Here is a 57,671-nt window from a genome sequence, read left to right as displayed (position 1 = left end):
AAAAGTAACAGTTTCATTAAGGTAACAAAGTAACATTCTATGGAAAGCAGTAAGGAAGATATTAAAACCTGTAGGCATAAAATAATGGCTATAGCAGACACGATGTATGTTTTAGGGGGGAAGTGGAAGATGCATATTATAGCGGCTCTCTATTTTGGAGAAAAACGGTATTCTGATTTACTGGAAGATATTGAGGGTATTTCAGGGAAGATGTTGAGCAGGGAACTGAAAGAAATGGAAATGAACCTGCTTGTGAGCAGAACAATAAAAGACACCCGGCCCATTACGGTAAAATATGAATTGACCGAATATAGTCAAAAATTACTTCCAATTATTGATAATCTGGCAGATTGGGGATTAAAGCATCGAAAGGAAATTGCATATAAAGAGGAAAAGTGATTTCAAATAGTTGTGCCGCATGATACAGATATAACATTCTGCCAAATATTTTCGATGTATTAATGTGCTCCGAAAAACGTGTTTTAATTAAATGACTTTCGAAACTCCAGGGGCGAAACATTCGTTTTTGTCTTGAATAGTTTACTGAATGACTGCGGATGCTCAAAGCCCAGTTCGTAGGCAATTTCACTGACGGACAAATTAGTGGTGGATAGCTTTTCCTTGGCTTTTTCAATCAGTTTCTCGTGAATATGTTGCTGTGTGCTTTGCCCGGTCAACGTTTTAAGTAATCCGCTTAAATAATTGGGCGATATGTTTAATGCTTCTGCAATTTGATGGACAGTTGGTAATCCTTTCACAACCAAATCATCGCTATTGAAATATTCGGTGAGAATTTCTTCCAGCTCACTTAACGTTTTATGATTGGTGATTTTGCGCGTAATAAACTGCCGATGATAAAATCGTTCTGAATAATTGAGCAGTGTTTCAATTTGAGCAATGATTATATCCTGACTGAATTTATCGATATTGGAATGATATTCCTGCTGGATATTTTTCATAATTCCGGTGACTATCGATTCTTCTTTATCGGAAAGAAACAACGCTTCGTTTACCGAATAACCAAAGAATTCGTACAGCCTGATGGTTTGGGCTAATGGTGTATTCCACAGAAAATCAGGGTGAACAAGCAATATCCACCCGGTATGTTTTTGGATGGTGTTTTTTTCCACTTCAACACTAAACACCTGGCCGGGAGCCATAAAGAACATTATGCCTTCATCAAAATCATATTCCTGCTGACCGTATCTCATTTTGGCATTTGAAGTTCTTTTTAGCGAAATTGAATAAAAGTCGAGGACCCAGCTTACACGGTTTTCTTCGGAAGAGTGTTTTATATCCCTGTAATCGACCACGCTAACCAAAGGATGTTCCGGTTTTGGTAAATTCCTGAACTGATGAAATTCTGTTATTGTTCTGATTCGTTTTGGATATTCATTTGTCATGTTTCAATCCATTTGTTTTTATAGCATCTTTTTAGCGTTACTTATTACACAATAATGACTATGAATTGTTTAAGATTAACAGGTTAAACCTAATTTATCGTTCAAAATGAACGCTGTATCCTGCCATACTTTTTTTATTGTTTCGTTATTCTGAGCCAATCCCGGAGGATTCATAAAAGTAATTTTACCTCCACGGAGAGCAACATATCTATCTTGAGGAGGTTCGATGAAGCCCAATGCTATGTCAGCCAATGTATTTCCTGCATCTTCAATGCTGTTTGCTAAAGGGAATTTTTCTTTTCTCGTTTTTGGGTCGGTGAATTGTTGAGAAAGCATTTTCATTGCTTCATCTGAATAGCGGACTAATCCTGTCCCCGGCGTTACACCGGGGTCGTAAGCTATTCCTTCCCAATTGTTTTGTTTGGATTCCGGTAATTCTTTGATTTGTATTGCAGTTAAAAGATTACAGAGTTTGGATGAAGCGTAAGCACGTTGTCCGTTTATTTTGTCATCCTCTTCAAGCGTTTCATCCATTTCCGGATAAGCCATCCAGAGCGCATTCGCATGTTTTGGAGGAGACCCGAAGATATTTGTAGCCGGATCGATTGTTCCGCTGGTTGTGATTATTATTTTGGCGTTACCCGATAAATGAGGCATAAGCAAACGAAGCAGGTAAAAATGTGCCAGGTGATTCACGCCGAAATTGATTTCTATTCCATCCTCAGTTAAGGTATTAATACTGGGATAATTTATTCCGGCATTGAATATAAGTGCATCAATTTTATCTTTCCCCAACCTCTTTACAACTTCTTCTGCAAAAGAGTTTACACTGCGCAAACTGGTAAGTTCGAGCGGTAAGTTCACGGCATCTTTAACACCTTTACTTCTGTATCCCATAATTAAATTCACGTTGTTTGCCTGAATCAATTTTTTTGCCGTTACCAGACCAAATCCTGAAGTTCCTCCGGTCATTACAATATTTTCTATATTCATTTTATGCACCTTTCTTTTGTATTATTCCTGGTTAAATACACTTGCAAATTCTTTTGCAAAATCAGTTAATTTTACTTTCCCCAATACAGGTCTGTTTTTATAATAATCTTCGTATAAAACTCGTCCACGCCTGGCAGCATTCATCTCCACAAAGCCGTTGGCGGTTTGCGGGTTCATTCCCGAGGCAATCATACTGTTTAGCATTTGTTCATCAGATATTACAAACCACTTTAAATCAGGTTTCCCAATTGCTTCACCCAAGGTTCCTGCTATCTCATTTGGCGAAACTTCATCGCTGGCGATGTAACGAATTTTTCTGCCTTCAAAAGGAAGTTCAATTTCCTCAGCAATAACGGCAGCAATATCCAAAGGCGAAACCCAAGGCTCTTTTTCATCCCCGCCATAGTTTTGTATAATTGCCCCTTGCATTTTTATACTTTGTATATATTGATACATGTTGTAGTAAAAACCTACTGGCCGCATAAATTTAATAGCGACATTGTCTGGTAGTTCTTTCAAGATATTTTCTACGTTATAATGAAACTTGAGAATGCCAGTGCCTTTATTAGTGTGAGCACCAATACTGCTAAGATGAACCACTTGTTTAACACCTGATTGATCAATTGCCTGTTTGTAATTGAGCCCCATTTGAGTGTTTGCTTCAATGACGTCTAGATTTTTATCAAAAAAACTGCCATAGGCAAGTGCTTCCATCACATAAACTACATCGGCACCGTTGAAAGCTGTTGTCAGAAACCCAACGTCTTCCATGGTGCCAATAGCCGCTTGTGCGCCTAATGTTTCGATGGCTTTTGTTCTTTCGGCTTTACGACTTATAACTGTAACCGAGTGTCCTTTTTGTACCAATTCCTGTGTGAGTGGTTTGCTAATGTGGCCCAATGAACCTGTTACTACTATTTTCATGTTTTAATCTTTTGTTTCAACAAAGTTCTGCAGAAACAAAAAAAACAATGTAGCCAAATCTATGATCGTTTTAGCCAAAACAATGTTTATCTACACAAGACTCGTTTTGCCTTTGGCTAACTCCGAGTTATTTAATGTCCAGACAAACGAGCATCTTCCATCAACTAAATACTCAGTGTTGTCAGCAACCACATCGATAAATAAAATAGTTCTATTATGCGGGCTTTTGAAAAACAGAAAAACCAGCAAATCCGTTAAAAAAATATATTTCAATGGGAACTTCATCTCGACTCAAAAAAAGTACCATAAAAAGACAAAGAAAAAAGCTGAAATCTTAAAAATCAGAGCCTTACTCTTTTATTTCCGGTATGATAATAACTAGGGAATATTATTTTCCTCATAAGTAACAACCAGACCTAGTTTTCGGTCGTAAGCTAAACCTGCAACCACATTTTCATTTATTTGAAAATATGACACATTCTCCGAATTTGAATAAGGAACATACCTTTCCGTGAGAAATGTAGTAGCTTCCAACATTACATCACTTTTTAACAAAACCGTGACACTTTCCAGACTTTCAGAATCAAACCGATACATTACGTAAACCACATTTGTATTACTGTCATCATAAATCAATGCATCCTTTTCTTCGATTAATACTTCACGGATTTCGTTACTTTTTATGTAAGACATACTTTGACCAAGTTCGTAGACAGGTTCGTAATATAAATTACTTATTGGCTCAATTACTATTTTACAGGAATCAACAAACTTATTGTCATTTGTTGAAACCACGACGCTTGTTTCTCCAACCCTCACGCCACTCACATTTCCTTCTCCATCTACGGTTGCAACATTTTCGTTTTCAGAGTTCCACAAAAAAACCGGCAGAACATCAACATCAGATGGAGAATAGGAAACACTCAATTCTTCGCTTTCGTTGTAATGCATTACAATCTCATTTTTATCCAGCTGAATTGAACTTAATTCTTTTTCGCAGGAATACAATCCTACAATAAATACGAGAAGAATAACTGAACCCCTTTTCATTAAAAAAAAATTTAATCGTTTATGAAATACTTTCTTAACCCCCTGAATCGCGCTAGTTACCACATGATTATCCCGCATTTAAATATCTGACATAGAACCATGTGATATAGCTTTTGACAAAAACAACAACAAGCGGTGTCCGTATAAGTTCTTTATTTGAATTTATTTTTTTTATTATTTGTACACACGTAACTGTTAGTAATCAATAAATTAATGGAAACAAGAATCAGACAACCCTGAGAAATAATACGGCCTTTAAACAATTTAAGTTATATTCAACTCTGCTTTTTTAACCTAAATCGACTTAGCGATTTGTCGCTATTTTAATAAATTTGAGTAATGCTAGTATACAAAACCAATACAATCAAATAAAAGCAACAAAACCTGGCGATGCCGACTTAAAACTTGCTATTTCTGCAACACAAATAAACGCAATAGCGCTAAACCAGGGCAAACCAATACACATGAAAGAAAATCAAGAAGTACTAAAAAAAACTTTCCCCGGAATTTTGGAATGAATTGAAAAAAAACGGAATACCTGATCCGGAATACATACACCTTTAAATTTTTTCATATGATTATTGATACACATCACCACTTTTGGAACTACAACCCTGTTGATTTTTACTGGATAGATGAGGAAATGGCAGCCATTAAACAAAACTTCTTACCCGGCGATTTCGAAAAAACGATTTCAAAGACAGATGTATCGGGAGTCGTTTCGGTTCAGGCAAGACAATGTTTGGAAGAAACCGACTGGCTGCTGCAAATGGCTTCTGAAAACAATTTTATAAAAGGTATAGTTGGCTGGGTTCCCCTTGCATCAGAAAATATTCACCCCGTTCTTGAAAAGTATTCTTCCAACACTCTGCTAAAAGGAGTACGTCATGTTGTTCAGGGAGAACCGAATCCTGAATTTATCTTAGGAGAAAAATTTAATACCGGAGTCAGTTTGCTCAAAAACTTTGACTTAATATATGACATTTTGATTTTTGAACACCAAATTCCCAATACAATTCGTTTTGCAGATCGACACCCCGATCAGATTTTTGTGCTTGACCACATTGCTAAACCCAAAATAAAAAATAACGAAATTGAACACTGGAAAAAATACATAAAAGAATTGAGCAAACGCGAAAATGTTTTTTGCAAAATAAGTGGAATGGTAACAGAGGCCAATTTTACAGAGTGGACAGTTGGACAACTCCAGCCCTATTTTGACGTTGTTTTGAATACTTTTGGTCCGGAGCGATTAATGTTTGGTTCCGACTGGCCGGTTTGTCTTGTAGCAACCGACTACAAAACATGGGTTGAGATTGTAAAATCCCAGCTTGCACCGTTAAGTAAATACGAGCAAAATTTAATTCTTTATGAAAATGCCACTCGTGTTTATAACTTGTAAAAAAACTCAATCATTTTTTCCAATACAAAAGAGATGTTCATATCCCCGGATATAAATCTTTCCATTGCTTATTGCCGGAGATGCATTCATTTTCTCCCCAATTTCATTTTTGGCTAAAACAGTAAACTCCGGGCCTGGTTTGATAACGGTAACCACGCCTTCGTCGTTGGGCATATAAACCAATCCATTGGCCAAAACAGCGGAAGAATATTGTTTTCCCATATCTTCAATCCAAACAATGTCACCATTCGTCACATTCAAACAATGTACCCGGCCATTCGTCATTGTTGTATACAAATAATCATCGGTACAAACCGGAGATGGAACATAATAAGCTCCTTTTGTTGTTCGCCAAACCACATGAGTTTCCGACACATCTCCTTTCCCGTCGGGTTTAATCGCCAGTAAATGCCGCTGAGGCCAGGCGCTGCTTACCAAAAGCAAATCATGCTTTTTATTGTAAACAGGACTCGAACAGAAATCCTCGGATGGGCCATCCACAAACCAAATCTTAATCCCGGTATTTGGATCATAAGAAGCTATTTCCTGGTTGCCACAAAAAATCATTTGAGTTACCCCGTCTATTTCTCTAATGATTGGAGTACTAAAACTGTGCGCCGGTTTTTCGTGCGGTACTTTCCATATTATTTTGCCGCTTGTTTTATTCATGGCGGCCATAAACGAGTCGCCTAAACTATTTCCGTTGATAATTACTTTATCTTCAAACAAAACAGGCGAACAGCTATACCCGTGCGGACTTGAAAAAGTGCCCGGGGTTTGTCTCCAGATTTCTGTTCCTGAAAAATCATAAGCTGCTACGATAACATTTTCGCCGTCAAAAAACGATACATAAACCATCTTTCCATCGGTTGCCGGTGTTCCCGATGCATAGCTATTGTCACTGTGTTTATCCTCCAGTTTTGCCTTTAGCAACGATGTTTGCCAAATCAAATCTCCGCTGTTGCTGTTATAACAAAGCAAAATTCTTTCCTGTGTTTCTGTATCGGCGGTAAATAAAAAAAGCTTGTCTTCCCAAACGATAGGAGACGAATGTCCAAAACCGGGTACTTTCGTTTTCCAAATTATGTTTGTGTTAGCATCCCACTGAACAGGTAAATTCGTTTCCAAACTTGTTCCGTCACCATTTCCCCCACGCCAATTGGGCCAGTTTTGTGCAGTTGCAAAACAGCTCGTCCAGAGGTAAAGAATACTACCAAAAAGAAATCCTTTTTTCATAGTTTATTGGTTTTACTGATTATAGTTGGCTAAAAATGAGAAAAAAAAGTGAATTATAAATCTATTTGTCGAAACAACTATTTAATAATATACTTACTTCTAATTGTCATTTTCTGAATTTAAACATTTTTCAGTCAAACAATTCCTAAACAACGTGAAACCCCTGCAAATTATTCCTCATTCTCATTCAAGCGTTATAAATTTGAACTGAAATAAACCCATTTTTCCGAAAAACCTGTCAATAAAGACATTGTTGAATGACTTTTTATCTTCTCAATAAAAGCAAACTCTCGTTATTCATAATCAGTTTAAGTTTTTGTTCCTTAATTTAGCTAAAAATTAAAATCAAAAGTAAACCAGCAAAACTTAATCTTATGAATAAAATTATAATTCTGATAGTCATAGCCATAACAATAACCAAGAGTGGATATCCCCAGGGATTTGGTTACAAGGAACAAATAAACAACGATTGGTTTTTTAATCTGGGTGATGTACAATATGGCGGAAGAGAATTCCTGGATTGCCGCCAATGGACTGCAGTCAATCTTCCTCATGACTGGAGCGTAAAACAAAATGCCAGTCCGGAATTGGCAAGTTGCACCGGTTTTCTGCCCGGCGGAATCGGTTGGTACAGAAAAGAGGTTGACATTCCTTTAGAAAAAAGAGGGAACAAAGTTTATATTTATTTTGAAGGAGTTTATAATAACAGTGAAGTATTTGTAAACGGAAAGTGGCTGGGTAAGCGCCCCAATGGTTACGTTTCGTTTATGTATGAACTCACACCTTATATAAAATGGGGAGAGAAGAATTCAATTGCGGTAAAAGTAAATCACAGCGAGGATGCTGATTCACGATGGTACACAGGTTCAGGAATATATCGGGATGTGTATTTGATTCATGCCAATCCAATTCACATCAACCTTTGGGGAGTGACCTATCAAACGACAATAGAAAACAACAGAACAATCATAAATATCAATACAACGATTGACAATAGCATTGAAACTGCCTCTATAAAAATCATTCACGAGTTGGTCGATGCAAAAGGAAACCAAGTAGCGTCATCCTCAAAAAACGGGAAGGCAACCGGCAATTCACAAACTGATTTTTCCCAATCCATAAAACTGGACTCTCCTAAGCTTTGGAATATCGATTCACCTTACTTATACACATTGAATACAAAAGTTTACAAAGGATATGAGCTGATTGATGAAAGCAGTTGTAAAGTGGGGATCCGCAAAATAGAATTCGATCCGAATACCGGTTTTTCACTCAACGGGAAAAATACAAAATTGAAAGGAGTATGTATTCATCATGATGCCGGCGTATTAGGTTCGGCCGTTCCCAAATCAGTGTGGCGGCATCGTTTGGAGCAGTTAAAAAGCCTCGGATGCAATGCTATTCGTACCAGTCACAATCCTCAGGCCACCGATCTATATGATTTGTGCGATGAACTGGGATTTATAGTCATGGATGAAGCATTTGATGAATGGGAATACCCTAAAAACAAATGGATTGACGGCTGGAACAAAGGTACTCCCGGGCACCAGGGATCGTTTGAATATTTTAGGGAATGGAACAAAAAAGATTTAAAGGATCAGATTTTGCGCGATAGAAACCATCCGTCAATTATCATGTGGAGTATAGGAAACGAAGTGGATTATCCCAATGATCCTTACACCCACCCTATACTCGACGATGAAGGAATTGGTCAGCAGCATGTTCGTGGTATGTTAAAAAATCACCCAAGGGCAGAGCGTCTTGGTGAAATAGCAAAAGAACTGGTAGCCACAGTAAAAGAAGCTGACACATCAAGACCGGTAACGGCGGCACTTGCAGGAGCTGTGATGTCCAACTATACCGAATACCCTTTTGTTCTTGATGTTGTGGGTTATAATTACACGGAAAATCGCTACGATACAGATCATCAAAAATATCCTGAAAGGATACTTTACGGAAGTGAAAACGGGCACAGCATTCAGGCATGGTATGCAGTAAAAGAGAAGCCATTTATCTTCGGACAGTTTTTATGGACAGGCATCGATTACCTGGGTGAAGCCGGCCCCTGGCCATCGCGGGGCTCTTCTGCCGGCTTATTAAACCTCGCCGGAGACATAAAACCTAGAGGTTATTTCCGCAAATCATTATGGAGTGAAAAACCTATGGTATATGTTGGCTCCTACCAGCAATTTGACAACAGGAGAGCACGACGTGGAAACTGGTTATCTGCTGATGCGCCGCATGTATGGAACTACGATAAAGATGCGCCGGTAAAAGTTGTCTGCTATACTAACTGTGAAGAGGCTGAATTGCTGTTAAACGGAAAAATAATTGGCAAACGTCAACCCTATGACAAAGAAACCGGAATCATTGCATGGGATGTAAATTATACACCGGGTGAATTGAAAGTAGTTGCCTTCAATGACGGAAAGGAAGTAGTAAGCGACAATATTTTTACAAATACCATGCCTGCCCATTTGAAAGCCGAAGTGCTGGAAACAAAAGACAATGAGTTGGTACGACAGGTAATTGTAACGGTTTTGGATGAAAATGGGAATCATGTAGTTTTGGCCGACAATGAAGTAACGTGCCGTATAACCGGAGGAAGTTTAATGGGAATGGAAAGTGCTTCCCGCAATGCTTCGGAAAATTATCATGACAACAAACAGCGCTGTGTCAATGGCCGAATGGTGATTTATCTAAAAAAAGACTCGACTCAGACTCCGATGTCGGTAAAACTTTCATCACCATTAATTGAATCAATTAGTTTAGAAATAAACTAAGTATCTGTAAACCAATACGAATTAAAAAAGGAGAGTCATACTGGCTCTCCTTTTTGTGCCCAGAACAAGACTCGAACTTGCACGGGAAAATTCTCCCACAAGGCCCTCAACCTTGCGTGTCTACCAATTCCACCACCTGGGCGTATCTTGTTTCATTTTAAACTCTTAATGCTGTTTGCCAACACTTTGGCACATTAATTTTTTGTTTTCAAAAAACGTGAGTGCAAAACTATAAAATTTCTTTAAACTGGAAATAGTTTTAGAATAATTTGTTAGGGTTATCTTTCGTATTCTTCTTCATATCGGATTTCCACAATTATTCCGTCTCTTACCGTAAAATAGTAGCGCTCGGTTTTATTTACTTTCGGTGTGACAATTTCATCGAGAGTAAGTTTTCCCTGACTGATTTCTGTACTCTCCAGCTCTTTTAACTTTTCAAAAACATAAACAGTTGCATTTTCCTGTTCCAACACTGTTTTGGGCTCGCCAAAGGTCTCTTTAAGTAAAGCTACAGGCTTACCTTTGTACTCCCTCTGCAATTGTTTTTTTGTACCACATGAAAAAAAGGCAAAAAACAGCAAACCAAATAGTATAACACGAAACTTCATCCAAATAAATTTTGCCGAAAAATAATCAGAATATTTAATAAAGCTCACGATTTAAAAGTATTTAACGATTTGCTTGTTGAAAACTAATCGTTTTAAGAAGAAAAATTATAATTATGCCCCTCCAATTATTTTCTATCTTTGCAGCGTGTTATAAAACATGTTCCATATCAAAATTAGTGCTGCAAAATGATTCAATTTTTCAAAACCCAAAGTAACAGTATCATCGCTGTCAGCTCCAAACAGACTTTAAGTCAGGAAAATATAGAAAAACTAATTTGGCTTTTTTCAGAAGCTGAGTATCAACTCGAAACAGAACTCTTTGGATGGTTTGTTGGGCCACGCAAAGAAATGCTTACTCCGTGGAGTACCAATGCAGTAGAAATTACTCAGAATATGGGCATTGATGACATTATCCGCATGGAAGAATTTTTTGAAGTTGAAAATCAGAATGCGGAATACGATCCGATGTTACAACGAATGTATCAAAACCTGACTCAGAAAATTTTTACAATAAACAAACAACCTGAGCCAATTGTCAACATTGAAGACATTGCAGCTTATAACGAACAGGAAGGATTAGCCTTGAGTGAAGACGAAATTGGCTATCTAAAATCTGTTTCGGAGCAAATGGAACGCCCGCTTACTGACAGCGAAGTTTATGGTTTTGCACAGGTAAACTCGGAACATTGCAGACACAAAATTTTTAACGGAACTTTTATCATCGATGGAAAAGAAATGGAATCTTCACTTTTTCAGATGATTAAAAAAACTTCGCAAAAAAATCCGAATAAAATTATTTCAGCTTATAAAGATAATTGTTCGTTTGTTCAAGGTCCGGTAGTAGAGCAATTTGCCCCGGCAACGCAGGATAAACCCGATTTCTTTGAAGTAAAAGATATTGAAACCGTTCTTTCATTAAAAGCTGAAACACATAATTTCCCCACAACCGTTGAACCTTTTAACGGAGCAGCAACCGGAACAGGTGGTGAGATTCGAGACAGAATTGGTGGTGGAAAAGGAAGCTTACCCATTGCCGGAACTGCGGTTTATATGACTTCTTATCCGAGAACAGAAGCACAACGCAGTTGGGAGCAGGCAACCGAAGAAAGAGACTGGTTGTACCAAACTCCCGAAGAAATTTTGATAAAGGCGTCAAACGGAGCCAGCGACTTTGGAAACAAATTTGGGCAGCCACTGATTAACGGTTCCTTGCTCACTTTTGAACATTTTGAAAACTTCAAAAAATACGGTTACGATAAAGTAATTATGCTGGCCGGAGGTATCGGTTTCGGAAATAAAAAAGACAGCCTGAAAGACGATCCGGGTGTTGGCGACAAAGTAGTTTTACTAGGTGGTGACAATTACCGAATCGGAATGGGCGGAGGCGCAGTTTCTTCTGTAGCAACCGGAGAATTTGCCAACGCTATTGAATTAAATGCTGTTCAGCGTGCCAATCCTGAAATGCAAAAGCGTGTGTACAACGCTATCCGTGCCTTGAGTGAGGCAGACGAAAATCCCGTCATCTCCATCCACGACCACGGTGCAGGCGGACATTTAAACTGTCTTTCTGAATTGGTGGAAACTACCGGTGGAAAAATTGACACGGCCAAACTTCCGGTTGGCGACCCTACCCTTTCTCAAAAAGAAATCATCGGGAATGAATCGCAGGAACGCATGGGGCTTGTGATGAAACCGAAAAGTGTGGAGTTACTCAAAAAAATTGCTGAACGCGAACGGGCTCCGATTTATGAAATTGGCGAAACTACCGGCGATATGCAGTTTACTTTTGAAAACTCAAAAACAGGCGAAAAACCTATTGACTGGCAATTAGGTTACATGTTTGGAAATCCGCCCAAAACGGTTTTGGAAGATACAACTGTAATTCCCGATTTTGAAGAATTAGAATACGATAACGAAGAAATAAATACGCTGGTTGAAAGCGTAATTCAACTGGAATCAGTAGCTTGTAAAGACTGGTTAACCAACAAAGTTGACCGCTCGGTAACCGGACGAATTGCCAAACAGCAATGTGCCGGAGAATTACAACTTCCTTTGAACAACCTGGGGGTAATCACGCTGGATTACCAGGGAAAAGCCGGAAGTGCAACTTCATTGGGGCATGCGCCGGTTGCAGGTTTGGTTGATGCAGTGAAAGGCTCGGTTCTTTCCATTGCTGAAGCGCTGACCAACATTATCTGGGCGCCAATGCCGGATAAAATCCGCAGCATTTCATTAAGTGCCAACTGGATGTGGCCGGCAAAAAATCCGGGGGAAAACGCCCGAATTTACAACGCTGTTCAGGCAGCCAGTGATTTTGCCTGTGCTTTGGGAGTAAATATCCCAACCGGAAAAGACTCCATGTCGATGACTCAGAAATACAAAGACGATGTGGTTTACGCGCCGGGAACCGTTATAATTTCAGCGTCGGGTGAAGTTACCGATGTTCGTAAAGTTGTTGAGCCGGTTTTGATAAATGACGAATCAAAAGAAATTTTATTCATCGACTTTTCGTTTGCAGAACGTGCACTCGGAGGAAGTGCCTTTGCACAGTCAATAAATAAATTGGGAAAAACAGCTCCGGCAGTAAAAAGCCCAGAAAAATTTGTTGCCGCTTTTAATACGGTTCAGGATCTGATTGAAGCGAACTTAATTTTAGCAGGCCACGACATTGGCTCCGGTGGTTTGATTACCACTTTGCTTGAAATGTGTTTTAGCAACAAAAAAGGCGGAATGAAAATCGATCTTTCAGGAATTGGAGAAAAAGATTTGGCAAAAGTCCTGTTTAGCGAAAATCCGGGAATCGTAATTCAATGTTCCGATGCTGAAAAAGTAAAAGCTGAACTTTCAGAAAACGGTGTTGAATTTGTTTCACTTGGGTTCCCTGCTCCTTACCGAAAAGTAAGAGTAAAGAATGGGGAAAAAGAAGTTGATTTTGACATTGATTCGTTGCGTGATTTGTGGTTTAAAACATCCTATTTGCTCGACCGCAAACAAATGCAAAAAGATTTGGCGCTGGAACGTTTTAAAAACTATAAAAATTTCAACTTAGAATACGATTTTAAAGATTTTACCGGAAAAGCTGCTGATTTGGGAATCGATGTAAAACGCCGAAAACCATCAGGAATAAAAGCAGCAATTATCCGTGAAAAAGGAGTAAACGGCGACCGTGAAATGGCGTATGCAATGTATCTGGCCGGCTTGGATGTGAAAGACGTTCACATGACCGACCTTATTGCAGGACGTGAAACGCTGGAAGACATCAAGATGATTGTTTTTGTTGGCGGGTTCTCGAATTCTGATGTTTTAGGTTCTGCCAAAGGATGGGCCGGAGCTTTCAAATACAACGAAAAAGCACGAATTGCGCTGGAAAAATTCTATCGCCGAGACGATACATTAAGTTTGGGTGTTTGTAACGGTTGCCAGGTGATGGTTGAACTCGGGCTGATTTACCCGGAACACAGCATTCAGCCAAAAATGTTGCACAACGAATCGCATAAATTTGAGTCGGCATTCCTGAATGTAGATATTCAGGAAAATGATTCGGTAATGTTAAAAAATATGGCTGGTATGAAACTGGGAATTTGGGTAGCTCACGGCGAAGGAAAATTCTACTTGCCATTTAACGAGCAACAATACAATATTCCGGTAAAATACAGTCGCGATGCATATCCTGCAAATCCGAATGGTTCGCATTATGCAGCAGCCTCACTTTGTTCCGACGATGGTCGCCACCTGGTAATGATGCCTCACCTGGAAAGAGCATTTACTCCGTGGCTGTGGGCAAATTATCCGGCAGACAGGAAAAACGATGAAGTGGCTCCGTGGATTCAGGCTTTTGTATATGCCAAAAACTGGATTGCTGAAAAAACTAAATAATTTTAAATTATTTCATAACCAATCAAAAGAGCCGTTCTTTTAGGACGGTTCTTTTTTTTATGGGAAATATAAACTCACTAATAACTAAAAATCTTCCATTCACCGAATTTTCGTCTGTTCCGAAATGAATCATCTATAATTTTGGTTAAAAACAATCAGCTAACAAAAAAAATGATTCAGAAAATTACAATTGTCGATGGAAATCCCGATTCGGGTAAAAATCCACTAAATAGCTTCATCGAAGAACTCACTTTAGCATTAAAGGCCGGCAATTCTCATGTGGACATCTTTCATCTTTCCGAAAAAAACATCAAACAATGCATTGGGTGTTGGGACTGCTGGTGGAAAACTCCGGGAGTTTGTCGTTTTAACGATGATGCACCGGAGACGCTAAAATCAATAATAAACAGTGATTTAGTCATCTACTCCTCTCCCATGATTATGGGAATGTATTCTGCAATTCTAAAGAAATTTCACGACAGAACAATTCCGCTGGTTCACCCATACATAAAAATTGTTGAAGGTGAATACCATCATAAAAAGCGATACCCAAACTATCCTAAAATGGGAGTTCTGGTTGAGCCAAACGATTCCAGTAAAGAGGAACTTGAACTTGTCGAAAAAATCTTTAGCCGGATTAAACTAAACTTTCATTCCGAAGTAAAATTCTTTTATTCCATTAATTCCATCAATCCAAAACAACTTAGCCATGAAATCAGCCATCTTTAACGGGTCTCCACGAGGGAACAATTCAAATACAAAAATTCTACTCACCCACTTTCAAAAAGGTTTGGAGCGTGCTGGCGGCAGCGTAACTTCAATCGATTACCTTATTCAGGAAAAACATTTAGAAGAGCAAGTAAAACATTTCAAGGAAGCTGAAACAATCTTTCTGGCTTTTCCGCTTTATGTTGATTCTATGCCGGGAATGGTAAAACAATTTATTGAAACTATTGGGAATTTTGATGGTTCAGGAAAGAAAATACTTTTCCTTGTTCAATCAGGTTTTCCTGAAGCTGTGCATTCAATGGAAGTAAAAGATTATTTGCTTTTGCTCTCAAAAAGATGGAAAATGGAATGTTTGGGTGTAATTGTAAAACCCGGTGTGGAAGGAATTAAAATTATGCCTGAAATGATGACCAGAAAGCTATTTAAGAAAATGGAATTTCTGGGAAACGAATTTGTTACGAAAGGAAAACTCGATGAAAAGGATTTATCAAAACTCTCGGGGCCTTATAAATTTTCAAAATTCAGGCTCGGTGTTTTTGGACTGATGCAAAAAACAGGAATTTCCAATTTTTACTGGGATAAAAATCTGAAAAAAAATAATGCTTTTGAAAAGCGGTTTGATGCGCCGTATGCAAATTAAAATTGCTCATTGGGTGACTGTGAGTCTACCCAATGAGTATTAATTTTCTATTGAACTATCATCTTTTTTGCGAGTTCAGCAGCAGCCTCCGCGCCTCTTAACTCTTCTACAATTTTAAGTGCAAATTGAATCGCAACACCGGCTCCTTTTCCTGTAGTAATATTTCCGTCCACTACGGTTGGCTGTTCAGTAATTAAAGCGCCCTCCAAATTCTCTTCAAAACCGGGGTAACAGGTTGCATTTTTACCTTCTAAAATCCCAGACAAACCAAAAACAAGCGGTGCTGCGCAAATGGCGCCCAGATGTTTGCCATTCTTATTAAACTCTAAAATCTGCTTTTTTAGTCCGGAGTGATTATTCAGGTTTTTCGCCCCCGGCATCCCGCCTGGAAGAACAATCATATCGATTGAATCAAAGTTTACGTTTTCAAAAAGTTCATCAGCAACTACCGGAATTTCGTGTGAGCCGGTAACTGTTAAATTTCCGGTTACAGAAACCGTGATAACCTTAAAATCTGCACGCCTTAATACATCGATAATACTTATCGCTTCAATCTCTTCAAATCCTTCAGCTAAGTGCACAGCAATACTTTCCATAAAATTTACTTTTCGCCCAAAATAAAAAAAAGATCTCCAGAAACTGAAGACCTTTTTTTGATTAATACATTTTAATATCAATTATCTGAATACTCATTCAACGATTTTTCCAATTTTTTACGCGTAAAGAAAATTCTGCTTTTTACTGTCCCCAGCGGTAAATCAAGCTTTTCAGCAATCTCTTTATATTTATAACCATCCAGAAACATTGTAAATGGAATTTTATACTCATCTTCCAGCGCGTTAATATTTTTATGAATTTCTTTTGTACTGTAAAAAGAGTCCGGTGCCGGATAAACTTTATCTTTTGAAAACATCAGATGAAAGTCGTTATTTGAACCATCAAACGTATTTTTTGTTTTTACGTTTCTACGATAGTCGTTAATAAACGTATTTTTCATAATGGTGTAAATCCAGGCTTTAAAATTCGTGTTTTGCGTAAATTTGTCACGATAGGTTAAAGCTTTCAGAAAGGTCTCCTGAAGAAGGTCATCAGCTCTTTCTGAATCAGAAGTTAAACTTAGTGCATAGTAATGCAATTTGTCTCTTAAACCGAGAAGCGCGTTATTAAATTGAATCTGAGTCATGGCGTGTTATTTTTAATTTGTCTAAACAAATTTAAGAAGCACAAAGCAGAATTAAAAGATTTTGAACTCTTTTAGTGGTTGATTTTATCTATATCATATAAAGAATATTTATTCTATTGTGAACAAAGTCTAAATGCGTTTAGCAACGACATTGCAATATTCTATGTTTAAGCTTATTACAAAAACACAAAACAAAAATCATTTGATTTAAAAGTTCTATAGGAATAAAAAATCTATAGAAAAAATAAAAAAACACCTGCGATTTTTTGAAAAATCTGGTTTTTTGTTCAAAAACAGATTATAACATTATCCGAAAACCAAGCCCCAAAGAAACTCCTTTTCTGTTTGCAAAAGTACGCACATAATTAAAGTTCTCGCTTATAACTTCTCTTTCTCCGTCAAGTAAGACAGTATTGATGAGAAAGTCATTCTTAAAGGTGCCAATCACCTGAAGATTGTGAGTAATATTTACTCCTAAACGCAATCCAGCTTCCACATAATTGGTGGAAATAATATTATCAGAACCACTATATGTTGCGGATTCAAATCCATATCCTACAAACGGACTCCAGTGCATAAACCGGACAGGATAAAAATCCTTACTCAGTCCAATTACTCCTCGCAAAAATTCAAAGTCCCTGTTTTGATCATCTATTTTATACGTACCATTATTAAATCCAGCCTCCAGATAAATTTTAAAAGAACTTAACCCTTGAGCACGCTTCCCCGGTTGAATTGTTCCATCGAAAAGTTTTGAAAAGTAATATTCTATCCTTGCTGAAGTATTCACTGGCCCGTAAAAACTGCGATCAAAACCAATATTTATTCCCAGATCTTTTTTTCTTTCGAGATACATCCCAGACGAAGTAATCTTTTTCCCTCCTATTTGGTAAAACTCCGACAAATCACCAACTCCCTCTCTACCTGGCCTGTTATCAACAACTTTCACCGATTTTACAACTCCAATCTTTTCTTTCTCTACTTTCCCCAATTCATTAATCTGGTTAGTAAAAACAGAATACCGGCTATCAAATTTAAGTTCTTCGTTCATTCCCATTGAAGCAGCAACAGGCTTTGTTGACTGAATTCTGTTGTATTTATAAAAATGATCCTCTCTTTCAATATTCAACAAAGCTTTATTCACAGCAAGATTAACCAACTGGCCTAATAATCGCCTTGACAATTCAGGATCCAGCTCAGAAGATTCATTTTCAGGATCAGTATGAAGCGTTGACGCAACCTGGTCTGATTTTGCCTTTATCAATACAAAAGGAAAGTCAACTGTTACGAACTCCTGTTTCTTATTCAGATTTTGCTTCGTTTCTTCCGTTATCAAATAATTATTTAGAAAATGGGAGGCTACGAAATTGTTGAAGTCGAGCTTCATCAAATAATAGTTAAATCCGGAAATAAAGCCCTCCAAAATTCTATATTCATCTTCTATATCATTTTGATCATAGTATTCATCCATGGATTGAATATCTTTAAAGTCGACCAAGATAATATAGGACTTGTTCACCACATCAAACCCGCTTATATCATCTGCTCCAACTCTTTTCTTATCGGTTTGCTGCAGTAATGACACAACTTCATGAATATCTATATGTTTTTTTTCCTGTATCGATTTAATATCAAAAGTACCATCCGCTCGCCGGGCAAACCAAAATGACAAAATTTGCTGCCCAAGCTTATTATTATTGAGTAACAAATTTAAATCTTCCTCTGAAAACAGTTTCGACTCTATATTTCCTAAAATGTTTTCATCAAGAGGCTTAAGCACATTATTTGAGATTTCAATATTTAAATAATCCCCTGAGGGCGATATTTTCTCCTCAAACTGTTTTTCCACCTCCCTGTTATTTGTTAAACCTATAATTACAAGTCCTTTGTTTTTTGAATTCTCATTGTTACTATTTCTCTGAATATTCTGTGCATTTAACAAAAACGAGCACAAAATTAAATTTATAAGGAGTAAGTAAAATTTCATTTAAAAATTATTAATTATACACCAAAGACCAAAAAGCATCAGATTTACCTATCCGGGCTAAAGGTTAAATAACAAAGACAAAATAGGAATGTTGCTTAAATCGTACATCTAAATTTTGTCCTCATCTATTCAGACACAAATATAAACAATAAGTATTGAAAGCATTTATGATATTGTTCCGCTAATTCTATTTAATCATACCATTAAAAATGTTGCGACCACAAATCTTCATTCACGTTGTTCTGAACCGAATAGTATATTTGCAGACTTGAAATATTAATTATGTATAAAGCAAAGATTAATTTACATGCGCATTGTATTTTAACTTTCAGAAAATGGGAAAGAAAAAATTATTCGGCGTTTCAAACGATGCACCGGGTGGTTAAAATTTCAGTTTTAGCTGTTATTTATTTTCTTTCCACACCGTCTCTTTCCGTAGCAACGGAACAAGACACAACTGAAGTTAAAATGCAATACGACCTTGATGAGATCGAGGTCAGTGCGCAAAGATCGCCTGCCGTGTATTCGCAGGTGGCACGGATTATTTCCGTGATTGAGAGCGATGAAATTGAGTATGCCCCGGTACAAAACGTTCAGGATCTCCTGGAATATATCGCCGGAGTTGATGTAAGACAGAGAGGCTCTGAGGGAGTACAGGCGGATATAAGCATTCGCGGAGGTACTTTCGACCAAATGTTAATCCTTCTGAACGGCGTCAACATCACCGACCCGCAAACCGGACATCACAACTTAAATCTTCCTGTTAGTTTAAATCAAATTGAGCATATTGAAATTCTGGAAGGACCAGCTGCAAGAGTTTATGGTCCAAATGCTTTTTCGGGCGCAATTAATATTGTTACCAAAATGCCCGATTCGAATTTGGTTTCAGCAGGTGCAACCTACGGAAGCTTTTCGTATTCCGATTTTAACATTTCGGGTTCAGTTGCCACAGGAAAATTAAGGCACAGTATTTCTGTCAACCGAAAAAGCTCGGATGGGTACATTCAGAACACTGATTTTAAAACCAGTAGCGTATTTTACAGCAATCAATTGAAAACAAAAAGCGGAACATTTTCACTTCAATTGGGCAATTCAGAAAAAGGATTTGGGGCAAATAGTTTTTATACTCCCCAATACCCAAACCAATACGAAGCAACAAAAACACTTTTTTCATCAGCAAAGTGGGAATCAAAGTCAAAACTGCATTTGACTCCCGTTGTTTACTACCGCAGACATAAAGACAGGTTTGAACTTTTTCGGGATAATCCGGTCAGTTGGTATACAACCCACAATTACCACTTAACTAACGTTTATGGAGCAAACCTGAACTCTTGGATTCAATCAGATTTGGGAAAAACGGCTTTGGGCTTTGAATTCCGCTCAGAAAATATTCTAAGTAATGTTCTGGGTGAAGAAATGAAAGACCACAAAAAGGTACCCGGAGAAGATGCTGAATTTACAAAATCAAAATCAAGAAATACATGGTCGGCTTTTTTTGAACATGCTTTTTATATTAAAAATTGGACATTTACCGGTGGTGTAATGACAAATCATATCTCGGAAAGCAAGCTCGGGTGGAACGTTTTTCCAGGTGTGGAAATCAGTTATAATTTTACTGACAAACTAAAAGCATTCTCGTCTTTTAACACTTCGTTAAGGATGCCTACTTTTACTGATTTGTATTATGAGGGGCCAAGCAATGTCGGAAATCCGGATTTAAAACCGGAGAAATCTGCGACAATAGAAGGAGGACTAAAATTTAATACAGTATTTATTCAGGGGCATGCCGTTTTATTTTACAGAGAAGGAAAAAATATTATCGATTGGGTTAAAAACAGCAGCGACGACGTTTGGCAACCGCAAAACCTCACCCAAATCAACAGTTTGGGGTCAGAATTTCAACTCCGGTTTAATCTTCAAAAACAACTGGGAAATCCTTTTCCTGAACAATTAGAGATAAATTATTTCATAAACAACCTTACAAAAGAAAACCAGGAACTCATTTCAAACTATGTTTTGGATAATTTAAAACACAAACTGGTAATCGGACTAAACCAGAAAATTATGCACAGAATATCACTAAATATGAAACTTATATACCAAGACCGAGAAGGAACTTTTACAGGTTTTGACAACAATGATTGGGCAAACGAAATTGATTATTCTCCTTTTTGGTTACTCGACGGAAAAATTGCGTATACATTAAAAAATCTGTCTCTTTTTATTTCGGCATCCAATATTTTCAACAACAATTATTACGATATTGGTAACGTTATTCAGCCAGGACGATGGATAAAAACAGGTGTTTCGTATAAAATAAATTTTAATTAGAAAATGAATTTTCAATGGAGATTCAAAAATTGTATATTCGCCAAAAAAATAAGTCATGTTAAAAGGATTATTAGCAATTTCAGGTCAGTCAGGACTTTTTAAGATGGTCGCCGAGTCGAAAAATAGTATAATCGTTGAATCACTGGACACAAAAAAAAGAATTCCGGTATATTCAACCTCTAAGGTTTCAGCTTTAGAAGATATTGCTATTTATACCGAATCGGGAGATATACCGTTAAAAGATGTTTTCAAATCGATTGCTGAAAAAGAGGAAGGAGGAGAAGCTTTAAGTCCGAAATCATCCGGAAACGAGTTGAAAAATTATTTTGAAAAAATTCTTCCTGATTTTGATAAGGAGCGTGTTTATGTTTCTGACATAAAAAAAGTACTTCTTTGGTATAATATTCTGAAGGAAAAGGAATTACTAAATTTCTCCGAAGAAGAAGAAAATGCCTCAAAAGATGAGGAAATAAAATCCGATTCAGAATAGTTTATAATTATTCAATGATTTAGAATCGTTATACAATTTATTTTTCTCCAAAAGAATCTCAAAAAGTTTGACAGTGGCAAGTGCATCGCCGGCTGCGCGGTGCCTGCCATTTATTTCAATGCCCAAATCAGCACACAACTTACCCAGTGAGTATGACTCGTGTCCAGGAAGCAATTTTCTGGCCAGTTGCACCGTACACATCGTTTTATTGTTATAAAAATATCCCAGCCTATTGTATTCTTCCTTTACAAACTTATAGTCAAAACTCACGTTGTGCGCAACAAAAATTCTCCCCGCTGTCATTTCCGCAACTTTCTTTGCCACCTCATAAAATTTGGGAGCATTTTTAACCATTTCATTACTGATACCTGTTAAATTTGTGATAAAGTAAGGGATATCCATTTCCGGGTGAATCAACGTTGAATACGAATCGGTAATCTCAATTCCATTGTGCTGAAAAATAGCAATCTCAGTAATTTTACCGTTTTGATAACTGTTTCCTGTTGTTTCTATATCAATTATTGCAAACAAAATAATGATTATTTAATCTATCGAATTGATTAAAATTTATAAATTTGTAAAAAGAACCATAAAATTAAACATAAACATTAAATACACTGTTTAGAATATCAAAATTAATTCCTAAATTGGTTATGCGACGTGGAAATACATTAACAAAAAATACTACTATGAAAAAATTTACCTTACTTTTTTTAGTTCTATCCTTTATTATTGGTGCTGCATTTGCCCAGAATTCAGATAACAAATGGGCAATTGGATTAGGGCCCGGATTGTATCAAAACCTCGAAAAAAATGAACTTGGATTTTTAGGTGAGTTTTATGTCAGCCGTTATTTAAGTCCGTCATTTGATCTTATGTTGAAATACGAAATGGGGTTTAACGACGACGGTATTGACTTTGGAAATCCTTTGCTGAATTTGAGGTTTAAATTTTATAATGGCTCTATTCTTTCAGAAAACGCCAGTGTACAACCTTATTTATTTGCTGGCCCTGGTTATATGTGGGATAACCTGAAAGACGGAGTGAACTTTAATGCAGGTGTGGGTTCTAAATTCCCTATAAGCGATAATACTTCTTTGTATTTGGAAGCTGCTTACATTAAAGGCATAGATGGAACAAGACATATCAACAATGTTTTGACCGATGTTGTTGATGACCATATTAAAGTTTCAGGAATTATTGAATTTGCATTAGGAAAAGCTAAAGATTCTGATGGTGACGGAGTCCCGGACAGAAAAGACGAATGTCCGGATACACCTCCGGGAGTACAGGTTGACGAAAAAGGTTGTCCGCTGGATCGCGACGGTGATGGAGTTCCGGATTACAAAGATGATTGTCCGGACGAACCGGGAAGCCCACAACTAAACGGATGTCCTGACAGAGACGGTGATGGAATTGCCGATAAAGATGACGACTGTCCAGATGTTCCTGGCTTGGCTAAATTCAACGGATGTCCCGATACTGACGAAGACGGTGTTCCTGATCCAAAAGACAAATGCCCGGATACGCCAAAAGGTTGCCCGGTTGATGAAAACGGATGCCCGCTGGATTCTGATGGAGACGGTGTTATTGATTGCCAGGACAGATGTCCTACCGAACCTGGTTCTGTTGATAATGACGGATGTCCGGATTGGGAAACAATTCAGATACCAAATATTCTTTTCGACTTTGATAAATCTACACTCAGATCAGAAGGGAAGGAAGAGTTGGATAAACTGGTCGATAAACTGCAGTCAAGCAAAGAATATGAAATAGAAGTTGGCGGACATACCGATAGTACCGGTCCGGAAAGATACAATATGGGACTTTCTGAAAAACGTGCTCAGGCGGTTGTGAAATACCTACTCACAAAAGGCATAAACAATGCTTATGTAAGTTCAAACTACTACGGAGAAAGCAAACCGGAAGTAGAAAATAATTCACGTGCGAACCGTCAGCTAAATCGTAGAGTTGAATTCGAAACATTAAAAATCAGAAAATAATTATTGATTTATAATATTTGTAAAAGCCCTGTCGTTTGACAGGGCTTTTTTTTGATTTCTTAATTTCACACGCCCTAAAATATTATCTTTGTCGCTCTTAAAATACTTTCAAAATGAATATCGATAAAATAATTCTTGATGCTGTAAAAAAGGCTTTAAATGAGTTATATAAACTGGAAGCCAATGAAAATCAGATTCAGTTGCAAAATACACGAAAAGACTTTGAGGGAGACGTAACACTTGTTGTTTTTCCTTTTTTACGCTTTTCAAAAAAAACACCTGAAGCAACAGCAGAAGAAATTGGAAATCATCTTTTAAAATCGGTTGATGTTATTGAAAACTATAATGTTATAAAAGGATTTCTAAATCTGGTTATCGATAAAACGTTTTGGTTAACAGTTTTACAGGAAGCTTATTCTCAGGAAAAATATGGAATAAAATTATCTGAAGAGAATTCTGAATTGGCGATGATTGAGTATTCCTCTCCCAACACAAACAAACCCTTGCATTTGGGACATATCAGAAACAACTTGTTGGGTTTTTCAATCTCAGAAATATTAAAGGCCAACGGAAAAAAAGTTGTAAAAACCAACATTGTTAACGACCGTGGCATTCATATTTGCAAATCGATGTATGCCTGGCAAATGTGGGGAAATGGAAAAACCCCGGAAAATTCAGGAATGAAAGGCGATCACCTTGTGGGCGAATTTTATGTTGAATTTGACAAACATTACAAGGCAGAAATAGCCGAACTGGTTCAAAAAGGGATATCAAAAGAGGAGGCCGAAAACCAGGCTCCTTCCATTTTAGGGGCCCGTGAACTTTTAAGGAAATGGGAAGCCAAAGATGAGGAAACTGTTCAACTTTGGAAAACCATGAATGAGTGGGTCTATGAAGGTTTTGATATTACTTACAAAAAGCTTGGTGTAGATTTCGACAAAATCTATTATGAATCAGAAACCTATCTGGTGGGAAAAGAGGAAGTCCTCAGAGGATTAGATGAAGGAATATTTTACAGGAAAGACGACAACTCGGTTTGGGCTGATTTAACAAAAGAAGGACTTGATCAAAAAATATTGCTGAGGAGCGATGGTACTTCGGTTTATATGACACAGGATATTGGTACCGCAAAAATGCGTTTTGCTGATTTCGCTATTGATAAAATGGTTTATGTTGTTGGGAACGAACAAAATTACCACTTTCAGGTTTTGGCTCATTTGCTTGATAAATTGGGGTTTGAATGGGGCAAAGATTTATATCATTTTTCATACGGTATGGTAGAACTTCCATCAGGAAAAATGAAATCGAGGGAAGGAACAGTGGTTGATGCTGACGATTTAGTGGAGGAAATGGTAAATGTTGCCAGAAATATGTCAAAGGAGCTTGGTAAACTTGATTCCCTGTCAGCTCAGGAGGCAGAAAAAACTTACCGGATGATTGCAATGGGGGCGCTTAAATATTTTATATTAAAAGTAGATCCAAAGAAAAACATGTTATTCAATCCCGAAGAATCCATCGATTTTAATGGAAATACCGGTCCATTTATTCAATATACTTTTGCGCGTATTCAATCGGTACTAAGAAAAGCCGCTGACAATACTATTACAATAGATAAAACGATTCAATCAGGTTCGCTTTCAGATAAGGAAAAAGATATCCTGAAAAGGATTTCGCTATTCCCGGGGACTGTTAAAGAAGCAGGTAGTAATTACAGTCCGGCAGTAATTGCAAACTACTGCTACGAACTGGTAAAAGAGTATAACCAGTTTTATCATGATCATTCTATACTTTCAGAACCCGATATGGATAAAAGAAATTTCCGTTTGATATTATCAGCCACCGTTGGTAATGTTATAAAATCAGGAATGAATATGCTTGGCATAGAAATGCCTGAAAGAATGTAAAAAGAAAAGGAGGCGGGGTATGCCTCCTTCTGTACTTTCTTTTCTTGTGTAATCGAAGATTACGATCATGATTTGATTTAACGATTTAAGGGAACCAGCGTCCTTCCATTATTATATTCGGCAAAATCCCAAAAGGTAACCCCTAAATCAACAGAAAAATGCTTAAATCCAAACAATTAAAAAGGAATTTAAATAGAAAAATGGGATAATATATACATTAAAAAACAAAAATTATTTTTGCTTCAAAAAGAATAAAAACTCAGAAAATAAACCCATTAATAACTACCAAACAAGGAATTACAACGAAAAATGATTATTTCACACATAAAAATTCCCCAACTACTACCTGAACGTATGTACATATTAAATTGTATTGGTTCGATAAAAAAAAACTTCGAAAATTTTATTTGCAGAATATCTCAATGTAGGTCTAATTTCTTTATAAATCTACCGAGCATTTTCTTCTTTTGGATTCTGTTTTAAGCCGGAAATCTGACACTGCGATAAAACTGTTTCCATTGTATCGAATAAACGAAGTAAAGCGTTAGGAAAATACCTCTAAATTAAAGTAGTCTTAGGCTGTTTCGTAAACACTTCTCCCCTTCGAACAACTCTCCGGGGAAAAGTGTTTCAACTTGTCCTTATTTATGTAGCCTAACAAAATCTTTATGCGGTCATTTCCCTTGCTATTTTTTCAGCAACCCTTTTTTGCAACATTCAATATAGTCATCGATTTAGCAATCGTCCAGATATCCTTTCCGGCAGAGCTTGCAGTGCTCAAAGAGATGGAAGAAATAAAAAAGTAGCCAGTATTATCTGGCTAAAATGTTTTAGTTTATTAATTGCATTTCTGCGTCACCAGAAATGTAAAAATCTTGAGCGGAGAATATGTTGATGTTTTTCGCTTTCTTTTTTATCGGGTTCAAGATTATAATTTAAATTTCAGGAAAATATTGATTTTAACTATTTTCGAAGGATTAAAACTAAACCAATGAAAAACCGAAAACCACTTTCTTCTAATACAACGAATGCTACAAGGAAAATACAAACAACGAGTCGTCCTGTTTTTAAATCTGAAAATGCTTAATCAAATGAAACCAAAACTAAACTTCAGTTCTCTGATTTTTCTTTTCTGTGGAATAGCTTTCTCTTGCACATCAACAAAAGAGGAAGGAACTAAAATTGACCGATTTGCGCTGGTAAACCGGCACAATATTCAAATCAATAGTTTTGATTCTCTTTCGTCGCTTTCGGTGGGAAACGGAAAGTTTGCTTTTACCGTTGATGCCACCGGCTTGCAAACTTTTCCTGAAATTTATAAAAACGGTGTTTGCCTTGGGACAATGTCGGAATGGGGCTGGCACAGTTTTCCTAATGCAGAAAGCTATAAACTGGAAGAATCATATAAGGATTTTGATGTTGAAGGAAGAAAGGTTCCATATGCAATTCAATGGAATGAACCCGAAAGAAAAAAGGAAGCAGCTAACTACTGCAGAGTAAACCCCCACCGTTTGCATCTGGGAATTGTTGGTCTGGAACTTTTACATACAGACAAAACACCTGTAAATCCGGAAGAAATAGAAAGTATCGACCAACAATTGAATTTATGGAAGGGACTGATTACAAGTTCTTTCGACATTTCAGAACAAAAAGTAAATATTGAAACGATTTGTCATCCCGAAAAAGATTTAGTAGGAATTCATATTAAGTCAGAAATCATAAAAAACAATCAGCTTGGCATAAAACTCCGTTTTCCTTATCCAACGGGGAATCATGCTGACGATGCCTGTGATTGGGAAAGCCCGGAGAAACACACTTCCGAAATTGTTAACCAAAATCCCAACGATGTTACGTTCAAACATACAATTGATACAACTGAATATTTTGCAAGGCTCACCTGGACCGGAAATGCGGAACTAAAATTGAAAGAGCCACACTACTTTGTTTTACAACCTGGGAATGGAAACACAGAATTATCAGTAGCAGTGGAGTTCAAAACTACAAACAATTTTAAGGAAACATCCGGTTTCGCGCATGCAAAAGAACTCTCAATTAAAATGTGGAAAAACTACTGGGAAAGAGGTGGTGCTGTTGATTTTTCAGCTACTGAAAATCCGCTGGCCAAAGAACTGGAACGCCGTGTTGTTCTTTCGCAGTACCTGGAGCGAATTCAATGTGCGGGAACACTACCGCCCCAGGAAACCGGATTAACTTACAACAGTTGGTTTGGCAAATTCCATATTGAGATGCATTGGTGGCATGCTGCACATTGGGCCTACTGGAATCGAACCGACCTTCTGTCCAAAAGTCTGGGATATTACACTGATATTTTCCAAAAAGCAAAAATCAAGGCCAAAATTCAAGGATACGATGGTGTCCGCTGGCCCAAAATGACCGATCCAAACGGGAGCGACAGCCCCTCAGGTGTCGGTGAATTTTTAATCTGGCAACAACCTCATATTATTTATTTTGCAGAATTATGTTACCGTCAGAATCCAACCGACACTACTTTAAAAAAATACGCTGATCTTGTTTTTGCAACTGCCGATTTTATGGCCGACTTTGCCCGTTTTGACGAAGAGAACAGCCGTTACATTTTAGGGCCGCCACTCATCCCTGCACAGGAAAGCCTGGAAAAGGAGAAAACCTGCAACCCTCCTTTTGAAGTGGCATACTGGCACTGGGGATTATCAGTTGCACAAAACTGGCTCAAAAGATTAAACATGCCAGCGAACCCGGAATGGCAGGCTGTTATTGACGGACTACCCGCATTTGCGCAAAAAGACAGACTGTACCTCGCTGCTGAAAGTGCTCCCGATTCATATGAAAACGAACATTACTATTCCGATCATCCAATGGTTTTGGGCGCTTTTGGAATTTTGCCTGCCACGGTAAAAATGGATACCGCTATCATGAAAAACACTTTCAACCACATTGAAAAAATATGGAACTGGGAAAGTACCTGGGGCTGGGACTACCCAATGGCAGCAATGTCAGCCACACGGTTGGGTGAACCAGACAAGGCCATTAGTCTCTTGTTAAAAGATGTACAAAAAAACAGTTACCTGGTAAACGGTCACAATTATCAAACATCGCGATTACGTATATATCTTCCGGGAAATGGAGGTTTATTAACCGCTGTTGCAATGATGTGTGCCGGTTTTGAAGGAAATACAAAAAATAATCCCGGATTTCCTCCTGACTGGAATGTAAAGTGGGAAAATCTGCAACCAGTATTCTAATTATGAAAAAAATAATTGTTCTTGGAGCAGGCCTTGTAGGAAGTGCCATTGCCATTGACCTCTCTAAAAATTATGATGTTACCAGTGTTGACTTACACGCTGACACTTTAAAAAAGTTTCAAAATCATCCTAAAATAAAAACGATTCAGGCAGATTTAAGTAGCTCTGAAAATCTAAAAAGAATCGTAAAAGACTTTGATTTGGTCGTTGGGGCTGTTCCTGGTTTTATGGGATATCCGGCAATGAAAACAGTGATTCAGTCGGGCAAAAATATGGTCGATATTTCTTTTATGGCGGAAGATTTTATACAACTCGACGGGCTCGCAAAGAAACATCAGGTAACGGTTGTCGCCGACTGTGGAGTGGCACCGGGGATGGGAAATATTATTTTGGGACATCACAATAAAAAAATGGGTGTAAAATCGTACGAATGTTTGGTTGGTGGTTTGCCCGTGGTTCGCGAGTGGCCCTACGAATACAAAGCTGTGTTCTCTCCCATCGATGTAATTGAAGAATACACTCGTCCTGCGCGTTTTATTCAAAATTATGAAATGGTAACCAAAGAAGCGCTTTCCGATCCAGAATTGATTCATTTCGAAGAAATTGGGACACTGGAGTCCTGGAATTCCGACGGGCTGCGTTCTTTGATGCAAACCATGAAAAATATTCCAAATATGATTGAAAAAACGCTGCGTTATCCGGGTTGTATTGAATATCTAAAAGTGCTGCGCGAATCCGGTTTTTTCTCATACGAGGAAATTGATATCGACGGAAAAAAAATTCGCCCCATAGATATTACAGCAAAACTACTGTTTCCAAAATGGCAATTAAAAGAAGGCGAAGAAGATTTTACCATAATGCGTATCGTTATTGAAGGAATCGAAAATGGCTCTCCTGCAAAATATATTTATCACCTTCTTGACAAATTTGACAGAGAAACACAAACCATATCAATGGCACGTACAACCGGCTATACATGTGCTGCTGTAGCCAATCTTATCCTCGATAATGGATTTTCAAAACCAGGAGTTAACCCTCCAGAATTTGTTGGAGAAGATGACGGTAATCTCACTTATATTTTAAAATATTTGGAAGAACGTGGAGTAATCTACCAAAAGGAATCAATAATTTGATTGAAAACAAGACGCAAAGAGTTTTATTCGTTCTCCTTTTTGTCCTCAAGGTTTGGCTGAAAATAGGGAAATCCTATTTCCATACTTTCATCATACAAAGAATTTAACACTGTTTCTGAAATAGAGTCCTGAACAATAATATAAAGAATCCTTTCTTCCCTGAATTTAACTTCGTACATAACTAACAGTAATCCACTTACAACTTTATTAAATTCAGCTAAGTCTAAATTATCTGAAGAAAGCAAGTGTAAGACCAACTCCAATTTTGTCTTAATTTCTTTGTGATACGATGTCATTACGGTAAGACAACCGCTTTTCGAAATATGTCTGCGAATTTCAGGAAAAAGAATACTCTCCTTAATTTCATAATAATTTCTGTACTTCGACAATTCGATGATAGCCGCGCTTAACGAAGTCCGGTTGTTTTCATTTTCAGGAAATTCGTTTAACTGCTTTAACAAAGGTTGAATAGCTCCCAATTTTTCATCCAGTATTCTATTATTTTCCAGCAAACACCCAAGATAAGTTTCCGATGACGGTGGTATGTAGGGATGATTTTCAATGGTCGGACGAAGAATAGCCATTAATCTATCAATTCCAGTTTTTATTTTTTCTATTGGAGTCTCCATGGAAACCAGTCTGTCAACGAGTGAAGAAACATCTGTCGGCGAACAATTTTCCAAAAGCTCCCGGTTTTCTGAAAACAACTTATCCTGGCTATCACCTTTTAAAAGAATTTCAAAAATTAACAAAAGGTGCTCAACTCGTTCTTCTATTGCAATCACAATTTTTGGTCTTTTAAATCTACTTCGTAGTAATCGAAGTTACAATATTATTGCAAATTCATCAGTAGAAGTACTTTTTTTAAAATTATTTAATCATTAGTACAAACGTTTAATATTAAAATTATATTTCAACTCAGATTTTGATTGTTTATTTAAAATCTCTAAAAATATTTCTACTTTAATCCTTTCAAAGGGAAAATCAAATGAAAAAATACGATTCAAATGAAAAAAACTGCTGCACTGTTTATTTTTTTAATGTATTCGTTATCTCTTTTTGCTCAGGGGGAAAAGAAAGCACTTACACACGATGATATTCTGAAGTGGGAACGAATTACCGAACAACACATTTCGAACGATGGCAAATATGTTGTTTATAAACAAGAGCCCTGGAAAGGCGATCCGACACTAAAAATTACAACGCCGGAAGGAGATGAAAAAGCATCCATAGAATGTGCTACCAACGCGCAAATCACTTCCGACTCCAAGTTTGTTGTATTTACGCTAAAACCTGCAGAAGATACCATCCGCACGCTTAAACTGAAAAAGACAAAAAAAGAAGATTTTCCCAAAGACGATCTTTTAATTTATAATCTGAAGAATAACCAAATCGATACCGTAAAAAACTACGAATCAGTTAAAGTTCCTGAAAAATGGGCTGGCTGGATTGCCTGGCAAACAGAAACGCCCAAAGACACCACAAAAAAAGAAAAGGGACCGAAAGGGAAAAAAGATGAAAAGGTTTTTCCGCTTTTTATAAAAAATCTGATTTCAAGTGAAGTTTCTGAATTTCCCGCAGTGAGCGACTATGTTTTTGCTGAAGAAAAGGAAATGCTCACGTTTATTTCTGAAGGAAAAGACAGCACTTTTGACGCAGGAATTTATTGTGTTGATTTAAAAACAAATCTGCCTCAAAAAGTATGGAGCGGCGAAGGAAAATTCAAACAACTGACAATCAGCAAGACAGGTGATAAAATTGCTTTTTTAGGTGATAGTTCCGAAGATAAAAAGGACGAAGCAAACTACAATTTGTATTTGTGGAACGGCGAAGAAACGGCTTCAGTAGTTCTCACCAACGAAAACGACGCTGTTCCTGAAAGCTGGGAAATCAGCGAAGACGGAGGACTTTCTTTTTCTGACTCGGGCGAACGTTTATTTTACGGAACCGCACCGAAAAAAGCGCCCAAAGACACCACGGTTTTGGAGGAAGAAATTCCGGTTTTGGATATTTGGACATGGAACGAAGAAGAACTGCAAACCGTTCAGTTGCACAACCGTAACCGCGATATGAAAAAAACATACCTTTCCGTTTTTAATATTCCGAAAGAAAAAGCGGTTCAACTTGAAACCAAAGCTTTTTCAGGAATACAGCAAACACAAAGTGGTGACGGCGATAAATTTATTGCCTGGTCGAATCATCCGTACGCCGTACAGAGCATGTGGGAAGGAAGTCCCGACCACAACGACTTTTATTTGGTTGATGTAAATACCGGCGATGCAAAAAAAATCGATACCAACGTACGTGCCAATCCACGTTTTTCGCCGGAAGGAAAATATGTTTATTGGTACAATGCAGTTGATACATCGTGGAATACCTTAAATATCAAAAGTGAAAAAGAATTCAAAATTACATCTCCGATTACAGTGCAGGTAGCTGATGAATTAAATGATGTGCCGAATCTGCCGCGTTCTTACGGAAATGCAGGCTGGTTAAAAGACGATGAGGCGATTTTAATTAATGACCGCTTTGATGTGTGGAAGGTGGATCCGGAAAACAAAACAGCTCCGGTAAAAATCACAAAAAATGGGAGGGAAAACAATATTGAATACCGTGTTATTGATTTTGAAAATCAAGGAAGATCTCGTTTCGGAGGAGGAGAAGAACAAGGAATTGATCCTAAAAAACCGATGTATTTAAGTGGTCACAATGAAGTTACACGTGAGGACGGGTACTATGTTTTGACCCTCAAAAAAGGCGAGCCTCAAAAATTAATTTCCGGAAAATATAGTTTGAACCGGCCTCACAAAGCAAAAGATGCAGACCAGGTTGTTTTCACCAAAGAAAACTTTGAAACTTACCCCAATTTAATTGCAACCGATTTATCATTCAAAGAAATAAAACATATAAGCGTTGCGGCACCACAACAAAAAGACTTCTTGTGGGGAACGGCGGAATTAGTAAGCTGGACATCGCTGGATGGACGAAAAATGGAAGGCACATTGCACAAACCGGAAAATTTCGATCCTTCAAAAAAATACCCGATGATTGTGAATTTCTACGAAAAGAGCTCGCAGGAATTGTACAGTTACCGGATGCCGGAAAATCACCGTTCCACCATCGATTACCACTACTACACCAGCAACGGATATTTGGTTTTTAATCCGGATGTATATTACAAAACCGGCTATCCGGGCGAAGATGCATTTAACTGCGTGATGCCCGGTGTTACCTCTTTAATTGAAAAAGGTTTTGTTGATGAAAAACACATTGGTGCGCAAGGGCATAGTTGGGGTGGCTACCAGGTGGCTTACCTTGCTACACGGACGAATTTATTCGCAGCCATTGAATCCGGAGCTCCGGTTGTGAATATGTTTTCGGCTTACGGAGGAATTCGTTGGGGGTCGGGTTTAAACCGTTCGTTCCAATATGAACATACGCAAAGTCGCATTGGAAAATCCATTTGGGACGCGCCACTGCGGTACCTCGAAAATTCGCCGCTGTTTACCATCGACAAAATAAATACACCAATCTTGATTATGCACAACGATGATGATGGCGCTGTGCCGTGGTATCAGGGAATTGAATTTTTTATAGGCTTGCGCCGATTACAAAAACCGGCGTGGTTGCTCAACTACAACGAAGCCGATCACTGGCCCTTAAAAGTGCGCGACAAAACAGATTTCCAAATTCGTCTGGCTCAGTTTTTTGACCACTACTTGAAAGGAGAACCAATGCCCCAATGGATGAAAGAAGGAATACCTGCGGTAGATAAAGGAACTGATCTGGGTTACGAACTTTCAGAATGATATTTATATAAAAAATACTCTGAAACAAAGCCATAATCTTAGCTTTTATTAACACATCCAAAATTTATCCAAAATTAAATTCTATTATTGAAAAACGAGAACAAAAACCCTCGGCTGAGATAAAAAGCAAAAAATAGCCAAGCTTTTATTTCACTGGGCTAACGGGCGATACAAATTGTGACAGATGAAACTTCTGATTGTTGAAGATAACGCGAAACTTATGGAAACAATAACCGAAACCCTGGAATCGGAAAATTTTCTATGCGAAACATCGCTATATTTTCAGAATGCACATGAAAAAATTTTCCTGTACAACTACGATGTTTTTGTGGTTGATATTAATCTTCCCGATGGTTCGGGATTGGAACTCATTAAAGAAATGAAAACACAAAATCCCTCAACCGGAATCATTGTTATTTCTGCACGCAACTCGCTCGACAACAAAATAGAAGGTCTTGATTTGGGTGCCGACGACTACATTACCAAACCCTTTGACATGGCCGAACTGGTTGCCCGAATAAAAGCATTGTTGCGCCGGCGTAATTTTTCGGGAAACAGCAAAGTAACTGTAAATGGAATCTCGATCGATACAGCCAGCCGCGAAGTTTTTGCCGGCGAACAAAAAATTGAACTGACAAAAAGTGAATACGACATCCTTTTGTTTTTCTTTTCAAATCCGGGGCGGACACTAACAAAAGAAAGTATTGCCGAACACATTTGGGGCGACAACATGGATTTAGCCGATTCCTTTGATTTTATTTATTCTCACATAAAAAACCTTCGCAAAAAAATTAATGCAGCCGGCATAAACACACCTGTAAAAGCAGTGTACGGCATTGGCTACAAACTCGACTCAAACCCCACTGAATGAGGCTTATTAAACGGACATACATTTACACTTCGGTGTGGTTAATTCCGGTTTTGGTTATCGGGAGCCTCTTTGCATTTTTTATTATTGAATACATTACTTATGAAGAGACCGACGAGTTTCTGACCTATGAAATGGAGCGACTGGTTCGCTACCACGAAGAAAACAACGACTTGCCTGATTTTCATAAAGTAGCAGATATTATTCCTGATTTAAAACTGGAACAACCCGTTTTTAAAGATACGCTCCTTCTTGAGTCCGGCGACAATGAAATGGTTCCTCACCGCGAGCTGCGTTTTTCCATCAATCACAACGGACACGATTTTACTATTGTTATCCGCCATTTGTTGCTGGGCCGCGACGATATTGCTCAAGGGACTATTTTTATCATTACCGGCCTCATTTTTCTAATTGGAATTTTTCTGGTGCTCACACTCAATATAGTGGCTGGCAGAATCTGGCATCCGTTTTACAAAACACTAAACAAAATTACCCACCACAAAATTGGCTCTCCTCCACCCGATTTCGATAAAACAACTATTGATGAGTTTAGCCAGTTGAATTCGACTTTGCATTCTTTCCTGAAAAAAATTACCGACGATTTTCAACACAATAAGGAATTTAATGAAAATGCCTCGCACGAACTGCAAACCCACCTTGCTGTTATAAAAGCCAACGCCGGAAAATTACTTGGAGAGGGCAACAAAACAGCGCATTTGGAAGAGTTGAATAAAATCTATTCAGCAGCCACAAAGCTTTCGCAAATTCAAAAATCGCTTTTGTTACTGAGCAAAATCAACAATCGTGAATTCAACAACAACGAAAAAATCAATTTTGAAACAATTCTGGAAAGTTCTCTCAAAACTTTTGACGAGGTTGCGGCCATTCGCGAAATAAAAATTTCAAAAGAAACCAGGCCTTGCACACTTCTCATGGATACGGGACTTGCGGAAATTCTGGTCAACAACCTCATAAAAAATGCAGTAAAACACAACATTCAACGTGGTTCTATTTCCGTAAAGCTAACCGATAAAAGTCTCATAATAGAAAACAGCGGGCAAGGGTTTAGCGGAAACCCGAAGCTGTTATTGCAACGCTTTTCAAAAGGTAAAAATGGCAACATTGGCATCGGACTGGCCATTGTAAAAGAAATTTGTGAAATTTATAAATTCAAACTTTCATACGCTATTTCAGAAACGAATCACCACAAAATTGAAATAAATTTCCAGCAGGGATAAAAATCCCAAATCTCTCCAAAATTGCTTCTTAATTTAGCTGGCGATTTAAAAACATAACAGCTCGTGGCTGAGACAGAAAACAGAAAAACGATGAGAAAGACCGAGATCAGTCTCACTCAGAAAACGGGCTTCACAAAAACTAGGAGTATGAAAACAATTAAAAAAACGTTCAGAATGATTTTTATCACAGCTTTTTTTGCTGCTATTTGTAGCATGGGGTATGCACAATACACAGGCCCGGGTTCAAAAGCCCAATTGTATAAAGTGAAAGACGCGTCGGACCAGGCCTTGAAACTGGACAGAAAAGACACCATGGTAAAGCTTCAGGGTTATGTGGTAGAGCAAATTACCGAAGACAATTACTGGTTTCAGGATTCGAGTGGGCGAATTAAAATTGAAATTGAAAAGAAACACATGCCCGCAGAGCCATTTAATGACAAAACTGAAATAACAATTGTTGGAGAAATAGATTATGATTTACTTGAAGGTACCGAGTTTGAAGTGAAACACATTACAATCGGATCCACTAAAACACCATCAGATTCAGCAGATACTACAACGGCAAATTAATATGCTTTTCTCCGGAGAACCGGGATACTTTTCTTCCACTCTCCGGAGCTTTTTTCTCTTGTAGTCTCTTGATTTTAAATGACGAGAATGAATTTGAAACAATTTGTAATCATATGTTTTCACCCCTCCAAAACTTTGCCAAAGAGGCTGTGAAAAATTTTAATCACGCCGGTATTTATGCCAGTAAAACAGAGCTATATATCTTTGCGAACTTTAGTGCAGAGAGTTGATATTAAGGGCTAAATCCCATGTTTCTCATTGTAATTCCCTGACATAAAATACCAGGGTTAGCCGCAAAATTTAGTTTTCACACAACTTGTAAAAACGAGGATAAAAGTCACCTTTAAAAAATCTATGGATTGATAATCTTTAGTATTGTTATAATTATTCTAACTTTATACAAGCCACTAAAAAACAACAAAAATGACTGTTCCTTCCATAATTTTAATTGTTACAGCTCTTTCTATGGGGGTTTTGGAGATTTCACTTTCCACCGGGAAAACCCTTAGCAGAATCCGTTTTAACCAATCAGTAAAAGTGGCGTTGGCCCTAATTATTTTGCACATTCCGGTGCTGATTGTTGGTTGGTATTCCGGTGAAAAGCTGGAGGATTTGCTTACGCGTTATGAAAGCTGGATTGCACTGGCCATTTTAGCTTTGCTTGGCTTAAAAATGATCATTGAAAGTTTGGTCAGGAAAAATAAACTAAGATCGGTTTCGCTAATTGTTTTACTTGGAATGATTTTGGCCGCTTTGTTTGATGCACTTATCATTGGAATTAGTTTGGCTTTGCTTAACCTGAATATTTTAACCGTAGCCATGATAAGCGGAGTTGTTTTGTTTTTTGCCACCACGCTTGGTATTCTCCGTGGGAGAAGCCTCATCGGAAAACGACTATATTACATTAAAGCCTGGGGCGGAGTAATGTTGTTCCTGCTGGGAATCATTAATTTAATTGGATTTGGGCCTGATTTTTAATACAATATCAACAAAATCATCACTTTTTAGAAAAATTCAAGATAAGAGTATTTTCCTGTGGGGTAATTCGAAAAACATTTCCATTTTGAGGAATAGAAATTTCTCCTTTTGAAGCTGTTACTGCATATTTCATTCCTTTGAATTCGCTGGTGATTTCTTGCGGAGTGATTTCAATAAAAGGCAAGTCGGCATTTTCAACTACATTTAAATCCAAAAACCAGTTAATTTCCTGTTTACTGTCCAAGTAAATTTCGAGATTCTTTTCATTCATTTCGACAGAAAACGTTCCAAGTTCGTCATTCAATGTCCAGAATACTTGTAAAGTTCCTTTTTCAGGTTCAGACGTTGAAATTTGCTTGCCTTTCAAAAAAATTTCTTTCCCGTCAATCAAAGCTTTAAATCGGAGGCCTGCGCGCTGCTCGGAATTGCTCCAAAAATATCCGTCAACAAAAGGCAAAGCAAAATAGAGGCACTGGTTTGACGTTCCTTTTTTATTCAGATACAGCGATTCCATGTTTTCATCAAAAAGCTGAATGTCGCGAAAGAAAAGCTCGCCGTTTTGCCAAAGTAAATTGCTACGGTAAAAGCGACTGTTAAACCACAACGTTTTTTTGTTTTTTCCGGGCAAATCTTCCAAAACAGAAACCGAGGTTGCCGGCGTTGTTTGGTAATTCTTTCTAAACCACTCTCCCGACTCGGCCAGCGTTTCTACTTTTACTTTATTTTCATGGCGCAACCGGGCAATCAATGGCAGTTGAATTTCAAATCCTTTTTGTATCCGCTCCCAAGTAAAAGAGTTTTCCTGTCCGGCCTGTACATAAGCATATTCCAAACTCTCGCCTTCCACAAAATGTTTAAAATACCAGTTCACCCATGTTGAATCACCGCCCCCTTTTTTGTAAACCGGCTCCAGCGAAACAACGCCCTGACGCTCATTTCCCAAACCGTCGTCGTATTGATAAACCGGGTCGCTTCCCAACATTCGGAAAATGGGAACCGGAATTTGATTCTCGCTGTTTTGTGCGGGCATGTACGCGTTTTTCCGACTTGGATAATACGCCTGATTCCAGTAGCCGCCCCACATGGTGTAACCATCGGTTCCCACTTGGTCTTTACAATTGCACGAGGCCACAATTCCATATTTTTCGTACATGTATTCCAACGAGTGCGCATCGATAAACCAGCATCCCATGGATTTAGGATAATATCCAAAAATCATTTTAAAATCTTCCATATAAACATCTACCAGTTTTTCACGCTCTTCGGGAGTATAGCCGGTGGCAAATCCCACATCAGCATGCCAATCCCACGGATAACGACCGCGCCATTTCATTCCGGCGTTTTCAACCAGCGGCTGCGGAATTTCAAACCAGCCACCAATTTCAAAAGAGCTGTCGGGTAAACTTTTTAAAAGTTCCTGATAACGGGAATCCATCAATGCATCGTACTGCAATAAAAAGGTACCGCCCAAATGATATTCCTTCATCATTTCCACTTGCTGAACCACTGTTTGATATAACACATCTTCTGTGATTTCCTCGCTTCTTGGTTCCAGCAAACGAATAAAATTTATAATATTAACAATTTTAGGTTTCTCCGTTTCCGGTTCGGCTTGAGCCTCTTTTTCTTTTGGCGTTGCACACGAAAAAAGCAGTGTTACCAGGAAAAAAAAGTAAAAGGAATTCTGCATCGATTTCATTTGGTTGATTTTTAGGTTTTGTTGGCTTTTTCAAATTTGGGCCAGTGCCCTATTCTTTATCTTAACCCCAGACTGAAGTCCGGGGTTAATTATTGACATTGAAAAACTTACCATTTAATAGTAAAAGAATAAGAACCCGATGCCAGTTGCAGGACGGTTTTATTCTCATTCTTTTGAACCACCTGAATGGTTGGATTTGTCAAAATATCTTTACCACTTTCTTTTACATTTTTCCCATCCAAGTATACGGTTGCGGTACTATTGGCGGGAACAACAACATTGTAAGTAACTGTTTTTCCCGATTTCTTCCACGAGGAAACAATTTCACCGTAAGGACTTTTATGTTTTGCCGTAAAATGGTCGAGGTCTTCAACAAAACTGGGTTTCAAAATAACATTTTTAAACCCAGGATTCTTTTCATCGGGGAAAATGCCGCCAAGTGCTTTGTAGTACCAGGCATCAATTTCGCCAAACATAATGTGATTCATCGAAATATCGCGCGAAGCATCTAGCGGCCAGTTTTCGTAAAACGTAGTAGCGCCGTTTACAATCCACCATCCCCACGAAGGAAAAGTTTCCTGCGATGCTACTTTGTAGGCCAAATCAGCATAACCATTTTCGCTCATGGCATTTAAAATGGCTTTTGTTCCCAACAAACCTACATCAATGTGATTGTCGTCGGCTTCCACCCGTTTTGCCAGATTTGCTGCAACTTTTTCACGCATGTCATCAGGAACAAAATTCCACTGCAACGGAAAACTCAATTCGGTTTGCAAGCCATCGCCATAAATACCGGTTTCCCGATTCAGATATTTTTTATTTAATGCACTTTTGATTTTTTCGGCCAGCGCAAAATATTTCTCTGCATCTACACCTTTTCCTAAAATGGCGGCTACTTTTGCGAGAATAGTCGCATCAACAAAATAATAGGCCGTGGATGTAAATTCCTTTGGCGCTTCCGATTTTACCGGAACCCAGTCGCCAAGGCCCCAGTCCGTAACTCCACTTGGGTACAATTCATCAATATGGTCGACATACAACTTGATATTTTCATAGCAGTCTGCCAGAATCTTTTTGTCGCCGTAAAACAGATACACATTCCACGGAATAATGGCAATGGTACTTGTCCAATCAGGTCCGTTTGCCCAAGTATAACCCCAGCCATCGGTAGGAACAATTGCAGGTAGTACACCGTTGGGTTGTTGTTCATCGCGGTGGTCGGCCATCCATTTTTCATAAATCGTAATTGCTTCGAAATTATACAATCCGGTTTCAATATTGATTTGTGCATCGCCCGTCCAGCCATTTTTTTCACGCTGCGGGCAGTCAGTTGGATAACCAAATAAATTGGACAAATACGAAGAATTTGCTGCTTTCCAGGTTTTATTCAGCACATCGTTGGAAGAATTTATTTCCCCTACCGGAGGAACATCGCTATGCATAAAATAAGCTATCAGATTTTCTTCTGAAAATTTAATGGGCTTATCAGAAGTTATTTCTACATACTGGAAGCCTTTGTAATTAAATTTGGGCATAAAAACATCGTCCTTTCCACTAAGAATTACGATGTCGGTTTGAAATGGATCTGAATCATTTGTTGGGCGGTAATGCACATCGATATTTGACATATCCACATGACCATCTTCATATAAACGTTCGCCGTGTTTTAAACGAACAGTTGTTCCTTCCGCTCCTTTTATTTTCAATTTCGTTACACCGGCCATATTCCGGCCAAAATCTACCACGTAATTGGTATCGCTAAACTTTGTTACTTTTTGAGCAGGAATTTCAGTCACATTCCGAATGGGGTGCATTACCTGGGCAACGATATTTTTTGACGGAGCGTTAGTTAACATCGAACCGTCCCATTTTTTGTCGTCAAATCCGGGTTTGTTCCAACCGGTTTGTTCCAGTCGCGCATCGTAATGTTCAGCAGTATAAATACTGTTAAAAATCACCGGCGAAAGCGAAGTTTTCCAATCGCTGTTTGTGGAAACTATTTCTTCGGAATCATCTGCATATGTTATGCGCAAATCCATACAAAATTTCGGACGGGCACGCCACGGTGCTTTTTCAAAATACCAAACCGCAGTAGATTGATGGTTGTACCAGCCGTTTCCCAAAATAACACCCACTGCATTTTCACCGTTGGTCAAATTCTCAGTCACATCGTAAGTTACATAAAGTGTGCGGCGATCAAAACGGGTATACATCGGATCGAGACGATGATTCCCAACTTTTTCTCCGTTCAGATATAGTTCATATAGACCACCCACTGCAATATATGCACGCGCTGATTTTATCTTTTTGCCCAAACTAAATTCTTTGCGGAAATAAGGCGCTGGTTTTATATTAAAATCATGGCTATCCGAAATCCAGGCTCCTTTCCAGTTGTGCTGTCCCATCATACCTGTTTCAAAACTGGCGATTTCAGAATAATCGGACCAGCTTCCATCCTGCAACTGAACTTTTACTTTCCAGAAATAGCCAGTAAAAGGTTGAAGCTCTTCTCCCTGATAGACCGCCGGAATTGTTGAAGATTCAATGATTCCCGAATCCCAGGAATCACCTTCGCCTGCAACTATTTTTTTAGAATCGGTTCCTACAATTATTTTATAGGCTTGTTGTTCAATACCTGTTTTTTCAGAAATAATTTGCCAGGAGAGCCGCGGACTTTTTGTGTCCAATCCTATGGGATTGACCAGGTATTCACATTTCAAATTGGTAACAGTGACATCAGCTTGAACATGATTATTCAGAGAAAAAATGCTAATAAATATTAAAAGAAGTAAAGTGTTTTTCATTGTTTTTTTATTTAGTTGGAAATAGGATTTCAACTGAAGAATAAATTCGGAGGTAAGTTATAAAATTACGGATTATAATAAACTAAGAATCTTTGAAAAGTACCTTTATCAATTTTGATTCCTCTCTCAATATAAAAATCTCCAGAGCAATGCCCGAAGAGATTTTTTCCTTACCCAAAACTATTCTATAATTCTATTTAGGTGAAGCCGCCAAAACAAAATCTAATTGTCCGCCGGCAAGAACATCTTTTACTTTGAGTTCGTAATTGGAATAATCTTGCCCGTTTAGTTCCATCGACTGAATGTAAATGTTTTGTTTAGTCGCATTTTGAGCACCAACTACGAATGTTTTTCCGTTGGAAAGTTCAAGCGTAGCTTTTGGAAACGATGGAGAACCGATCAAATAATAATCGTCTCCGGGGCAAACCGGATAAAATCCGAGCGCTCCCCACAGATACCATACTGAAAGCTGGCCACAGTCATCGTTTCCACAAAGGCCGTCGCGGGAATTATGATACAATGTATTTTTTATCTCGCTCACTCTTTCCTGTGTTTTCCAAGGTACACCTGCTACATTATAAAGGTAAGGTACATGATGACAGGGTTCGTTTCCATGTGCATACTGTCCGATTAACCCGGTTACATCCAACGTTAGACCATCTCCGTAAACATCCGAATTGAATGCGAACAAAGAATCGAGCTTGGTTACAAAAGACTCACTTCCACCCATCAAATTGATCAAACCGGGGATATCATGCTGTACATGCCAAGTGTATTGCCAGGCATTTGCTTCTGTGTAATCGCCGCCACCGGTTCCTGCGTGCGAAACTTTGAACTTATCAAAAGGCGTAACCCAAGCTCCATCCGAATTTCGTCCCCGCATCAATTTTGTTTTTTCGTCAAAAACATTCCGATAGAACTGAGATCTTTTTGTGAAATACTGTGCATCTTCAGTATATCCCAAGTATTTTGCCATCTGAGCCACACACCAATCGTTATAAGCAAATTCAAGCGTTCGGGAAACCGACTCCACAATAATCGAATCGGAAGGCAAATAACCGTATCTCATGTACTTTTCCCAATCGGCTTTCATATTAAAATCATCGGTAGTCTGGGCATGTTTTGCCGCTTTATACGCCAACTTTTTATCGAATTTTCCAAAACCATTTATCATGGCATCTGCAAGAACAGGAATTGCATGATGTCCGATCATCGCAAAGGTTTCATTAATTCCATATTCATTGATTGGTAATTCACCAATTTCCTTGTAACGCTGTAACATGGAATTGATGAACTTTTCATCCATCTCCGGAAACATCAATCCCACAAAAGGATGAACGCCGCGATAGGTATCCCAAAGCGAATAATTGGTATAAAACTCCTGTGTGCTTTTGTGCACTTCTCCGTCCCATCCGCGGTATCTTCCATCGGCATCAGAAATCAAATTTGGAGAAATCATATTATGATAAAAAGCGGTATAAAATATCGTCTTTTCATCCGAATCATTGCAGTCGATTTTGATTTTTGATAAGTTGTTTTCCCAGGCCAAAGCGGCATCGGAAGCAATTTTGTCAAAATTCCAACCCGGCATCTCCTTCGAAATATTATTTTCAGCGCCCGCTTCATCCACATTTGAAATGCCCACTTTGACAATAATTTCTTCATTGGCTTTTACATCAAATTGAAGGGCCAGCTTACAAACTTCACCTTCCCCTTTTTTGTCACTTCCTTTTATTCCATCAATTAAAGAGATGTGGCTTTTGAATGGCTTTGAGAATTCGGCAGTAAAAAAAACATGCTGATTTTTGACAAATGCCGTTGAGTGCCGGTAACCGGAAACTTTACTGTCATCTGAAATCTCAAAATGATTAAACAAACTTTTATCCGAAAGTCCGTGTCCCAAATCAATAATAATCCAACCTGAATTGTTCTTCGAATTATTAAATGTATAACGATGAACTCCCACGCGATTGCTTGCGGTCAGCTCCACTTCAACACCGTAATCGTCGAGAGTTACCGAATAATAACCTGGCTTTGCATGTTCTTTTTCCTTTGAAAAACGGGAACGGTATCCTCCATCCGGATTTTCCTTACTTCCGGGTTCAAATTTTGGCTCACCCGTCATCGGCATTAGTAAAATATCTCCCATATCTGGAATTCCGGTTCCACTCAAATGTTTGTGCGAAAATCCCATTATGGAATTATCGGAACTGTGGTAGCCCGAGCACCAATCCCAATCTTCGTTTCCAGTATCCGGACTAAGCTGCACCATTCCCCAGGGCATCAGAGGCCCAGGATAGGTATGTCCGTGCGCATCCGTTCCAATAAAGGGATTCACATAAGTACTTAATGTTTCGGTATTTTTCTTTGGAGCACATGCTGCCAGAAATGAAACGGCAACAAAAGCAAGGATATATTTCTTCATTTAGGTGTATTTTATTGATTAAACGATGATAATTAAAGATAAAAAACTTAGTCCTTCCTGCCTCCCCCGTTACTCACTATTTTCCGATTTTTAAATACATTCAAAATCTGTCGGTCGGTTCCTGTCAGCACATCGTCTTCAGTAAAACTTGTAAAAAGAACATTCTGTTCTTTTGTGCGATTGTAATCGTAAGTAATATAAATTGTTCCATCGCTGGTCTGCTGCCCATCGGGATAAGAAACTCCCGGCCGTTCATCCAAAAGCAAACCATTCGACCACGAAAAACCATCGTCTTTTGAAATAAAAGCCATTAAATGTGAACGTCCTGTTCGCATATCAATTGGCCCGTGCTTCACCAATAAAAGATTTCCTGAACTTAAACGTCGAATAAAAAAACGCGCCGCAGGATGTTGAATTTTGGAGGGGATTAAAGGCGTCCAGTTTTTTCCCCTGTCTGATGAAATACTTTTCCCTATTCCGTATTTTGTGCGCACCAGCATCCACAAGTCACCGTTGTATTTTTCTATAATCATGTGTTCGTCGTAATTTCTGAACTGCTTGGGAACGTCAACGGCGCCACGTTGCGTCCATGTTTTTCCTTCATCTGCTGAAACAACGGCTTTTGCACTGTAATCTGTAAGCCGCCAGGTAGAGGCCGGCAACAACCATTCTCCACTGGAAAGTACAAGAGGCTTGCACATCATCACTCCATCAGTTAAACGACGGGGCTCAGACCACTGCGGATCTTTACTGTCCGGCTCGGTGGCTGTTAACGACCAAACACCGGCCACTGTACCGTCATGCTCAATGGCTTGCGCCCAAAATACCCAGAGCATGCCGTTCGGGTCGATCCAAACTTCCGGATCAAAAGCCCGCACCGGGCCGTCTCCATCGGGGTCGATTACCAGAACTTCTTCCCATGTATTTCCCTGATCTTCACTACTTGCCAGGACAACATAATTATTTGAATCTTCCTTGGGCGTAATTCCTGCATACCAAATACACCATATTCGCCCACCCGGGCTTACTGCTAAACTTGATATTCCTGAAAATTTTCGGTTTTCCGGTAGTTGATTTTTTTTAAACTCTGATTTTTTTATGATTTGCGGGGGATGGAAAAATGATTTATTTTCCTGTCCTGCTGAAATAAAAAAAAACGCTATACAAATGAGCAATATTGATAATCTTTTTAGCATGTTTTGTTGATTTATTTTTCGTTCAGAAACACTTTCTTTATCGCATTCAAATAACCGTAACCATACATCGTACAGGGCTGTAAATAACTGGTTTCTGTCCATTCATTCCAGCTGTTAATTGTAATAAGCGGGGCCTGCCCGGGATGAGCATCGACGAAATCTTTTGCTTTACGAAGTGCTTTCTCAAAATTTTCAGGTGTATTATTTTTTACAATTCCACCTCTAAACATTTCAAAGCGCGGGTTATTGTCCCACCCCACTGAAACATGGACGTAGTATGGAATTTTATACTCCGTATCCAGCGTGTTCCACTCCTTTTCCACATCACCTAAAATTTCGTTGTAATCGCGATTCACATTCGTAAAATGTACAAACTGGTAATGGGTTATGCCATCAAAATCGAGTTTTTCAATAACTTCTTTTTGTGCGCCTACTTTATCACCGGCAATTCCGGTTACACCACTCCCGCTTTTGCGTAAAGTAAGTTGTAAATCGAGACCTTTAAAACCCGCTTTTTTTGTTTCATTCCGGAACCATTCAAATGCATCTTTTGTATTTTCAACTCCACCCAATCCCTGAATCAGTATATTTAAGTCGTAAATCATAAAACTCGGCTTTCCATCCACTTTGTAATAAGAAGGATGTGAAAAATAATTTTTGATCACCCGATGGCAAATCACTTCAAACTCTTTTCGATCGACCGAGCCTTTCCAAATCAGGGCATCGTTTGGTTTCCCGGCGTTTCGTTTGTCCCAGGTCATATTCACGTCGTGGTTCGCCCACATGAGGTAAAATTTCACCCGGTCGTTGTTTCTGGCTTTCAAATAACCATCATTTAAATGACCTTCCAAGAACGGCATTCTGTCGTACCAGTACCAATCGAAGATAAACACATTTACTCCGTGGTCGGCAGCCGCGTTAATTTCCATTTCTGCCACATAGGGATCCGCTTCATTTATATACCCCCAAAGCGGATAACGTGGCTGTTCATGGCCTTCAAATTTGGATTGATTACTTTTTACCGTTTGCCATTCTCCAATCCCTTCCGGCCAAAATATTTTTGCCCGTTCATCAGGATGATACGACGGCCAGACAAAAGCCGCAACATCGTATTTTCCTGATTCTTTTTCCTGTGCTTTTGACGCTGCAAAACAGCAAATGAGCAAATAAAAAACTAGTAATTTTTTCATAAAATGGATTATAATTTTTCGTTAATATATATCTAATATATTATCGTCACTCTACCAAGTGCTTTCAATGTAATTTTAATTGTTCCGTTTGGATTCTTTTCAAAATTCATCTTTTGAATAAAACTTATCTATCGCCGATGAGTTGCTTTTCCCTCATCCATTGAAATGCATAACCGAACCAGTTGGATTTTGCAGGTTCAAGCGGAAAACCATGTTTGCCGGTTGAAAACAAATGCATATCTGTCGGCACATTTTTTTCTTTCATTGCTTCGTAAAACCGGATGCTGTTTTCAACCGGGACCACATCATCATCCATCGCATGCGTCAAAAAAGCCGGAGGTGTATTCTCCGTCACTTGTTTTTCGTTGGAAAATAATTCGATTAATTCCGAATCTGGATTTTCACCCAGCAAATTTCTGCACGAGCCGGCGTGTGTTAAACCCGGTTGCATAGAAATAACAGGATAAATAAGCATCATAAAGTCAGGACGCAAACTCGTTGATTCATCATTTTGAACATAATTTTTCGAGAAATGCGTTCCAGCTGTTGAAGCCAAATGCCCGCCTGCAGAAAAACCCATAATTCCAATTTTATTCTGATTTATCCCCCATTTCTCAGCATTATCGCGTACAATTTTAATAGCTCGCTGAGCATCTTGCAAGGGTGCGATGGATTTATCGCTGCATGTCCGGTCGCTGGGTAAACGATATTTTAACACAAAAGCAGCCACTCCTTTTTCATTCATCGCGCGGGCAATCTTATGTCCTTCGTAACTGGCACACACAACTCCGTAACCTCCTCCCGGACAAATTATAATTGCAGTTTTTCCCGTATCACTGTTTTCAGGAATATATATCGTAAGCTCGGGTTTCGAAATTTTACTAAAAATCCCATTATTGTCAACCTCTGTATTCTCTGCCGGAATTTCTCCCGGAATTGCCCCATCATATAATGGAATTACCTGTTGAGCAAGTCCTGTGAAACAGACAAAGTGAACAAACAAAATTAAAGACAAAAATTTCTTCATATTAAACACTATTTTCTGGTATAAATAAAATTAAAACGTCCTCCGGGAGCAACATCTCCATTAACATACCAATCAAGCGGATCAGTATTATTCTGCATATTATCAGACCATTTAAATTCCAGATTAGGCTTGTTTGTGATTCCTAATTCTTTAAGAGGGATTGTATACATCAATTTATCTTTTCCTATTTGAGATATAAGCTCTGCAATTGTTTTCCATTGCTTATTTTTATATTCCTGCAACTGATTTCCATTGGTTATTCTATAATCATAGCCAAACCATCCGGTATTGGCCTTTCTGTCGCAATCAATATACAAGTTCATCCAGTTGCTGCCACTTTTTGCTGTTATATCTTCCCCAGTTTGCACAAAAAAGAAAATGTTTCTTTTATCATTGGTCACCTTCATTCGCTGAAAATCATTGCGTCCGGTTTTATTGATATAATTTTTTTTAGGATTTGATTCTGCCCCCGGATGACTACGCGCCTGTGTATCGCTAATATAATCGTTGTAAACAGGAAATACATTCTCCCAGTCGTCGAACGATTTTATTGTTTTTTGTTTGCTGACATTGGGAAGCGGAGCCATCCCTTTATAACGACGGATATTCGCCACCATCTGCATGTAATAGTTGTCGTTTAAACCTGCTGTTCGCGTTGGTTCAATATCGCGACTATATTCGGGGCTGGCCTGATCGCAAAACCACGAGTGTTCGGGATTTCCATCTTTACTGTCCCATCTGCCGGCAACCCATTCATTCCAACCTGTTATGAAAATAAAAGGAACATTCTGTTTTAATGCGTAATCCCATTGTTCCTGAAAATTATAACCATAAAAAATATCGGTTTCAGGATTTCCATGCGAACCGTTTTGATAACTCCGACCCCAATTATCCATATTTCCATAAAATGCTGAACCTCCCATACCTGCTCCGGGATTTGGATGCTGGCACACAGAAACATTCATAATCTCTGCTTCTCCATTTTTGTTGTAATGCACTTTTTGCGGACGAGTAAAAGAAATCCATGGCCAACCGTTCACTTTTTGGCTTTCGTTAGGCCACTGCGACTCTCGGAAGGTGAAAAAATTCTGATAACTATGCTCGGCAGCTTCCGCTGAAATTCCAATAATTAAAGGCTTTCCATCGAGATAATACCAGCAATCAGGATGGTAATACAGAGCTTCTGGCTTATAGTAAGTATCGTAAATCTTCTGCATTGTCTCACCCGACTTCGTATTGGTATAATAAACAATTTTGGGAGGATCTTTTCCCTGCTCCCTGATTGTGTCCATCGCTCTCATTAAAGCTTCCGACTGAGCCGGATAAATTGGGCCGTTAGTGGCGTCAATTACAACAAAATCGACACCGGCATCGGTTAAAAGCTGCATACTTCGCAGGTGCACCCAATAATCATCACCTCGGTAATAACCGTAAATAGGCTTCCCCCAGAAATACATGCCAACTTTCCCTCCTTTGTGATAAACCGGCAACCCCCATTTAGGATTATCATAGTCTTCCAATACCTCGGGATGATTTGGGATAATCTCACTCAAATCCCAATGTATCTCAGCAGTACCATCCCCCTGCCACAAAAAATAGAAAATCCCCACCTGCCGGTTTGGTTTTGGATTTCCAACATCATCGTTCAATGGCAAAATTCGTCCCAATTCATCCGTTCCGGCTAAAGGTTGCGGAACAAATCTGTCAGGGAAATAATCTTCGGTCTTATTTTTTGTACATCCTGAAAATAAAACCATCAGGAAACAAAAAACGACACATAAAGAATTAAAGTTAGCAATTTTTATATTTCGCTTCATTTTAATATTATCTAATATTTGATACTTGAAACGATAACCGGCCCCAACAAACCGGATGACTGTAATTGACTATCTGCTTTGTATGGATTTACCAAGCACCAGGTTTTTCTTTCATTTTCCGGCAAATTCTGGTCGCCAATCAGACGGTTTACCCAGGTATTTACAACCTCAATCTTTACTTCATTCTCTCCGGCTTTTATTGCTTTTGAAATATTGATCTGATACGGCGGAGTCCACACTCCTCCAACATAAATGTCGTTTACTGTAACTTTTGCCATTGCCGATACTTCCCCTAAATCAATAAAAAACTGCTCGTTGGCTGGCAATTCATCTAAATTAAATTTGCTGGTATAAACTGCGGTTCCCGAATAATATTTTATTTTTTCGTCTGATGAAGAAGTCCAATCCTGCAGCGAATTAAAAACAACGGGCTTCTCCGGGCCTCGCATAGAAGCATCAAACAGAACTGACCAAGGACCATTCAACTTAACTAAAACTTCGGATTCAGGGAAGTTAGCCCGCAAGTCAGTTTCAGCGACTTTTGTAGCTTTTCCTCTGAAAACAATAAACACACTTTCATAAGGAGCCAATTTCAGCGGTACTTCTATTCCATTTTCGGTTTGCTCAAATACAGGAAGATTGCGAACTTTTCCATCAGTGGCGTTCCACAATTCCGGTTGTTTTTTAATTACTCTGAATTCAGGCGAAAAGGTCTGGATTTCTGCTGTTTGGTTCGAGACAAAGTAGATATCTACATTTTCCAGTTTACGATGTCCAAAGTGAATACTTTTATCCTGAGGCAGTTTGCAGTCGGGGATGCAGCGAATAATATCAAGTGCTTCTTCCATTGTCAGTCCATTTAAAATCATTCCCTTTCCAAAAGAATGCGCTTTAACTTTTTTTCCGTCAACATCTCCCCATAATTCTTCAGCCATTTGTTTTACCTGTTCGTCGGCTTCCGGTTGATTTTGAAGACTGGGTGAACGGTTTGGAGCCGGTCCCAAAACAATAGCACCATCAGTAACCAGTTGTTTTATTTTTTGCAGCAACTCTGGGCGCATCGTTTCCAATTTTGGAAGAACCAAAATGCGGTACTGTGTTCCGTGCGGAAGAGTGAGCAAACCATTTTCAACTGTCATGTATTTTTCAATAACCTCCGCATTTATATAATCAAACTGATATCCAACCGGAAGTTCCGGATCGGCAATTCCAGTCATTTTGGGTGTATCTTCCCCAATAAAATAAGCAGCATCAGCCATGTTTAGTCCCTGCTGAAGCATAAAGTTGATTCGTTTTAAATAGTCCGTGTAAACATCCATTTGCGAAAACCAGGTGTTCTTTCGGTTGAATTCGTTGCCAAACCAAGCATTCACCCCCGGATTTTTGTCTTCGTAAGGTTGAGAAACATAAACATGTAAAATTGTATTGTTAATTCCTTCAGCAAAAAAACGGTCGCCGCGCTGTTTAAACATTGCAGGGTAACGACTAAAAGCCGGCCCTCCGCAAGTATTTGATTCCGCTGAAATTTTTATTTTTCCATAAATATGTCCGCAGGAAGTTGCTGCACGGTTTTCTATATTTCCCAAATCGCCTTCACTCCAGAACTCGCCTCCAATTCCATCCGATTGCCCGCCATACATCAAAAACTCGCCCGGAAAACCCCAGTGACCATAATTTTCAAGCCAGGTTTTTAATCCGTATTCATGACATGCATCCCGTAAACCACCAACGTAATCGTAAGCTACTTTATCGGCTACCATGCGGCGCATATCCCACAAAAAACGGTCGGATGCCAATTGACTTTCAACCACAAAACCGTTATAAACAAGCAAAAACGGAAGCGGATCATAATTGTACCGTTCCTGGAATTCATTCATAAAATCATCGGTAAAATTTTGTCCGCCCATTTCGTAGCTGTCCTGAACTACCTCTTTAAAACATTTTCTGTCGGCTTCGGGAATACGTTTTAAAATTTCGCCAATAAAACTGTCAAAGTGTTTTTTTATATGCTCTTTACTCATTTTGTCAATTTCCAAACCTGTCGCCTCAGGTGAGGCAGGACTGTTTTTCACTCCTGTTGGAGTCATTCCAGTGCGCAAAATTACCCAATCACCTTCCGGCACATCCCAGGTTAACGTTCCGTCTTCTGCCAGAAATTCTGAAATATCAACCACTTTTGAAGCGTCAATAACTGTTGATTTATCAACAGGTTCAGCTTGTTTTCCCCACTGATATTCCTCCCAGTAGGGCAACGGTGTTTGAAACATCTTAGCCAGCGTTTTCTCTGCATAACGTTCTACCCGCGGCGATGAAGAGACAACAATTTCTGCTACCCCGCTGTTTTCAATGTAATTTTTTATTATCAACCTGAAATTTCTGGCCGTTATCTCGGAGAAAGAAATTACCACCGGCGCATAGGGTTTAAAACCAACATGCAATTCAGGATTTGAACGGTCAATCTCGAATTCTGAAATTGTTTGAAATATTCCTTCCCCATTTTGAACCTGAAAAGCGGCATTTGCTTTAAATGGCGTTTTCGTTGTTTGAACAGAAAGGCTGCGTGCTGTAAAAGATTCTTTGCTGTTTATATCTACAAAAAAAGTTTCACCTCGCGGAAACTCAATACCTGTTCCATCATCCTCGTCCAATACGCTTTTTATGTTTGAGATTTTCGGATTAGAAAAAATCTCCGCATTTGAATTTTGTAATATCAATTGATTCTCTTTGGGAACTGGCCAGGCAACGGTTTTTACATCCTGAAAAAAATCGGTGGGCTGTTTTAACTTTTGATTTATTTTTCCGGGCCCACTTACCCAAAGTTCAGAACTGGCAAGGTAACGCATAGCTTCTTCCGGTTTTACCCACGGACCGCCACTCTGGCTCCAACCGGGCGAATTAAAGATACCGATATCAATCCCCAATTCTGTTGCTGTTTTTAATGTTGTGTGCAAAATTTTCCACCACTCATCGCTAAACATTTTTACTTTCCCGGCTGGCATTTCATCTAAACCGATATTCCCGATAAAAGCCCGGGTAATTCCAGCGTTTTTCATCGCCTGTAAATCTTTCACCACACCCTCTTCTGAAATGTGGTCAGAAATCCAGTACCAGTAAACACCGATACGAACCGAATCAGGTGGGCTTACAAAACTCTGTTCCAATGCCCCAGCTGAGATATTCTTTTTATCAATTGAACAGGAAACAAAATAGACTACCAGTAATATAAAAATACAAAGCGGATAATAATTCTTTTTCATTAGGTTTAGCTTTTGGTTCCAATTTTTGGTTGTTCTGTTTTTTTCATAAAATCCAATTTTGACAGAATGCTCAACTTAATTTTTCAGCGGTTTTGTTAAATCAGCTATTAATTTTTTCATTGCATTTTCAACATCAATATATTTTCCCAAATCGCGCAAAGCAACTACTGTAAAATCATTTTCAGCAAGATAATTGACATATTGTTCAAACAATTCAGGAGGTGTATTCACCCACGGATGTTCTATATCGGGCACTCCATGAATGGTTAACACAACAATTTTACCTTCTCCTGCCTGTTTCAAAGCCTCCATTATTTGCGTTTTATTTTCAGCATTCATTGCCCAACTCGGCACCAGCAAAGGATAATCCGATTCCGGTTTATATACACGGCTGCCACCAGCACGAGCAAAAAGGTAACCTTTTTCTGATAACACATCCATTACTGATTGGCTTAAGCTGTATCCGGGGTAGGCAAAAGTTTCGGGCTTATTAATACCCAACTCCTCACACTTGTCTTCTATGTAATTCAGTTCTTTTAGTAACTCTTCTTTCGACAATTTTGCAACAGCAGGATGAGTGCGCGTGTGGTTTGCAATTTCAAATCCCATATCATCCAGTTTTTTAATCATTTGCCAATCCATATATTTTGTAGTATCGCCAAAATTGGGTGGAAATTCGCATATATAAAACGTAGCACCAAATCCGTGTTTTTTTAGTAAGGGCGCAACAAAATTGTACTGGCTGACCACAGCATCATCGAATGTTAAAAACACAATTTTGTCGGGAAGGTTTTGTTTTTGAACCTGTCCTTTTATTGTAAAAGAAGTTGCAATCGCGAATAAAAAGAATATGTTTTTCATTTGATTCTAATTTTCCTTGCTAGTGAATTTAAAAGAAAACAAATCAGCATCTTTTAAATAAATATACAAACGTACCGGCTTTCCGGCAAGACTTCCAACATCAGTTTTTCCATTCCAGGTCACAATTCTGCTAATCTCGTTGCCAATTATTTCCTGGCAATCATTTATTGTAAAACCAGGAACAGGCTCTCCATCTTCATTCTGAATTTCTATTTTAATTCCTCCCGCTGCCGAAGTGGAATAATTAATTTCCAATTCCTTTCCTTGAAAAATAAAAGGTTTTGTTTGCAATTCACCTCCACCATACCCTGCAGCAAGCGAAACAAATCCATCAATACGCAAAGAATAACGATTCAAAAAAGCAGTCGGTTGTGCATAATTTTCGTTTACATAAACCGAGATTTCTGTTGGGCTGGTTTGCACCACATTCAACGCCGGATAATTGGATCGTGAAACCCAATTCTGCAAACCAATTCCCGGACGGATAAACGATTCCATAAATGTGCGGTCGTATTTATTCCCGCCTCGACTGGTCATAAAAAAAGCGTCGGAACAATCTTTAAAATAATCCGGGTTAACTTCCAGGGCAAGTGCCTGCTCCTCGGTTAGCACCTGCCTGTTGGGCATAAAACGTGCACCGATTGCCAAATAAATATGCGGCGCACGGTAATACGGACTGGTCTGCTGCGTGTATAAATGCTCCATTGGCGTATCTCCGAAAGTCATTGCCTCGGGCTCTGTCCAGTGGATAAAATCGTCAGAAGTGGTTCGCCCGACACTTCGAAATCCCTTATAACCTTCGCCCGACCAAATACGGAAATAGCAGACATATTTTTGTTCTGATTCTGACCAGAAAGCTACGTTTTGTGAGTCAAAAAGTCCTTTGGTAAAAACCGGCTCTTCCTGCAATTTTATCCAGTGAATTCCATCTGCTGAAACATAGGCTATTAATCCGTTTTTTTTTGTTCCTCCCAGCGCTTTGTATTTCTGTTCTGGTTTTACATTTGGATTAGAATCAATAAACGGGCTGAAATTATGTGTTACGGGAGCAGCATGCGCCAGAATTACATTGTTGTCCATGGTTCCTTTCATCTCATAAAGGTGCAGATTTGATTTTTCCCAGATAATACCATCGCGTGATTCAGCGTAACACGTTACTTCAGCATCTTTTCCATCATTACCAGCTTCCCGCAATCCCCGGTAATAAGCCCGGAACAAATCGCCATCTTTCAGAATGGTACAATATGCGCTAAAATTTCCTTCCCATGGTTTATCAAAATTAAACACCTGTCCTTCATTTCGCGGATGATTTAATTTTAGAGTTGCATTATTTAGTTTCTCAATCAAAAGCGAATCAACAAAAAGCTCCCTCCTGGCATCAATTCGAATTACAGATTGAGCCTTACACACAAAAGCGTTTGTAAAAAGAAGAACAGTTATAAATATAAAACCGAATCCTGCGAGTCTGAGACATCTTTTTGAAATATCTTTCATATAAAATCAATTTGTTCGTGAAAATTTCTCAATTTATCCACTTATTGTTCTTTAGGCCAATCTCGCTAAAAGGAATCGGTTCTAATCCATATTCTTTCAAAATATCCGCTTTGCAAAATTCCGTGGCTGATTTTCCTTCTGAATTTATTGCCGTATTATTTTCAACAATATTAAATCCTCCGTCTTTTAACAACACCTGCTCGCAATCAACGACAAGATTATTTTTAATTGTATTTTGATTGGGATTCTCCCGAATCGATTTTAATTCAGGGTATTTTTGCTGATACAATTCAGAACGAATATCCACATCGTTATACATTTTCTTTTGGATTACCGGAGATTCCAAACCTTCGGCCCACCGGTTTCCTTTCCAGGGAGAAAGGCTAACAGCAGCCAGACAATTATAAAAAAGATTGTTTTCGACCAGATTGTCTTTTCCTCCATGAATTTGCACACCTCCGAAATGCCGTGCACCGCAGCGTTCAAAAACGTTTCCATAAATTTTCACACCTGAAATCATATCATCGAGACGAACACCGGCAGCACCGTGAACAGTGCCCCCTTTAATGTCGTGCCAGTAATTGTACTGCACAACAGTTCCACGGTAAGACGGATTATACCACATATCAAGTCCTCCCTGATCATCCGACTCGTTTACAACATGACTGATTTCATTGTACTCAACGGTTATATCATTTCCCTCTAAACGCATCGCTGATGAAGATGAATTTTGAAAACAATTATGTCTGAGAGAGATGCCACAACCGGCCACATAAACCGCCGGTTCGTAGGTTCTATGAAACAATGAAAAATCGCTGACAATGGTATTTTCAACAAAATGATTGGCAGGAGTAAGTGTTTTCCTATCGCCGCCTTTGATGCTAATTCCGGCACATCCGAAAGTACTTAAATAGCAACCGGAAATTCCATCGTTAGAACCTCCATCGATATGAATTCCGTCCTGGCCGAAACGTTCCACGCGGCAATCAGCAATCAAACAATTTTTGCCTTCGCTTACTAAAATTGCACTTCCCCTTCCCTCGCGGAAAGTCAGTCCCTGAAGTTTTAAATTTGAACAATCCCGAATTTCAACCATATAAGGCGCATTAAACACAGAAAGTGTCACTTCATCCTTTTTAGGATCAACACCTTCAGGCATACACCAATACAAATGGTTATCCAGCCTGTCGAGATACCACTCGCCCGGCTGGTCGATTTCACAAAATAAATTCAACCCAAAATAACGAAGACTGTCACCATAACCATAACGATGAAAAGGTTCTTTCAGATAAAAAGTATGGGATTCTACGTCAACCTTATCTACTGTTTGGAATTCGTCACTCCAGTCCCAAAACCAGTAACCACCAAGTCGCACGTCATTTTCTTCCGCCCACTGGTCTTGCCGGTCTCCAAGATATTCAAAAACACCTTCCTTGCTTCCGTGATTTTTGATGTAGTGCGGAGGCAATTCGGTTTTTCCTCTGGCCACTCCGGCTTTTACAAAACCCGTATTGGGCCAGCGCGCCAGTGTTTGAATTTTACCGTTGCAAAACAATTCCGGCCGTTTCCCAATTTTTATGGGATCTCCAAAATCCGTCACCCCTTCCAATATTAAATCGGTAACAAATAAGCGGACTTGAATTTCGGGAGAAAACATTTTCAACTTTTTAACATTATCCAGGGGTTTCCATTTTTTAAGCTGCACACTTCCGGTAAAAACAGGTTCTTCTCCATCTGCTGCTTTGTATATTACCGGAGCGTCCTCCGTTCCCGAATCTTCGGCAGTAAACATTATCGGCTCTTTTACTGAATAATTTCCGCCTCTAACGGTAATAATAATTTGTTTCCCCGGATTTTCTTTTAATTGAATGCGAACGGCTTCCTGTGCCCTTTTCAAACTTTTAAACGGCTTTGCTTCTGTCCCGGAATACAAGTCGCTCCCCTCGGGAGAAATAAAAAATTCAGACTGATTAGAGCAAGAAACTGAAAAAATCAGAAATAGTCCAAGAACCAGATTATACCAATATAATTTTACTTTCATTATTGATTTGATTTTAGTTGTTTAGATTCAAATACAAAAAGGATGCTTCTCTTTTACAAATGTTTGAATACAGAAAGCGATACGGGTCCCATTAATCCACTTTCTCTTAGAGGAGAATCCATCGGTGGTCCGCTTATCGTCCATGTCTTTCTGTTTTCTTCCGGCTGCCCGGCATCATAAACAAGACGGTTAAACCAGGAGCTTGTCACTTCAACGGTAAGGTCATTTTTCCCTTCTTTTATTGCTTCATTTATATTCAAACGAAATGGCGGTGACCACAGCGTTCGTAATTCTTTTCCGTTTAATGACACAACTGCAATCATTTCTACCTTTCCTAAATCCAATAAATAATCCGTTTCGGGTTTTATTTCATCTAAATTGAAAAAAACAGAATAGGTTGCAGAACCTGAGAATGCCTTTCCTTCAGGGGAAATCCCAAGGTCTTTCCACGCTTCCAAGCTATCCATCTGAATGTTTTCG

40 protein-coding genes and 1 tRNA gene are annotated in these 57,671 nt (G+C 38.7%); 17 read left to right on the top strand and 24 right to left on the bottom strand.

Going from position 1 to position 57,671, the window contains the following annotated elements; translation table 11 throughout:
• Positions 1–39 precede the first annotated feature (39 nt).
• The gene (locus K5G00_RS13820; protein ID WP_238766750.1) at positions 40–399 is read left to right on the top strand and encodes a winged helix-turn-helix transcriptional regulator; all 360 of its coding nucleotides are present in this window, start codon (positions 40–42) and stop codon (positions 397–399) included.
• A gap of 83 nt (positions 400–482) precedes the next feature.
• Here the strand turns inward: K5G00_RS13820 and K5G00_RS13815 are convergent, their stop codons facing one another.
• The 4 genes from K5G00_RS13815 to K5G00_RS13800 form a co-directional block, all read right to left on the bottom strand.
• Positions 483–1,403 (bottom strand): helix-turn-helix domain-containing protein, encoded by a 921-nt coding sequence (locus K5G00_RS13815; RefSeq protein ID WP_238766748.1) that lies wholly within the window; start codon positions 1,401–1,403, stop codon positions 483–485.
• 75 nt (positions 1,404–1,478) lie between these two features.
• The gene (locus K5G00_RS13810; RefSeq protein ID WP_238766747.1) at positions 1,479–2,396 is read right to left on the bottom strand and encodes an SDR family NAD(P)-dependent oxidoreductase; all 918 of its coding nucleotides are present in this window, start codon (positions 2,394–2,396) and stop codon (positions 1,479–1,481) included.
• A gap of 21 nt (positions 2,397–2,417) precedes the next feature.
• Complete coding sequence (locus tag K5G00_RS13805) at positions 2,418–3,320, bottom strand: NmrA family NAD(P)-binding protein (protein WP_238766745.1); 903 nt, start codon at positions 3,318–3,320, stop codon at positions 2,418–2,420.
• A 378-nt stretch (positions 3,321–3,698) separates the two neighbouring features.
• Positions 3,699–4,370, bottom strand: a complete 672-nt coding sequence (locus tag K5G00_RS13800; RefSeq protein ID WP_238766744.1) for an Ig-like domain-containing protein — start codon at positions 4,368–4,370, stop codon at positions 3,699–3,701.
• 574 nt (positions 4,371–4,944) lie between these two features.
• Here K5G00_RS13800 and K5G00_RS13795 point away from each other — a divergent pair.
• Positions 4,945–5,772 (top strand): amidohydrolase family protein, encoded by an 828-nt coding sequence (locus K5G00_RS13795; RefSeq protein ID WP_238766742.1) that lies wholly within the window; start codon positions 4,945–4,947, stop codon positions 5,770–5,772.
• 6 nt (positions 5,773–5,778) lie between these two features.
• Here K5G00_RS13795 and K5G00_RS13790 read toward each other — a convergent pair whose 3' ends face one another.
• The gene (locus K5G00_RS13790) at positions 5,779–7,008 is read right to left on the bottom strand and encodes a PQQ-binding-like beta-propeller repeat protein (protein WP_238766741.1); all 1,230 of its coding nucleotides are present in this window, start codon (positions 7,006–7,008) and stop codon (positions 5,779–5,781) included.
• A gap of 374 nt (positions 7,009–7,382) precedes the next feature.
• Here K5G00_RS13790 and K5G00_RS13785 point away from each other — a divergent pair, with 374 nt between their 5' ends.
• Entirely contained in the window at positions 7,383–9,791 is a 2,409-nt protein-coding gene (locus tag K5G00_RS13785) for a sugar-binding domain-containing protein (RefSeq protein ID WP_238766740.1), read from the top strand.
• A gap of 56 nt (positions 9,792–9,847) precedes the next feature.
• Here the strand turns inward: K5G00_RS13785 and K5G00_RS13780 are convergent.
• Positions 9,848–9,933: transfer RNA gene (locus K5G00_RS13780), tRNA-Leu, on the bottom strand.
• Positions 9,934–10,069: 136 nt separating this feature from the next.
• Positions 10,070–10,399 (bottom strand): hypothetical protein, encoded by a 330-nt coding sequence (locus K5G00_RS13775; protein ID WP_238766739.1) that lies wholly within the window; start codon positions 10,397–10,399, stop codon positions 10,070–10,072.
• 186 nt (positions 10,400–10,585) lie between these two features.
• On the opposite strand from K5G00_RS13775, the gene purL reads away from it, so the two are divergent.
• The 3 genes from purL to K5G00_RS13760 all read left to right on the top strand — a co-directional run bounded on the left by purL (position 10,586) and on the right by K5G00_RS13760 (position 15,644).
• Positions 10,586–14,275, top strand: a complete 3,690-nt coding sequence (gene purL, locus K5G00_RS13770) for a phosphoribosylformylglycinamidine synthase (protein ID WP_238766738.1) — start codon at positions 10,586–10,588, stop codon at positions 14,273–14,275.
• Between the two features lie 171 nt (positions 14,276–14,446).
• Positions 14,447–15,004, top strand: coding sequence for a flavodoxin family protein (locus K5G00_RS13765; RefSeq protein WP_238766737.1), 558 nt, complete (start codon positions 14,447–14,449; stop codon positions 15,002–15,004).
• A complete protein-coding gene (locus K5G00_RS13760) occupies positions 14,985–15,644 on the top strand; it encodes an NAD(P)H-dependent oxidoreductase (protein WP_238766736.1) in 660 nt (219 codons plus the stop codon). Before K5G00_RS13765 ends, K5G00_RS13760 begins: the two co-directional genes overlap by 20 nt.
• Positions 15,645–15,691: 47 nt before the next feature.
• On the opposite strand, the gene K5G00_RS13755 is transcribed toward K5G00_RS13760, so the two are convergent.
• From K5G00_RS13755 to K5G00_RS13745, 3 genes are all read right to left on the bottom strand, one after another.
• Complete coding sequence (locus tag K5G00_RS13755; RefSeq protein WP_238766735.1) at positions 15,692–16,240, bottom strand: DJ-1 family glyoxalase III; 549 nt, start codon at positions 16,238–16,240, stop codon at positions 15,692–15,694.
• 77 nt (positions 16,241–16,317) lie between these two features.
• Positions 16,318–16,827 (bottom strand): RNA polymerase sigma factor, encoded by a 510-nt coding sequence (locus K5G00_RS13750; RefSeq protein WP_158863179.1) that lies wholly within the window; start codon positions 16,825–16,827, stop codon positions 16,318–16,320.
• Between the two features lie 298 nt (positions 16,828–17,125).
• Positions 17,126–18,814 (bottom strand): hypothetical protein, encoded by a 1,689-nt coding sequence (locus K5G00_RS13745; RefSeq protein WP_238766734.1) that lies wholly within the window; start codon positions 18,812–18,814, stop codon positions 17,126–17,128.
• Positions 18,815–19,096: 282 nt separating this feature from the next.
• Here K5G00_RS13745 and K5G00_RS13740 point away from each other — a divergent pair, with 282 nt between their 5' ends.
• The gene (locus K5G00_RS13740; protein WP_238766733.1) at positions 19,097–21,145 is read left to right on the top strand and encodes a TonB-dependent receptor plug domain-containing protein; all 2,049 of its coding nucleotides are present in this window, start codon (positions 19,097–19,099) and stop codon (positions 21,143–21,145) included.
• Between the two features lie 55 nt (positions 21,146–21,200).
• Positions 21,201–21,635 (top strand): DUF5606 family protein, encoded by a 435-nt coding sequence (locus K5G00_RS13735; protein WP_238766732.1) that lies wholly within the window; start codon positions 21,201–21,203, stop codon positions 21,633–21,635.
• Here the strand turns inward: K5G00_RS13735 and K5G00_RS13730 are convergent.
• On the bottom strand, positions 21,627–22,166 hold the full coding sequence (locus K5G00_RS13730; protein ID WP_238766731.1) for a 3'-5' exonuclease: 540 nt from the start codon (positions 22,164–22,166) through the stop codon (positions 21,627–21,629). The two genes, K5G00_RS13735 and K5G00_RS13730, sit on opposite strands and share 9 nt — an antisense overlap.
• 158 nt (positions 22,167–22,324) lie before the next feature.
• On the opposite strand from K5G00_RS13730, the gene K5G00_RS30065 reads away from it, so the two are divergent.
• The 4 genes from K5G00_RS30065 to K5G00_RS13710 all read left to right on the top strand — a co-directional run bounded on the left by K5G00_RS30065 (position 22,325) and on the right by K5G00_RS13710 (position 29,917).
• Positions 22,325–23,638, top strand: a complete 1,314-nt coding sequence (locus K5G00_RS30065; RefSeq protein WP_317235552.1) for an OmpA family protein — start codon at positions 22,325–22,327, stop codon at positions 23,636–23,638.
• Between the two features lie 113 nt (positions 23,639–23,751).
• Complete coding sequence (gene argS / locus K5G00_RS13720) at positions 23,752–25,542, top strand: arginine--tRNA ligase (RefSeq protein WP_238766730.1); 1,791 nt, start codon at positions 23,752–23,754, stop codon at positions 25,540–25,542.
• 1,091 nt (positions 25,543–26,633) lie between these two features.
• Complete coding sequence (locus tag K5G00_RS13715; protein WP_238766729.1) at positions 26,634–28,784, top strand: hypothetical protein; 2,151 nt, start codon at positions 26,634–26,636, stop codon at positions 28,782–28,784.
• Between the two features lie 2 nt (positions 28,785–28,786).
• On the top strand, positions 28,787–29,917 hold the full coding sequence (locus K5G00_RS13710) for a saccharopine dehydrogenase family protein (RefSeq protein ID WP_238766728.1): 1,131 nt from the start codon (positions 28,787–28,789) through the stop codon (positions 29,915–29,917).
• Positions 29,918–29,940: 23 nt separating this feature from the next.
• Here K5G00_RS13710 and K5G00_RS13705 read toward each other — a convergent pair whose 3' ends face one another.
• The gene (locus tag K5G00_RS13705; RefSeq protein ID WP_238766726.1) at positions 29,941–30,702 is read right to left on the bottom strand and encodes a hypothetical protein; all 762 of its coding nucleotides are present in this window, start codon (positions 30,700–30,702) and stop codon (positions 29,941–29,943) included.
• A gap of 222 nt (positions 30,703–30,924) precedes the next feature.
• Between K5G00_RS13705 and K5G00_RS13700 the strand changes: the two genes are divergently transcribed.
• The 5 genes from K5G00_RS13700 (at position 30,925) to K5G00_RS13680 (ending at position 37,380) form a co-directional block, all read left to right on the top strand.
• Positions 30,925–33,726, top strand: a complete 2,802-nt coding sequence (locus K5G00_RS13700) for a S9 family peptidase (RefSeq protein WP_238766725.1) — start codon at positions 30,925–30,927, stop codon at positions 33,724–33,726.
• Positions 33,727–33,910: 184 nt separating this feature from the next.
• Positions 33,911–34,597: a response regulator transcription factor gene (locus K5G00_RS13695; RefSeq protein WP_238766724.1), complete on the top strand. Its 687-nt coding sequence runs from the start codon at positions 33,911–33,913 to the stop codon at positions 34,595–34,597.
• A complete protein-coding gene (locus K5G00_RS13690; protein WP_238766723.1) occupies positions 34,594–35,832 on the top strand; it encodes a sensor histidine kinase in 1,239 nt (412 codons plus the stop codon). Before K5G00_RS13695 ends, K5G00_RS13690 begins: the two co-directional genes overlap by 4 nt.
• A 147-nt stretch (positions 35,833–35,979) precedes the next feature.
• The gene (locus K5G00_RS13685) at positions 35,980–36,402 is read left to right on the top strand and encodes a NirD/YgiW/YdeI family stress tolerance protein (RefSeq protein WP_238766722.1); all 423 of its coding nucleotides are present in this window, start codon (positions 35,980–35,982) and stop codon (positions 36,400–36,402) included.
• Positions 36,403–36,825: 423 nt separating this feature from the next.
• Complete coding sequence (locus tag K5G00_RS13680; RefSeq protein ID WP_238766721.1) at positions 36,826–37,380, top strand: manganese efflux pump MntP; 555 nt, start codon at positions 36,826–36,828, stop codon at positions 37,378–37,380.
• Between the two features lie 19 nt (positions 37,381–37,399).
• Here the strand turns inward: K5G00_RS13680 and K5G00_RS13675 are convergent, their stop codons facing one another.
• From K5G00_RS13675 to K5G00_RS13620, 12 genes are all read right to left on the bottom strand, one after another.
• On the bottom strand, positions 37,400–39,079 hold the full coding sequence (locus tag K5G00_RS13675) for a hypothetical protein (RefSeq protein WP_238766720.1): 1,680 nt from the start codon (positions 39,077–39,079) through the stop codon (positions 37,400–37,402).
• Between the two features lie 107 nt (positions 39,080–39,186).
• On the bottom strand, positions 39,187–41,883 hold the full coding sequence (locus K5G00_RS13670; RefSeq protein WP_238766719.1) for a glycoside hydrolase family 78 protein: 2,697 nt from the start codon (positions 41,881–41,883) through the stop codon (positions 39,187–39,189).
• Between the two features lie 193 nt (positions 41,884–42,076).
• Positions 42,077–44,308, bottom strand: a complete 2,232-nt coding sequence (locus K5G00_RS13665; RefSeq protein WP_238766718.1) for a GH92 family glycosyl hydrolase — start codon at positions 44,306–44,308, stop codon at positions 42,077–42,079.
• 47 nt (positions 44,309–44,355) lie between these two features.
• Positions 44,356–45,606 (bottom strand): sialidase family protein, encoded by a 1,251-nt coding sequence (locus tag K5G00_RS13660; protein ID WP_238766717.1) that lies wholly within the window; start codon positions 45,604–45,606, stop codon positions 44,356–44,358.
• Complete coding sequence (locus tag K5G00_RS13655; protein ID WP_238766716.1) at positions 45,516–46,694, bottom strand: glycosyltransferase WbsX family protein; 1,179 nt, start codon at positions 46,692–46,694, stop codon at positions 45,516–45,518. The genes K5G00_RS13660 and K5G00_RS13655 overlap by 91 nt, the downstream gene beginning before the upstream one ends.
• 124 nt (positions 46,695–46,818) lie before the next feature.
• The gene (locus tag K5G00_RS13650; RefSeq protein WP_238766715.1) at positions 46,819–47,721 is read right to left on the bottom strand and encodes an alpha/beta hydrolase; all 903 of its coding nucleotides are present in this window, start codon (positions 47,719–47,721) and stop codon (positions 46,819–46,821) included.
• An 8-nt stretch (positions 47,722–47,729) separates the two neighbouring features.
• On the bottom strand, positions 47,730–49,538 hold the full coding sequence (locus K5G00_RS13645) for a hypothetical protein (RefSeq protein WP_238766714.1): 1,809 nt from the start codon (positions 49,536–49,538) through the stop codon (positions 47,730–47,732).
• A gap of 11 nt (positions 49,539–49,549) precedes the next feature.
• A complete protein-coding gene (locus tag K5G00_RS13640; RefSeq protein ID WP_238766713.1) occupies positions 49,550–52,795 on the bottom strand; it encodes a glycosyl hydrolase in 3,246 nt (1,081 codons plus the stop codon).
• A 75-nt stretch (positions 52,796–52,870) separates the two neighbouring features.
• The gene (locus K5G00_RS13635; RefSeq protein WP_238766711.1) at positions 52,871–53,656 is read right to left on the bottom strand and encodes a polysaccharide deacetylase family protein; all 786 of its coding nucleotides are present in this window, start codon (positions 53,654–53,656) and stop codon (positions 52,871–52,873) included.
• 6 nt (positions 53,657–53,662) lie between these two features.
• A complete protein-coding gene (locus K5G00_RS13630) occupies positions 53,663–55,150 on the bottom strand; it encodes a glycoside hydrolase family protein (protein ID WP_238766710.1) in 1,488 nt (495 codons plus the stop codon).
• Positions 55,151–55,178: 28 nt separating this feature from the next.
• The gene (locus K5G00_RS13625) at positions 55,179–57,191 is read right to left on the bottom strand and encodes a right-handed parallel beta-helix repeat-containing protein (protein WP_238766709.1); all 2,013 of its coding nucleotides are present in this window, start codon (positions 57,189–57,191) and stop codon (positions 55,179–55,181) included.
• A gap of 53 nt (positions 57,192–57,244) precedes the next feature.
• On the bottom strand, positions 57,245–57,671 hold a 427-nt coding region (locus tag K5G00_RS13620; protein ID WP_238766708.1), incomplete at its 5' end, for a glycosylhydrolase-like jelly roll fold domain-containing protein.

This window comes from Maribellus maritimus, assembly GCF_022267315.1.
Lineage (GTDB): Bacteria > Bacteroidota > Bacteroidia > Bacteroidales > Prolixibacteraceae > Draconibacterium > Draconibacterium maritimum.
This window is presented reverse-complemented; position numbering and strand designations above follow the sequence as displayed.

Bases quoted from the DNA above. Each gene is read 5' to 3' on its own strand.
- K5G00_RS13755 (WP_238766735.1), bottom strand. From the start codon at position 16,240: ATGGAAAGTATTGCTGTGCACTTAGCTGAAGGATTTGAAGAGATTGAA.
- K5G00_RS13665 (WP_238766718.1), bottom strand. From the start codon at position 44,308: ATGAAGAAATATATCCTTGCTTTTGTTGCCGTTTCATTTCTGGCAGCA.
- K5G00_RS13715 (WP_238766729.1), top strand. From the start codon at position 26,634: ATGAAACCAAAACTAAACTTCAGTTCTCTGATTTTTCTTTTCTGTGGA.
- K5G00_RS13680 (WP_238766721.1), top strand. From the start codon at position 36,826: ATGACTGTTCCTTCCATAATTTTAATTGTTACAGCTCTTTCTATGGGG.
- K5G00_RS13795 (WP_238766742.1), top strand. From the start codon at position 4,945: ATGATTATTGATACACATCACCACTTTTGGAACTACAACCCTGTTGAT.
- K5G00_RS13710 (WP_238766728.1), top strand. From the start codon at position 28,787: ATGAAAAAAATAATTGTTCTTGGAGCAGGCCTTGTAGGAAGTGCCATT.
- K5G00_RS13760 (WP_238766736.1), top strand. From the start codon at position 14,985: ATGAAATCAGCCATCTTTAACGGGTCTCCACGAGGGAACAATTCAAAT.
- K5G00_RS13655 (WP_238766716.1), bottom strand. From the start codon at position 46,694: ATGAAAAAATTACTAGTTTTTTATTTGCTCATTTGCTGTTTTGCAGCG.
- K5G00_RS13745 (WP_238766734.1), bottom strand. From the start codon at position 18,814: ATGAAATTTTACTTACTCCTTATAAATTTAATTTTGTGCTCGTTTTTG.
- argS (WP_238766730.1), top strand. From the start codon at position 23,752: ATGAATATCGATAAAATAATTCTTGATGCTGTAAAAAAGGCTTTAAAT.
- K5G00_RS13800 (WP_238766744.1), bottom strand. From the start codon at position 4,370: ATGAAAAGGGGTTCAGTTATTCTTCTCGTATTTATTGTAGGATTGTAT.
- K5G00_RS13775 (WP_238766739.1), bottom strand. From the start codon at position 10,399: ATGAAGTTTCGTGTTATACTATTTGGTTTGCTGTTTTTTGCCTTTTTT.
- K5G00_RS13820 (WP_238766750.1), top strand. From the start codon at position 40: ATGGAAAGCAGTAAGGAAGATATTAAAACCTGTAGGCATAAAATAATG.
- K5G00_RS13805 (WP_238766745.1), bottom strand. From the start codon at position 3,320: ATGAAAATAGTAGTAACAGGTTCATTGGGCCACATTAGCAAACCACTC.
- K5G00_RS30065 (WP_317235552.1), top strand. From the start codon at position 22,325: ATGAAAAAATTTACCTTACTTTTTTTAGTTCTATCCTTTATTATTGGT.
- K5G00_RS13750 (WP_158863179.1), bottom strand. From the start codon at position 16,827: ATGACTCAGATTCAATTTAATAACGCGCTTCTCGGTTTAAGAGACAAA.
- K5G00_RS13735 (WP_238766732.1), top strand. From the start codon at position 21,201: ATGTTAAAAGGATTATTAGCAATTTCAGGTCAGTCAGGACTTTTTAAG.
- K5G00_RS13740 (WP_238766733.1), top strand. From the start codon at position 19,097: ATGTATAAAGCAAAGATTAATTTACATGCGCATTGTATTTTAACTTTC.
- K5G00_RS13810 (WP_238766747.1), bottom strand. From the start codon at position 2,396: ATGAATATAGAAAATATTGTAATGACCGGAGGAACTTCAGGATTTGGT.
- K5G00_RS13650 (WP_238766715.1), bottom strand. From the start codon at position 47,721: ATGAAGAAATTTTTGTCTTTAATTTTGTTTGTTCACTTTGTCTGTTTC.
- K5G00_RS13625 (WP_238766709.1), bottom strand. From the start codon at position 57,191: ATGAAAGTAAAATTATATTGGTATAATCTGGTTCTTGGACTATTTCTG.
- K5G00_RS13630 (WP_238766710.1), bottom strand. From the start codon at position 55,150: ATGAAAGATATTTCAAAAAGATGTCTCAGACTCGCAGGATTCGGTTTT.
- K5G00_RS13785 (WP_238766740.1), top strand. From the start codon at position 7,383: ATGAATAAAATTATAATTCTGATAGTCATAGCCATAACAATAACCAAG.
- K5G00_RS13670 (WP_238766719.1), bottom strand. From the start codon at position 41,883: ATGAAAAACACTTTACTTCTTTTAATATTTATTAGCATTTTTTCTCTG.
- K5G00_RS13635 (WP_238766711.1), bottom strand. From the start codon at position 53,656: ATGAAAAACATATTCTTTTTATTCGCGATTGCAACTTCTTTTACAATA.
- K5G00_RS13765 (WP_238766737.1), top strand. From the start codon at position 14,447: ATGATTCAGAAAATTACAATTGTCGATGGAAATCCCGATTCGGGTAAA.
- K5G00_RS13695 (WP_238766724.1), top strand. From the start codon at position 33,911: ATGAAACTTCTGATTGTTGAAGATAACGCGAAACTTATGGAAACAATA.
- K5G00_RS13685 (WP_238766722.1), top strand. From the start codon at position 35,980: ATGAAAACAATTAAAAAAACGTTCAGAATGATTTTTATCACAGCTTTT.
- K5G00_RS13690 (WP_238766723.1), top strand. From the start codon at position 34,594: ATGAGGCTTATTAAACGGACATACATTTACACTTCGGTGTGGTTAATT.
- K5G00_RS13660 (WP_238766717.1), bottom strand. From the start codon at position 45,606: ATGGACAGAAACCAGTTATTTACAGCCCTGTACGATGTATGGTTACGG.
- K5G00_RS13815 (WP_238766748.1), bottom strand. From the start codon at position 1,403: ATGACAAATGAATATCCAAAACGAATCAGAACAATAACAGAATTTCAT.
- K5G00_RS13640 (WP_238766713.1), bottom strand. From the start codon at position 52,795: ATGAAAAAGAATTATTATCCGCTTTGTATTTTTATATTACTGGTAGTC.
- K5G00_RS13645 (WP_238766714.1), bottom strand. From the start codon at position 49,538: ATGAAGCGAAATATAAAAATTGCTAACTTTAATTCTTTATGTGTCGTT.
- K5G00_RS13700 (WP_238766725.1), top strand. From the start codon at position 30,925: ATGAAAAAAACTGCTGCACTGTTTATTTTTTTAATGTATTCGTTATCT.
- K5G00_RS13790 (WP_238766741.1), bottom strand. From the start codon at position 7,008: ATGAAAAAAGGATTTCTTTTTGGTAGTATTCTTTACCTCTGGACGAGC.
- K5G00_RS13675 (WP_238766720.1), bottom strand. From the start codon at position 39,079: ATGAAATCGATGCAGAATTCCTTTTACTTTTTTTTCCTGGTAACACTG.
- purL (WP_238766738.1), top strand. From the start codon at position 10,586: ATGATTCAATTTTTCAAAACCCAAAGTAACAGTATCATCGCTGTCAGC.